This window comes from Pseudoalteromonas sp. SG44-1 (assembly GCF_014164315.1).
GTDB classification, from domain to species: Bacteria; Pseudomonadota; Gammaproteobacteria; order Enterobacterales; family Alteromonadaceae; genus Pseudoalteromonas; species Pseudoalteromonas rhizosphaerae.
In genome coordinates this window covers 57,672-112,717 of the sequence record NZ_JACJEW010000012.1, presented here as the reverse complement: position 1 = coordinate 112,717, position 55,046 = coordinate 57,672, and the positions used below count along the sequence as shown (strand labels likewise).

52 protein-coding genes are annotated in these 55,046 nt (G+C 40.1%); 31 read left to right on the top strand and 21 right to left on the bottom strand.

The features are described 5' to 3' along the window. Positions 1 to 197 precede the first annotated feature (197 nt). The 7 genes from H5187_RS08100 to H5187_RS08070 all read left to right on the top strand — a co-directional run bounded on the left by H5187_RS08100 (position 198) and on the right by H5187_RS08070 (position 8,973). On the top strand, positions 198 to 1,427 hold the full coding sequence (locus H5187_RS08100; protein WP_182797710.1) for a hypothetical protein: 1,230 nt from the start codon (positions 198 to 200) through the stop codon (positions 1,425 to 1,427). Positions 1,428 to 1,585: 158 nt separating this feature from the next. After that, positions 1,586 to 2,077: a hypothetical protein gene (locus H5187_RS08095; RefSeq protein ID WP_182797709.1), complete on the top strand. Its 492-nt coding sequence runs from the start codon at positions 1,586 to 1,588 to the stop codon at positions 2,075 to 2,077. Between the two features lie 477 nt (positions 2,078 to 2,554). Further along, positions 2,555 to 3,847 (top strand): AAA family ATPase, encoded by a 1,293-nt coding sequence (locus tag H5187_RS08090; RefSeq protein ID WP_182797708.1) that lies wholly within the window; start codon positions 2,555 to 2,557, stop codon positions 3,845 to 3,847. 3 nt (positions 3,848 to 3,850) lie between these two features. Continuing rightward, positions 3,851 to 4,588 (top strand): HNH endonuclease, encoded by a 738-nt coding sequence (locus tag H5187_RS08085; RefSeq protein ID WP_182797707.1) that lies wholly within the window; start codon positions 3,851 to 3,853, stop codon positions 4,586 to 4,588. 174 nt (positions 4,589 to 4,762) lie between these two features. Further along, positions 4,763 to 5,659: a site-specific integrase gene (locus H5187_RS08080; protein WP_182797706.1), complete on the top strand. Its 897-nt coding sequence runs from the start codon at positions 4,763 to 4,765 to the stop codon at positions 5,657 to 5,659. Next, positions 5,656 to 7,680 (top strand): AAA family ATPase, encoded by a 2,025-nt coding sequence (locus H5187_RS08075; RefSeq protein ID WP_182797705.1) that lies wholly within the window; start codon positions 5,656 to 5,658, stop codon positions 7,678 to 7,680. Before H5187_RS08080 ends, H5187_RS08075 begins: the two co-directional genes overlap by 4 nt. 120 nt (positions 7,681 to 7,800) lie before the next feature. After that, entirely contained in the window at positions 7,801 to 8,973 is a 1,173-nt protein-coding gene (locus tag H5187_RS08070) for a DNA cytosine methyltransferase (RefSeq protein ID WP_220493253.1), read from the top strand. Between the two features lie 57 nt (positions 8,974 to 9,030). Here the strand turns inward: H5187_RS08070 and H5187_RS08065 are convergent, their stop codons facing one another. Then, positions 9,031 to 9,969, bottom strand: a complete 939-nt coding sequence (locus H5187_RS08065; protein ID WP_182797704.1) for a NotI family restriction endonuclease — start codon at positions 9,967 to 9,969, stop codon at positions 9,031 to 9,033. Positions 9,970 to 10,773: 804 nt separating this feature from the next. On the opposite strand from H5187_RS08065, the gene H5187_RS08060 reads away from it, so the two are divergent. Continuing rightward, positions 10,774 to 11,136 carry a hypothetical protein gene (locus H5187_RS08060; RefSeq protein ID WP_182719623.1) on the top strand — a complete coding sequence of 121 codons (363 nt, stop codon included), beginning with the start codon at positions 10,774 to 10,776 and terminating at the stop codon, positions 11,134 to 11,136. Between the two features lie 100 nt (positions 11,137 to 11,236). Here H5187_RS08060 and H5187_RS24370 read toward each other — a convergent pair whose 3' ends face one another. The 7 genes from H5187_RS24370 to H5187_RS08030 all read right to left on the bottom strand — a co-directional run bounded on the left by H5187_RS24370 (position 11,237) and on the right by H5187_RS08030 (position 17,371). Beyond that, complete coding sequence (locus H5187_RS24370) at positions 11,237 to 11,569, bottom strand: hypothetical protein (RefSeq protein WP_220493252.1); 333 nt, start codon at positions 11,567 to 11,569, stop codon at positions 11,237 to 11,239. A 71-nt stretch (positions 11,570 to 11,640) separates the two neighbouring features. Then, positions 11,641 to 12,111 (bottom strand): hypothetical protein, encoded by a 471-nt coding sequence (locus tag H5187_RS24365; protein WP_220493251.1) that lies wholly within the window; start codon positions 12,109 to 12,111, stop codon positions 11,641 to 11,643. A 173-nt stretch (positions 12,112 to 12,284) separates the two neighbouring features. Further along, entirely contained in the window at positions 12,285 to 12,953 is a 669-nt protein-coding gene (locus tag H5187_RS08050) for a YoaK family protein (RefSeq protein ID WP_182718045.1), read from the bottom strand. Positions 12,954 to 13,067: 114 nt separating this feature from the next. After that, entirely contained in the window at positions 13,068 to 16,166 is a 3,099-nt protein-coding gene (locus H5187_RS08045) for an EAL domain-containing protein (RefSeq protein ID WP_182794611.1), read from the bottom strand. 147 nt (positions 16,167 to 16,313) lie between these two features. After that, the gene (locus H5187_RS08040) at positions 16,314 to 16,571 is read right to left on the bottom strand and encodes a hypothetical protein (RefSeq protein ID WP_182718046.1); all 258 of its coding nucleotides are present in this window, start codon (positions 16,569 to 16,571) and stop codon (positions 16,314 to 16,316) included. Further along, a complete protein-coding gene (locus H5187_RS08035; RefSeq protein WP_145236851.1) occupies positions 16,571 to 17,020 on the bottom strand; it encodes a hypothetical protein in 450 nt (149 codons plus the stop codon). The genes H5187_RS08040 and H5187_RS08035 overlap by 1 nt, the downstream gene beginning before the upstream one ends. 6 nt (positions 17,021 to 17,026) lie before the next feature. Next, positions 17,027 to 17,371, bottom strand: a complete 345-nt coding sequence (locus H5187_RS08030; RefSeq protein ID WP_182718047.1) for a DUF883 domain-containing protein — start codon at positions 17,369 to 17,371, stop codon at positions 17,027 to 17,029. 505 nt (positions 17,372 to 17,876) lie between these two features. On the opposite strand from H5187_RS08030, the gene mraZ reads away from it, so the two are divergent. The 16 genes from mraZ (at position 17,877) to lpxC (ending at position 35,660) form a co-directional block, all read left to right on the top strand. Further along, positions 17,877 to 18,335, top strand: coding sequence for a division/cell wall cluster transcriptional repressor MraZ (gene mraZ, locus H5187_RS08025; RefSeq protein WP_145236856.1), 459 nt, complete (start codon positions 17,877 to 17,879; stop codon positions 18,333 to 18,335). 29 nt (positions 18,336 to 18,364) lie between these two features. Next, on the top strand, positions 18,365 to 19,303 hold the full coding sequence (gene rsmH, locus H5187_RS08020; protein WP_182797703.1) for a 16S rRNA (cytosine(1402)-N(4))-methyltransferase RsmH: 939 nt from the start codon (positions 18,365 to 18,367) through the stop codon (positions 19,301 to 19,303). Then, positions 19,300 to 19,626, top strand: a complete 327-nt coding sequence (gene ftsL / locus H5187_RS08015; RefSeq protein WP_145236863.1) for a cell division protein FtsL — start codon at positions 19,300 to 19,302, stop codon at positions 19,624 to 19,626. Before rsmH ends, ftsL begins: the two co-directional genes overlap by 4 nt. Continuing rightward, positions 19,623 to 21,440: a penicillin-binding transpeptidase domain-containing protein gene (locus tag H5187_RS08010; RefSeq protein ID WP_149980613.1), complete on the top strand. Its 1,818-nt coding sequence runs from the start codon at positions 19,623 to 19,625 to the stop codon at positions 21,438 to 21,440. Before ftsL ends, H5187_RS08010 begins: the two co-directional genes overlap by 4 nt. Beyond that, positions 21,433 to 22,938 (top strand): UDP-N-acetylmuramoyl-L-alanyl-D-glutamate--2,6-diaminopimelate ligase, encoded by a 1,506-nt coding sequence (gene murE / locus H5187_RS08005; protein WP_182718105.1) that lies wholly within the window; start codon positions 21,433 to 21,435, stop codon positions 22,936 to 22,938. The genes H5187_RS08010 and murE overlap by 8 nt, the downstream gene beginning before the upstream one ends. After that, on the top strand, positions 22,935 to 24,323 hold the full coding sequence (murF, locus tag H5187_RS08000) for a UDP-N-acetylmuramoyl-tripeptide--D-alanyl-D-alanine ligase (protein WP_182718048.1): 1,389 nt from the start codon (positions 22,935 to 22,937) through the stop codon (positions 24,321 to 24,323). Before murE ends, murF begins: the two co-directional genes overlap by 4 nt. Then, positions 24,317 to 25,399, top strand: coding sequence for a phospho-N-acetylmuramoyl-pentapeptide-transferase (gene mraY, locus H5187_RS07995; RefSeq protein ID WP_145236872.1), 1,083 nt, complete (start codon positions 24,317 to 24,319; stop codon positions 25,397 to 25,399). The genes murF and mraY overlap by 7 nt, the downstream gene beginning before the upstream one ends. Beyond that, on the top strand, positions 25,400 to 26,725 hold the full coding sequence (murD, locus tag H5187_RS07990; RefSeq protein WP_182794612.1) for a UDP-N-acetylmuramoyl-L-alanine--D-glutamate ligase: 1,326 nt from the start codon (positions 25,400 to 25,402) through the stop codon (positions 26,723 to 26,725). Beyond that, on the top strand, positions 26,722 to 27,897 hold the full coding sequence (ftsW, locus tag H5187_RS07985) for a cell division protein FtsW (protein WP_145236878.1): 1,176 nt from the start codon (positions 26,722 to 26,724) through the stop codon (positions 27,895 to 27,897). The genes murD and ftsW overlap by 4 nt, the downstream gene beginning before the upstream one ends. Continuing rightward, positions 27,894 to 29,003, top strand: coding sequence for an undecaprenyldiphospho-muramoylpentapeptide beta-N-acetylglucosaminyltransferase (gene murG, locus H5187_RS07980; RefSeq protein ID WP_145236881.1), 1,110 nt, complete (start codon positions 27,894 to 27,896; stop codon positions 29,001 to 29,003). Before ftsW ends, murG begins: the two co-directional genes overlap by 4 nt. Positions 29,004 to 29,012: 9 nt before the next feature. After that, positions 29,013 to 30,452 carry a UDP-N-acetylmuramate--L-alanine ligase gene (gene murC, locus H5187_RS07975; RefSeq protein ID WP_259397186.1) on the top strand — a complete coding sequence of 480 codons (1,440 nt, stop codon included), beginning with the start codon at positions 29,013 to 29,015 and terminating at the stop codon, positions 30,450 to 30,452. Continuing rightward, positions 30,449 to 31,369 (top strand): D-alanine--D-alanine ligase, encoded by a 921-nt coding sequence (locus H5187_RS07970; RefSeq protein ID WP_145236888.1) that lies wholly within the window; start codon positions 30,449 to 30,451, stop codon positions 31,367 to 31,369. The genes murC and H5187_RS07970 overlap by 4 nt, the downstream gene beginning before the upstream one ends. 1 nt (position 31,370) lies before the next feature. Beyond that, positions 31,371 to 32,150, top strand: coding sequence for a cell division protein FtsQ/DivIB (locus H5187_RS07965; protein ID WP_145236891.1), 780 nt, complete (start codon positions 31,371 to 31,373; stop codon positions 32,148 to 32,150). After that, complete coding sequence (ftsA, locus tag H5187_RS07960) at positions 32,147 to 33,379, top strand: cell division protein FtsA (RefSeq protein WP_145236894.1); 1,233 nt, start codon at positions 32,147 to 32,149, stop codon at positions 33,377 to 33,379. Before H5187_RS07965 ends, ftsA begins: the two co-directional genes overlap by 4 nt. Positions 33,380 to 33,400: 21 nt before the next feature. Further along, the gene (gene ftsZ / locus H5187_RS07955; protein WP_149980617.1) at positions 33,401 to 34,645 is read left to right on the top strand and encodes a cell division protein FtsZ; all 1,245 of its coding nucleotides are present in this window, start codon (positions 33,401 to 33,403) and stop codon (positions 34,643 to 34,645) included. A 103-nt stretch (positions 34,646 to 34,748) separates the two neighbouring features. Continuing rightward, positions 34,749 to 35,660 (top strand): UDP-3-O-acyl-N-acetylglucosamine deacetylase, encoded by a 912-nt coding sequence (lpxC, locus tag H5187_RS07950; protein WP_182718054.1) that lies wholly within the window; start codon positions 34,749 to 34,751, stop codon positions 35,658 to 35,660. A 246-nt stretch (positions 35,661 to 35,906) separates the two neighbouring features. Here lpxC and yjjG read toward each other — a convergent pair whose 3' ends face one another. The 3 genes from yjjG to H5187_RS07935 form a co-directional block, all read right to left on the bottom strand. Beyond that, positions 35,907 to 36,581 (bottom strand): pyrimidine 5'-nucleotidase, encoded by a 675-nt coding sequence (gene yjjG / locus H5187_RS07945; RefSeq protein WP_145236903.1) that lies wholly within the window; start codon positions 36,579 to 36,581, stop codon positions 35,907 to 35,909. Continuing rightward, a complete protein-coding gene (yjjX, locus tag H5187_RS07940; RefSeq protein ID WP_145236907.1) occupies positions 36,581 to 37,126 on the bottom strand; it encodes an inosine/xanthosine triphosphatase in 546 nt (181 codons plus the stop codon). The genes yjjG and yjjX overlap by 1 nt, the downstream gene beginning before the upstream one ends. A 67-nt stretch (positions 37,127 to 37,193) precedes the next feature. Further along, positions 37,194 to 38,093: a phosphoribulokinase gene (locus H5187_RS07935; RefSeq protein WP_145236910.1), complete on the bottom strand. Its 900-nt coding sequence runs from the start codon at positions 38,091 to 38,093 to the stop codon at positions 37,194 to 37,196. Positions 38,094 to 38,230: 137 nt separating this feature from the next. On the opposite strand from H5187_RS07935, the gene H5187_RS07930 reads away from it, so the two are divergent. Next, complete coding sequence (locus H5187_RS07930; RefSeq protein ID WP_182797702.1) at positions 38,231 to 39,097, top strand: hypothetical protein; 867 nt, start codon at positions 38,231 to 38,233, stop codon at positions 39,095 to 39,097. A 77-nt stretch (positions 39,098 to 39,174) separates the two neighbouring features. Continuing rightward, a complete protein-coding gene (locus H5187_RS07925; protein WP_145236916.1) occupies positions 39,175 to 39,540 on the top strand; it encodes a hypothetical protein in 366 nt (121 codons plus the stop codon). A gap of 47 nt (positions 39,541 to 39,587) precedes the next feature. Here the strand turns inward: H5187_RS07925 and H5187_RS07920 are convergent, their stop codons facing one another. The 6 genes from H5187_RS07920 to H5187_RS07895 form a co-directional block, all read right to left on the bottom strand. Beyond that, positions 39,588 to 42,158, bottom strand: a complete 2,571-nt coding sequence (locus H5187_RS07920; RefSeq protein ID WP_182718057.1) for a M1 family metallopeptidase — start codon at positions 42,156 to 42,158, stop codon at positions 39,588 to 39,590. 94 nt (positions 42,159 to 42,252) lie between these two features. Further along, positions 42,253 to 42,933, bottom strand: a complete 681-nt coding sequence (locus tag H5187_RS07915; RefSeq protein WP_149980621.1) for a hypothetical protein — start codon at positions 42,931 to 42,933, stop codon at positions 42,253 to 42,255. Between the two features lie 77 nt (positions 42,934 to 43,010). Beyond that, positions 43,011 to 43,361, bottom strand: coding sequence for a DUF2750 domain-containing protein (locus H5187_RS07910; protein WP_145236925.1), 351 nt, complete (start codon positions 43,359 to 43,361; stop codon positions 43,011 to 43,013). A 17-nt stretch (positions 43,362 to 43,378) separates the two neighbouring features. Further along, complete coding sequence (locus tag H5187_RS07905) at positions 43,379 to 43,957, bottom strand: glutathione S-transferase family protein (RefSeq protein ID WP_182718058.1); 579 nt, start codon at positions 43,955 to 43,957, stop codon at positions 43,379 to 43,381. Between the two features lie 68 nt (positions 43,958 to 44,025). Next, entirely contained in the window at positions 44,026 to 44,307 is a 282-nt protein-coding gene (locus tag H5187_RS07900) for a peptidylprolyl isomerase (protein WP_145236931.1), read from the bottom strand. A gap of 85 nt (positions 44,308 to 44,392) precedes the next feature. Next, on the bottom strand, positions 44,393 to 44,965 hold the full coding sequence (locus H5187_RS07895; protein ID WP_145236935.1) for a glutathione peroxidase: 573 nt from the start codon (positions 44,963 to 44,965) through the stop codon (positions 44,393 to 44,395). A 124-nt stretch (positions 44,966 to 45,089) separates the two neighbouring features. On the opposite strand from H5187_RS07895, the gene H5187_RS07890 reads away from it, so the two are divergent. From H5187_RS07890 to H5187_RS07880, 3 genes are all read left to right on the top strand, one after another. Beyond that, a complete protein-coding gene (locus tag H5187_RS07890; protein WP_182794613.1) occupies positions 45,090 to 45,578 on the top strand; it encodes a GNAT family N-acetyltransferase in 489 nt (162 codons plus the stop codon). Positions 45,579 to 45,653: 75 nt separating this feature from the next. Next, positions 45,654 to 47,648 (top strand): ATP-binding protein, encoded by a 1,995-nt coding sequence (locus H5187_RS07885; protein WP_145236941.1) that lies wholly within the window; start codon positions 45,654 to 45,656, stop codon positions 47,646 to 47,648. Between the two features lie 65 nt (positions 47,649 to 47,713). Continuing rightward, positions 47,714 to 48,844 carry a PleD family two-component system response regulator gene (locus tag H5187_RS07880; protein WP_145236944.1) on the top strand — a complete coding sequence of 377 codons (1,131 nt, stop codon included), beginning with the start codon at positions 47,714 to 47,716 and terminating at the stop codon, positions 48,842 to 48,844. 25 nt (positions 48,845 to 48,869) lie between these two features. Here the strand turns inward: H5187_RS07880 and queG are convergent, their stop codons facing one another. The 4 genes from queG to H5187_RS07860 form a co-directional block, all read right to left on the bottom strand. Continuing rightward, positions 48,870 to 50,003 carry a tRNA epoxyqueuosine(34) reductase QueG gene (queG, locus tag H5187_RS07875; protein WP_182718059.1) on the bottom strand — a complete coding sequence of 378 codons (1,134 nt, stop codon included), beginning with the start codon at positions 50,001 to 50,003 and terminating at the stop codon, positions 48,870 to 48,872. Between the two features lie 70 nt (positions 50,004 to 50,073). After that, a complete protein-coding gene (locus H5187_RS07870) occupies positions 50,074 to 51,291 on the bottom strand; it encodes a methyl-accepting chemotaxis protein (RefSeq protein WP_182718060.1) in 1,218 nt (405 codons plus the stop codon). Between the two features lie 95 nt (positions 51,292 to 51,386). Next, entirely contained in the window at positions 51,387 to 52,085 is a 699-nt protein-coding gene (locus tag H5187_RS07865; RefSeq protein ID WP_145236954.1) for a glycerophosphodiester phosphodiesterase family protein, read from the bottom strand. Then, complete coding sequence (locus H5187_RS07860) at positions 52,082 to 52,948, bottom strand: DMT family transporter (RefSeq protein WP_149980630.1); 867 nt, start codon at positions 52,946 to 52,948, stop codon at positions 52,082 to 52,084. The genes H5187_RS07865 and H5187_RS07860 overlap by 4 nt, the downstream gene beginning before the upstream one ends. Before the next feature lie 310 nt (positions 52,949 to 53,258). On the opposite strand from H5187_RS07860, the gene H5187_RS07855 reads away from it, so the two are divergent. Both H5187_RS07855 and H5187_RS07850 read left to right on the top strand, forming a co-directional pair. Continuing rightward, entirely contained in the window at positions 53,259 to 54,359 is a 1,101-nt protein-coding gene (locus H5187_RS07855; protein WP_182797701.1) for a sensor histidine kinase, read from the top strand. Beyond that, entirely contained in the window at positions 54,359 to 54,973 is a 615-nt protein-coding gene (locus H5187_RS07850; RefSeq protein ID WP_182718062.1) for a DNA-binding response regulator, read from the top strand. Before H5187_RS07855 ends, H5187_RS07850 begins: the two co-directional genes overlap by 1 nt. The last annotated feature ends 73 nt before the right edge of the window (positions 54,974 to 55,046 follow it).

Genomic DNA, 55,046 nt, shown 5'->3' with positions numbered 1-55,046 from the left:
CTAGGTTTGAGTTTACGAGATGTTACAGAAAAAATTTATTTAATTAAATTTGAAAATAAATGAAATAAAAAAGTGTAAAACCTAATACATCTCTAATTGTATGATTTCAAGAGAGTAAGATTTATTGCTTAGCTGTAGTAATACAGCAGACGAGCTTAATTAGCTATATGCAACTTATTATGTATTAGGGGGAGAGGATGCTGGGTAATACACCAAATTTAAGTAAGTTATTGATCTGTAGTAATCACAAAAAGACGACGAAACTGATGGGCCTTTATAAGAAGTTTGGTGTTAATGGTAATGTTAAATTTCATTTTATTTCAATAGAGGATGTCATTGATGTTATGTCCCAAAAAGAAATTGCAATGGAGCAAAATAATCTTTTAGAAAAATACTTAGAACACCCAAGAAATAATATCACTCTTGATTGTGACAAACTCGTGTTTAATGCAAATATTAGTGAAAAAGATTACATGAGGTTTTGCCAAAATTTTTATCGGGTTAAAACTAGTGAGAAAAGAAAGTTATTGGATATAAGGCTGCGTTTCCCTCAAGAAAGTGAGAAGCACATAGGCCATTATATTTGTCAGAAAGTGTTTACAATAAACGCTTCAACTAATGAATTTAATAAAGTCTTTATTTACTTATGCATAGATAAAGACAAAAACAGAATGCTTCATGTCGTCTTTACCCCTAGGTTATTTGATGATATCGAACTGAGTGTTATTTTTCATCACCTCCTAACTGTACTTGGTCGAACAAGATATGTACAAATTTTTTCAAAAGCGAGGCTGTCAAGGGTGGATATAGGTTTTAACTTACCATGTATTAGCAAAGCTAGTTTAATCGTTATGCCTAAGCATAACCGCTGTAGAGTGAGCAACAATTATCCTAATAGAGATGAACAAGGCTACTTATATGTAGATACTGAATCTAGGGTTTCTGAAAGCTATTACTGTGGCTCACAAAAAGGTTCTCACTTGGTGGTTTATGATAGCTTCTTGAATAATTTAAATAAGAAGAACCACGTAGTTGGGTTAACTTCCAGAGTTGAGTATAGGTATAAGTTACATGCGAATAAAGAGCATGTAACGATTGCAACGCTCAACGAGGTTAAACCGATATTGCATTTATATAGTTTTGTTAGACCTTGGGTGTTTAAGTGTTTGCCGATTCAATTGACTGAAATAATGATTACTAATCAGGGAATAGCATCAATTAGAAGAGCTTGGGAAGAAGCGAAGTTATGTTTAAAGAAGCGAGGAAAAGAAATAACTACTAATAAGCGTAAAAGGAAAGGGTTAGTATCACTTAATGAGTCTTGGTTGTTTTATGAACAGTCCAAGTTGTTGTTACATTACCGATTAATACTTTTAAACCCTAAATCATCTTCATTAATGATTAAACAATTCAAGGCTCGAAAATAAAAATCTATACTTAATCTATTTATAGTTTGTGTATAGTTTGACTTCTTGGGTTTTTGTAACTATATTTATTCTATGTATAGATTAGGTATAGTTTAGATGTGATCTTTTCGTTTCTTAATCTATATAATCTTCTGAGTATGGTAAGTAGAGAGGTTCGTATGAAAAATATAGCATTAACTTTTACAGCTAGGGGCTTTGAGCGTATTTTGAGAGAGGGTGGTTCAGGGGAGTGGACCGCAGACCCCCTAAGAGTATCAGATAATGTAAAGTATGTTATTTGCTGTCAAAACACTAACCCTCAGCGAAAAGGCAATGACTGGGGAGAAGTAAGTCATAAGCATGGTCAGGGTTTTATAGTTGGTAAGTTGTCGGAAGTTGTTCTTACTACGAAAGATACTTCGAAGAAAAAGAGATACCGATTTATGTTTTCTGAATATGCAGAGCTAGAAATTGACCATATGTGGCGCGGGGATAGATTTCCAGTGCGCTATTTAAGTGAAAATGACTTACCCTTTAATATCAGAGCATTAGACTTTAAACCTATGCCAAAATTTGAGACTTCTGATCAAATTTTTACTTTAAAAGAGGCTAAAGATGCTTTAGCTAAAGCTCATGGCATTAAGGAATCTGAAGTAAGAATCGTTCTATGATTGAAAGTTATATATATTTGGTTTAATAAAAGTAAAGTGAGTTTAGTACTCTAAGCAAAGGTCATGTTAATCTCTATTAACATGACCTTTTATCGCATTGTCTTATATGTCTAAAAGCCTTGTCTGATAGATTTAAAGCTGTTTCTAACGCTAGCGTTAGAAACAGCTTAGAGAATTGAGCAATCACTATTGATGCTTTGAGGAAAGCGCATTGGTTACTATCCATTATTTCGTTTCTTTCTGAATTCCCTTAATTTAGTGTTGTAGTGGCACTAACCTTAACACCCAATAAGAAAGCAATATCTTTTAAACTTCGAATAAAAGTAATTTTTCGGTTTCTCGATGCGAGCAAAGAGCTTATTTGCTGAGCTTTCTTTGTTGGGATGTTTTAAACCAGTGTGAGTTTTCGATTCTACTGACACCCAAATTAATATAAGTTAATATAGCTTTAGAGCTTTTTTGTTAGATGATCATTCCATGAAAATAAATACATTATCAGTTGAAAATTTTCGTTGTTATAAAAAAAATAAATTCACTTTCCATCCTCAGGTTAACTTGATAGTAGGTAAAAATGCGACGGGTAAAACGGCTGTATTGGATGCCGTTTCTGTAGCTATGGCTACTTGGATACTAGGGTTCAAGAAAAAAAATGATCAAAAAAGTCTCTGCCCTACTGACGCAACTTTATCTTATATAGAAAAAGAGGGGGAATCCCAATTTGTGGAAGCTTGGCCTGTTTTGGTTTCTGCTGCAGGGATCGTCGAGGGAAAACTTGTTGAGTGGGAGCGATCTAAAGACTCACCAACGGGTAATACTCGTTATGGTAATGCTAGTTCATTGATTACTATGGCAAAGCAATGTGATGAACATCTAGCTGATGATATTAATCTTCCTTTGATTAATTACTACGGGACGATGCGCTTATGGCAAGATCCAAAAGCCACTAGTGCTAAGTTGTCATTAACTAAATCAATAGCTAAGCCTTCTCGATTAGATGGTTATAAGCATTGTGTTGATCCTCGGATTGCACTAAAAGAGTTAGTGGCATGGTTTGCTCGTCAAGAGTGGCAAGCTTTTCAGGAGGGCAAAGAATCTATCATGCTCAGGGTTGTCCGCAAGGCGGTAATTAATTGTATAGAAAGTGCAGAACAGTTACGTTATGATCCTAAGAGAGGGGAGCTACTTCTGACCCTCAAGGGGGCAGAGCCGCAGCCTTTTAATTTGTTAAGTGATGGCCAGCGATGTGTTTTAGCTCTAGTAGCTGATATAGCTCAAAAGGCGGCACGATTAAATCCTCATTTAGGTGAAGAAGTCCTCGATCATACAGAAGGAATAGTTCTAATTGATGAACTTGATTTACACCTTCATCCTAAGTGGCAGCGTCATATAATTGAAGATCTAAGGACTACTTTTCCCAAAGTACAATTTATTTGCACTACACATTCTCCGTTCTTAATTCAGTCTTTAAGGTCAAGTGAAGAGCTGATTATGCTAGATGGCTTAGCTCCTGCTCAACTAGGGAACATGACTCTCTCAGATATAGCTGTTGGTGTTATGGATGTAAACTCTCCAGAAGTAAGCCTCCGTTATGCTAAAATGAAAGGAGTCGCAATAGAATATTTAAAACTACTTGATGAAGCTGCTAAAACACCAGAAGAAAAGCTTCAAGATTATAAATATAGATTAGCCAATCATTTAGCACCTTATGCAGACAACCCTGCGTTTCAAGCATTCTTAGAGATGCAACGTGTTGCAAAGCTAGGGAGCTAAGATATGAGGCCTGTTAAAAAAGGAAGCTCTCCAATCGTAGGTGACTTTAATAAATATGAAGATGCTAAACCAGAATTAGTATCTCGCCTTGGCATTTATTGTAGTTATTGTGAGAGAAAAATATCGACATTATTGGCTGTTGAACATATCGAGCCTAAAGATGGAGCTCATGGACAGCCTCACTTATCAAGGAGCTGGTCTAATTTCTTATTGGCATGTACCAACTGTAATTCTTGTAAAAGTAGTAAAAAGGTGAATTTCAAGCGTTTAATGTTTCCTGATAGAGATAACACTTACTATGCTTTTGATTATGAGCTTGATGGCAGTGTTAAGTATTCTACAAGACTGACAGCACGCCAAAAAGTCATGGCTAGAAATACTCTTAAATTAACTGGGCTGGATAAACCACTTCAAGAGTTTAAAGATGAAAATGACGAGCAAGTAGCTTTAGACCGCAGAGCTCAAAGAATGGAGGCTTTTGGTACAGCACAAGCAGCTCTAAACTACCTAGATGCTGATTCAGATAATCCCAATATGAGAGCCGTGATAGCTAATCTGGCTATACAAACTGGTTTTTTTAGTATTTGGATGAAAGTTTTTGATGCTTATCCAGATATGAAAGTTCAATTTATCCAAGATTTTAAAGGTACTGAGGGTAGTGGTTGCTTTGATATGACAACAGGTAGTTCAATAACACCAGCCCCTAATGTAGATGCACTTGAACAAGGTGGCAAAATATAAACCTTCTTCTTATTAAAGCCACTTACTATTTCTCACATTAATCTATTTTCTCAAAAGCAGTTCGCAATTAAATTTATGGTATGAAAAGCTTAAATCAGTGAAGGTGCAAAAAGTGAGGTTAACTTTGAAAGTTAGTTAGTGCTAACTAGATATCTCAATAAAATGGAGCTATCTATGAAAAGCACAAATCCTACAAAAGTATATCTCAACAGCTTAGCAACTTCTGGTCGAAAGTCAGCGATTTCCCAACTGAATGAAACTAAGAAAGCCTTAGAGTGGAATGAGCCAGTTGATTCATCGCCTTTTCATTTATTAACTTATGCGCAGCTCGAAAGCTTAAAGCAGCATTTTAGCGAGCAAGGCAAATCGGCTAGAACGATAAATCATGCATTACAGATATTAAAAAGTGTCGCAGATACGGCATTTAAATTAGATGTGATTGATCATAAAGCCATGATGCGTATTAAGTCAGTGCCTAGTATTAAAGGCAAAGTGATTGATAAGGGTAAGGCCTTAAGTCCCGTTCAGGCAGTTCTATTACTGAATAGCCTTTCAAGTAGCGGCTCAAAGGTCGGGGTAAGAAACCATGCTGTTATATCTCTTATGCTCGCTACAGGCTTGCGTCGTTCAGAGTTGTGTAGCCTTCAACTAAACAATTATTGCCCAGAATCTCACAATATAGTGATCGAAAAAGGTAAGGGCTCGAAGGCTAGACAGCAATTTCTGCCTGATTGGGCTGAGTCAGTTTTAAATAGGTGGCTTAGCATACGAGGTCATAGAAAGGGTCCTCTATTTACTAAGCAAGGCAAGGGTATTAAGCCTATTACATCAGATACTCTATACCTTATCGTTACTAAAAAAACGAAAAGAATTCTAGGTCAAACTTTTACTCCTCATGATTTACGTAGGACATACATAACACGATTATTAAATTTAAATGTAGATCTCCTTACAGTAAGTAAAATGGCAGGTCATGCGAATGTAACTACTACGCAGCTGTATGATAAAAGAGGTATTGAAACTCAGAGGCAGGCAGCATTAGCTTTAAGTTATGGAGTTTCATCATCATGAGTTTAGAGCAAGAATTATATGAATTAGGTTCGAATCTTTCATTTAGGCTTTTGAATAGCTCATTATTTGATAAAGAAGTATTGATAGGCTTAAAGCCAATTACGGTTCGTAGCATTACAGGTAAGGCATTTAGTTATCCTCAAAGTAACTCACAAGAATACGTAGAAGCAGTATACAGACATTTTGAAGATGTAAACTCTAAGGTAAGAACCATGACCTTGTTAGAAAGGAATTGTCATATATTAAGGGAGACATTTCAGTTACCTAAAGAGTCTGTAAACCTTCTAGCTTTAATAGTGGTAAATAGCCTTAACCCTGCATTTAACGAATTACTGGAAACACATCAAGGTTTAAGTGACAACGTATTGCATCAGTTGCTCTCTGAGGCTTTAAATGTTGATTATCTTACTTTGAAAAACACTTTTGAAAGCTTGGCTGAGAGCGGACTATGGAGCAGCTCAATATATGGTAGTGAAGATATGCTCCAAATACATAATGGCTTTGCAAAGGCATTAGCTTGCAAGCATGCTATTGATTTCTCAGATTTAATTTCAAATGTTGTCACGATATCAAGTAAGCCTGATTTAAAACTATCTGATTTCGAACATTTAGATACCGATTTACCTTTTGCTTTCAGCAGCGGTATTAATGATTTGCCTGAGAGTGGGGTAAATATTCTATTACATGGTGCAGCTGGTGTGGGTAAAACTCAATATGCAAAACTGCTAGTGAATCAAATAAATGCTAATTTATACGAAGTGAAAGCAAAAGGTGGGGACTTGAGTAGTCCTGACGATGAGCTGGACTCTCGTCGAAGCAGTACTCAACTTAGGTTACAGTATTTAAAGATGGCTTATCGCTTATTTGATTCTCAGCGTGATGCTTGGCTACTAATTGATGAATGTGAAGATATTTTTGCATCATTTAGCCTAAGTACAAGAATATCAAAGGATAGGTTACATCAGCTCCTTGAAGTTAATACTGTCCCCACAATATGGATAACTAATCACCCTGAAAGTATACCTGTTAGTTGCTTACGGCGGTTTAGTCTTGTTGTTGAATTGCCTAATCTTCCTGCCAATGGGAAATTTGATATGGTATCAAGTTGCTTTAAAGGCTTGAGGCTATCTAAAGGGTTTAAAGAAAAGCTTGCTAACTCAGAGGCTGCAACCCCTGCATTGCTAGAGAATGCGGCATCGCTGTGCAAAATTTGTAATGTTAAAGGTGCAGTGGCTGAAGAGTACACCAATACTTACCTAACAGAAGTTTTGAAGTTAACTAATGAGCCTTTAGAAACCCCTGTTTATAAACCCGAATTAGAGTTTGATCCAGCCTATTGTAATTTGAAAGGCGACCTTCACTCACTAGCTGATATCACCAAAACGATTGAAAGGCATCCTGAAGCTCGTATTTTATTATTTGGGCCACCAGGCACTGGTAAGTCAGCTTTTGTTGACTATGTGTGTAAAGAGAACGATTTAGGCTTAGTAACAGTCAAGGCATCTGATGTGCTAGGCAAGTATGTCGGCGAAAGTGAAGGAAATATTGCTAGGCTTTTCGAAAAGGCTAGTAATGAAGGTAAGGCATTACTGATTGATGAAGCTGATAGCCTTTTAACGTCACGTGAAGGCGCAACTAAGTCATGGGAAGTGAGCCAAGTAAATGAGCTGCTAATGCAGATCGAGCGATTCCAAAGCCCCTTATTTATAGCTACTAACTATTTTGAGGCACTAGATAAAGCATTGCTGAGGCGTATTGACTTTAAGATCGAATTGCAAGCATTGAAGCATCAACAGGCTATTAGTTTATTCGAGGAAGTCGTTGGAGTCGAACTTGATACAGATAACAAAAGTCTGTTAAGTCATATGACAAACTTAACAGTGGGTGATTTTGCTATTTTATCTCGACAACTTAAATTTCAAGAGAAAAGATTAACAATGGAAAAACTACTATGGCTTTTAAGATCTGAAAGTGCATATAAACAATCTAAATTTGAAATAGGGTTTCATGCTTCAATATGAATGTATAAATTTCACTCTGTGGCCGCATTTTTTTGCGGCCACAATTTCTTGTCGTTTAATTTTTTTATTCTATTTCAGTGTTTTATGTTTTATTTTTGGTAGGGGTTATCATTTTTTCTTATGAATGTTAAACTTATAGTCAAAGTAGTAAGTGTTGATTTTATCGTGAATGTAGCAGAAGCAACTAAGGTTCTTATCTCTAAAGGCTTGGTTAAAGACATAAATGGCACAAGACGTTTCATCAGAAAAGGTGAGCTCTTAGCCACAAAAGAGTGCAACCATAATGGTTATGAAATTTCACAAAGCTCATTAGATGCATTTTTATGGGTCAAGGAGTCATCTGATGCAGACATGGTTAAGCATGTTTTGAGTAGTACTATAATTACTTCTAAAAAAAGAAGCCCATACCAAGTAGCTTCATTCTTTGCTGGTATCGGTGGCTTTGACTTAGGCTGTGAACGAGCAGGAATGAAAGTGGTATTTCAGTGTGAAGTTAATACCTTTTGTCAGCGAGTTTTAAAAAAACACTGGCCAAACATACCATTACATGCAGATATAAAAACATTAAAAGCCTCTTCTATACCAGATGCTAATATTTGGTGTGGCGGCTTTCCTTGCCAAGATGTATCACTTGCTAATCAAGGCAAACGCAAAGGTTTAAAGGGAGAACGAAGTGGATTGTTCTACACATACGCAGAGCTTGTTAGAAGACGACGGCCTGACTGGCTTATCATCGAGAATGTTCCCGGATTACTCAATAGTCACGAAGGAGCTGATTTCGGAATCCTTCTCAAGACGTTGGATGAATTCGGGTATGGTATTTCATGGAGAGTATTTGATGCTAAATACTTTGGAACACCACAGAGACGACGAAGAGTGTATATTGTCGCAAGTTATGGAGACATGCGCTCCGCTCGAGTCCTTTTTGACGATAGAGCAAATTCAGTCACTGATAAATCGGGCAGAGGAAAGAGGACAAAGTTTGGATCCCAATTTAGAGAAGGCTTATCGAGATCAGATGTCTACTCTATACAGCATGCAAGTATCGGAAGAAAGCATACAGCAGGGCCACAAGCAAAAGGCTATCGAAATGACGGAGAAACATACACACTTGACTCAAGGGGAAGCGCCGATGCTATATGTGCGCCGTATGCTCCCTATAGAGTACGAGAGGCTTCAGGGCTTCCCCGAAAATTGGACTCTAATAGACTGAGGGCTGTAGGTAACGCGGTTGCAGTACCAATTGTAGAGTGGATTGCTAAAAGAATTATCGAAGTCGATTCAAAGCTTTAACTATAAAAGATGTGCGGACATTACATTGCCGCACAAGCAATTAATAGTGCTTGAAAGTTAGATGTTTACTTTTTCACCATCCAAGGATAAGAATTCCCCCAGAAAAATTGCTGGCTCTGGGCCCCCTTGATCCGTTAAAGTTCTAACGAAAGTAGAATAGTTGGTAAATAAAATTCTTTTATCGTCAACTTCTAAAGGAATGGGTCCAAAGGTTGGTGCCTCTGTTTTATTTTCTCTAATGCCGAGTAAACATAATGTCCAGTTATGCTCTCTCAAGTCTCGTAAATTAGCTCTTGAAATTCGGCGATATAGATAATCATAAATCAGTTCTCCGATAGCAAAAACAATTTTTCCACCGGTTTGGTTTACAATATTTCCTTTAACTAAAAACTGCTCTTGTTGCCTTCTCCAAGCGTTCGTTTCAATAGAATTTGGTTTAGCTATTTCTTGTCTTAAAAACTCATTAGTTGGGGCTTCTAGCTCGGCCCATGAAGCAACATAATCAGATATTTTTTTAGTTTCACTGGTTTCACCTCCTCCCTGCATCTCAAGGAGTATTTCATCAATTTTAGCTGCTGGAGCAAGGTTCCGCATGATGTAATCAGCTTTATAGTTGCCCCCGGTCTCTTCAATGGGTACGGGGGCTTCCCTGTTAACAACTATATGTTCCTTTTCAAATTCACCACGATAAACTGTTTTTGCAATTTCCCACAAAATTGAGGATTGATGTTCAGTTAAACCTGCTGGAACTCGCTTTTTAGGGTTTGTGGTATCTTGCTTTGTTTTTGGAGTTGCACATAAGCGATGTTCACAGACAATCCAAATTGTTCCTGTTTTTTTTCTAACACTGCAAATAGGTTGTAAACCTTTTGTCACTTTGGAGCAGTTCCCATCCATAAATGGGCAAGGTATTTGTGACCTTAACTGAACTGGATTGATGTTTTTATCGTCTATATCAGTACGTTGTCCTAAGTACTCCGCTACAGATACCGCCATGAATAATCCTTGAGTAATTCTAAATATAGAGGATAACAATACCTAAATATTAAAGATTGTCCAACGTTGTCTAAAATGTATGACTGAAAAGCCTGAATAATAAGATTTAACAATATGAAAAGTCATAATATAAAATATTTTTTAGGTTGTAACTTGTGCCACCGAGTGTGACACTCTTAGCTATACATTATCTAAGTTGTTGTTTTTTGTTTAGGTGTAATAGTTCGCTTGTCAGCTTATACGGCTGACTCACTCATTCAATAAAAAAGCCCGCAGTTAACGCTGCGGGCTTTTTTGTGTCTGTGTTTCGGGGCTACGGGCGTCGAGTTTCGAGCAGCGCGTTGATATATAGAAATCAGGAATCAGATGTCAGAAATTAGATATCAGAAATGTGATCTGCCCTGATAAAGTCTTAGTTTCTTTGATCGTGTAAACATAGCATCGGCTGAGAGTATTACTAATTGGTTCGGTCGTTTGGTTGTAGAGCTTGATATTCCTAATGTGAATAAGTTGGATGAATTGCGTAGCTATCACCGCTTTAGACATCTGTTTATTAGTAACATCCGTAATAACCACGCGTTTGCTCTTTCCCTAATTCAGCAAATAGTAGGCCATGAATTATCAAAAGGTGGGATAACTGATAAATACACATTGTAGCGCTAGTTTGGAAGGTTAAAAGAGGTGGTTAATGCTTTTAGGTTTTAATTATGTCTAGTTTTAAGTTAAAAATAATTTAGGGTTATATTCTATACTGATAGTTGTAACTATTATATTTAGATTTTAAGTAAAACAGAGGGTGAGTAAATGTATAAAATAGAACTTCAAAATTTTCACATCAAAGAAAATAAAGGATGGGACGCAATTGAATCATTGGCAGAGTTAACTAAACTCGGTTACCCGTCTAATCGTTTGGGGAAGTATGTTCGTGGTTCTAACGAAATTCAAGTTACGATAGGTTCAACAAAAGTAGGCCAATCATTGGGTTTAAACGAAAAAATTGAAAAACTGATATTGAGTGAATTCCCCTTTACAGATCTATCATCAACTAAAACTACAAATGGATCTATAGATAAACCTGAGTATCCGACATTTTTGTTAGAGCATAAACCTCATAAGTTGAATGCTTTTATGATAAAGCTAGAAAAGCTATTAATTGATGCAATTTAAGTAATGAGTTTATTTTTTAGTACGAAAGATGCTTAGCTCAAACTTTGACTGAAAGTCACAATGAATATGCAGCTATCAGAACAAGCCTGAGCTAGTACAACTAACTAATTAGTAGTGGCCAACCGCTTTGAGGGTATTTCACTGTTACTCTTCTAAAAGACATATATTTCGTGAAACCCGTGCTTATAATGGCTTTCCCTTGAGGTGAAAAGCCTACGTGCCCTACAATTATTACATCTGAGCCATCTAACTCGGATACCTCTTTCAACTTAAAGTTAACCAATACCTGTTCTTTAAGCTTGGAATTTAAAGCAATACTGGGCTCTAAAAGGTTATCGCCGTAATTAAGCCATAGAGTACCTTTTTTATCTATATTTAAGTTGTTTATCTTCCCCCAAAAAATATAGTCCTTACCAATGTGCTCTCTAGACACATCTTCTATTCTAACTAAATTACTTCTTAAATCTCCCTCAACAACTACACGTCCCGAGTTAGCGACAATAGTTATTGTTGATTTTCATCACCATAATCACTATTTCTACATAAGTTAGTTAATAATTGACGTAAAGATTTACTTAAAGGGAAACCATCAGAGTTACCAATAATTTTTCTTTTAGATTTTCCTTTCCAATCAGATTCTTCATCACCATGTTTATTATTGTCATTTGAAACATAAATAGATTGAGAGGTTACTTTATCTAAATCAACACGTATGCCTGAGTTTTGATTTTTTTCATCTTCATCATTGTCAGGATCATCAGAGACAAACTCAACAGTAGAAGCGTTACAACCTTCTTTGTGCTTTGCACCAAAACAAGCCATACGACTTATCTTTTGAGTTTCATAGCCTTTTGTAAACCAAGCTTTTTCGCCACAATCTATACAGTAAATTAAACCTCTATATTTATCTGGATTTTCTTCGTAGTCGATTGTAGAACAAATTGAATCGTCTTCATTAAATTTACAGTGCAGCATTCATCATCCTTGATACCCATCTCTACTTGTTGAAATAGAGAACAATATTTATTGTTGTAGATCAATTTACATTTTAAGGTACTACGAGTAAATAATCAGTTTAGTTGTTTAAGCTACTTCCTATCTAGTAGTGTTAATACATATTAACTTTGGTTGATTTTTTTGCGTATGACTTACGTCTTTTTACTATTAATCGCTTTAAACACTGAGTAGCTAACGGCTAATACTAGGCAGATGGTGGCGGGGATAAAGAGTGCATTAAATTTATAAAACTGGAATGCATAAGCACCTAATGTGCCACCGCAAATGAATCCTGAGATGATCAGTAAAAACAACAGTGCTTTGCGTTTATCAAAGGGTTCGCCTCTTAATTTAGCGCCAAGCATTAGCCCTAGATCAGTAAAAATACCGGTAACATGGGTGGTGCGAATAACTGCGCCGCTGTAAGTGGTGGCTAACGCGTTTTGTAAGCCGCAGGCTGCGGATGCTAAATAGTGCCCGTTTACAGAGTCATTCGATAAAAAATACACTGAGCTTGCTAACAGCATGGCTTCAAATAACAGCAAGCTGCTGTAGTTATGGCCGAGTTTTAATGCACCACTTTGCAAAAAAGCGCCGGAGATCGCCGCACCAGCCAAAAAACTCAGTAGGATAAGAGCTAGGTGTAATACATCAGTAACGGGGGAGGTAACAAGGCTTGTGCCAAGGAGTGTTGCAGTGCCTGATAGATGGGAAATTGATTGATGTTTGAACCCTAGTAACCCTATCGAATTAACAAGCCCAGCAACAAGCGCAAGTAAAAACGATCCATATTCTACCCAACGAGGTAATTTTGAAATCACGGCTAACAGTTAATTTAATAAAATCTGTTTGGTAACGTATCAGTTCGTTATTTATTAAACAATAGCTAGCTAAATTTTCAGTGCATAGCATAGTGTGTGCTGGATCAGCAATATTTAGGTAGCTGTTGTGGATTGGTTGCTTACCAGTGCTAAAAATTCCTGCTCGGGTAATGGCTTTGCAAACAAATAGCCTTGGCCATAATCACACCCTATACCAAGTAATAATTGCTGCTGCTGTGGTGTTTCAATGCCTTCGGCAATCACTTTTAAACCAAATTGATGTGCCATAGTGATAATTGCTTTGCATAACGCGAGATCTTGATTGTCGGCTTGAATGTTATCAACAAAACATTTATCAATTTTTAAATAATCTGCGTCCATTTGTTGCAAGTAGGCAAGCGATGAATAACCGGTGCCAAAGTCATCTAAAGCGAGTTCCATACCCGATTTTACCAGCGCTTTCAGGCGTTGTTGGGTGAGTTGCTCTGGTGCGATCATTAACCCTTCGGTGATCTCGCTAACAATTGCACTCGGTGGTAAATTGGCGGCTTCTAGCAAGGCTGGCCACTGATCAATACCGCTATCAAGGCAACTAAATTGCACTGGCGAGACATTAATACTAAGTTGAAAGTTGGCATCAACCTGGGCTCGTAAAACTGTTAGCGTTTGTAATGCGCGAGTAAATACAAATTGTCCTAATGGGTTGATATATCTAGACTCTTCGGCTAAAGGTATAAATTCAGCGGGACTAATTACGCCGCGTGTCGGGTGGCGCCAGCGCAATAGTGCTTCTGCTTTATGAATGTGCCCAGAATCTAGGTTAACGATTGCTTGGTAATAAAGATCAAATTGTTTTTGTTCAATGCCATAGCGCATATTTTTGAGTAAATCCATACGCGCTTGTGCTTGCTCGCGTAAGTTGTGATTGAAAAACTCAAAACAGTTACGACCACTTTGTTTAGCTTTATACATGGCTTGGTCTGCGGCTTTTAATAACAGCTCTGAGCTATCGCCATCGATTGGTGCAATAGCGATGCCGATGCTGGTTGCTATGTGTAGTTCTTCGCCTTCGAGTATAAATGCTTTTGTCATGGCATTGAGGATATCGTTGGCTACTTTTTTAATGTGTTCTTCAGTGACTAGCTTGGCATGCACAATGACAAATTCGTCGCCACCAATACGTGCAATAAACTCAATATCAACAATTTCTTGTTGCAAACGAATTGCGATCAACTTAAGTAATTCGTCACCATAAAAATGGCCTAAGGTGTCATTTATGTCTTTGAAATGATCAAGATCAAGTAGCATGATCACCAGTGGCTCATTAGGATTTAAGGCGTTGTTGAGGCGCTGATTTAAGCGCTCTTTAAGCTCAATTCGATTAGGTAGATTGGTTAAATGATCAAAGTGAGTTTGATGCCATATCAGATCTTCGGCTGCTTTCTTAGCGGTAATATCGGTAAAAATCGCGACTCTGCGCTGCGCTTCAGAATGCTCATTGTATACAGTATCGATAGTAAGCCACTCTGTGAATAACTCGCCATCTTTACGACGGTTAATTATTTCACCTTGCCAACGGCCAGTCTCTTGTAATTGCAGCCACATTTCTTGATAAAACGCTTTGCTGTGCTTGCCTGAAGCTAAGATAGCGGTGGTATTGCCCAGGATTTCATTTTTACTGTATTGGGTTACTTCACAAAAAGCCGGGTTAACATCTAAGATAATGCCGTTTGGATCGGTAATGGCCATTCCTTCACTGCTATTTGAGTAGACCAATGAGGCCAGATGAGACGCTTTTTCAGCGTTTTTTCGCTGGCTGATATCTTGCAATACAATAGTGTACTCGTTGCTATTATGCTTGGCACTGATCCGCGCTTCAAATACTTGCTCGACTTCGCTGTTATTGATTGTTAATTCAAATTGGCTAGTTTTATTTTTGCAGGGCAAATGCTGAAGTAACTGTTTACTTTTTTCTTCACCAAGTAGCTCGCGAAGGTGTAACTTTGAACGTGTATACACAGGTAAATTTAACTGTGAAATTTGCCCACCTAAGTTCAGTACATCACCGTGAACATTGATCCGAATGTAGGTATCAGGCAAAGCGTTTAATAAACTACTCAATTCGTCATGTTGGCGTTTGACACTCGCTTCTGCCGTCAGACGTGTTTGCGCCATCGCTTTAAAATGTTGATAGAGAGTATTCAGCTCTGGGCTATTTAAAGAAAACTGTTTTGGTAATAACCCTTGCGCAAGCTCTTTAATCGTCAGAGTGAGTTGTGCTATGGGCGTTAATACGTTGCGCTTTAATTGGCTATGAGCAAATATAGACAGGCCAATAATCATCAATGTAAATGCAGCTAATGTGATAAAAAATAGTTGGTTGGCAGCTTGAATTGCGTTATTAAATGGCATGACAACATAGACATTTAGGCTATTTTTAGTTTCATCGGTATACATGGTTTTACTGTGTAAAATGTGATTAATACCTTGCAATTCAATTGTGCTATTGAGCATAGGTAGTTCAGAGCTAAATCCATAGGCGTTAATATTTTCGCCAAACAGCGATGGATCGTTAGGGTAATTTGCAATAATGCGACCGTTGTTGTCGGTTATAACAGCAATGGCATCTTCGGGTAAGTGAGAGTTGGCAAGTATCTGGCTCCACCAATCTAATGTGACAACCGTTACTACTGCCCCATATACTTGTTGCTGCTGATCAATAAGTGGATAAGCAAAATTGAAACTGAGGGAATTGATACTGCGATCTTTTTGAAAATAGCCAATGGCAAAGCTTTTAGTTGCCACAGCATTTTTAAAGTATTCACGATCGGCAATATTAATATTTTCTTTGCGTCCTTGCGATAAACACACCGCGTCGCCTTGCATGTTGACGATACCAATATTTGCAATTTCAGGTTGAAGTTTTTGTATTTTAGCTAAGTAATAAGGGCAGCCGGTTTGTAGTGGCGCGGCAAAATCTTTTAAGTCAGCAAGTTGAGTGGTAAATGTCTTAATTTTTTTGAGTAGCTCAGTCTGCTGCTCAACAAGCTGTTCGGCAACCGTTAATGCCTGCAGCCGACTTTCTTGGCGTGCGGTTTCTTTGGCATGCCAAAGGCTAAATAAGATCACCAAAATGCCGGGTAAACTCAGTAATATAAATAACCGATAAAGTCGATGTTGTAACGATGAGGAAAAAATAACAATACTCTTCATACTGGGCTTTTGGTACAAAATTGTAGCCAATTAAGTTGAAAATAACCATATATAATATAAGGTTAATTGCGGTTTATCTAATAAAGACCAAAGTAATAGCTCTGAAGAGTAAGATTGTGCTGAGCAAAGCTCAGTATCTATGAGGATTTATAGCAAACGTAACAACCAGCTAAATTGACTTAGCTTTATTTTATTGGCTGAATTTTGGCTATGACCATTTAGCGCTTGATAGCCTGCACCTGCCGTAAAGGCACTGGCAATACCGACATTCGATACTGCAAAGCGTTTAAGTCGGTAGTTGAAAGCTTGATGATGTTGCTGTTTTAACGCATTGATGCTATTCATTTTTTGACTTAAGTGACGAACTTTATGATTTGGTTTCTTAATAAAATAATCAATTAGCATTATTCACCCCTATTTATATTGAGTAATTGTTTAATGCTGTGCGCAGTTTTATCAAAGCCAATTTTGCTGCTGATATAACCAATATTTTTCCACAGCCACATTAAACAAAGCAATTGTAAGCCAATTAGACATACAGCACTGAGCCATATTGATTGACTAAAGGCAAAAACCGCAAAGCCAAGTGTGATCAGCAAACCGGCCCACAACAATACTAAACCACCGGCAAAACTTACCAGCAAAATAATAGTCAATGCCAAAGAGCGAGTTGATAGTCGCCACTCGGCACTCGCTAATTCTTTGCAAATACCAGCCTGTTGGCGATAGTCTTGATAAAGTTGCTCACCATATTGAGATAATTTAGCAAGATGATCTTGCCACTGATCAGCACTTTGCGGTGCAGGATCAGCGGCTTGATGCTGTTTATCTTTAGGATCGGTATGTGGTTGCATAATTGCTTACTTGCTACGGCGAAATAGTGCTGTCACTAGCATACCAGCAGCAAACGCAAGACCAGCTGTAGCAAGCGGGTTTTCAGAGGCTAATTGACGAGTTTTACCACTGTATTCAGACAGTTTTTCACGCGCAATTTTTTGCTTTTCAGTGAGTGTTTCAGCTGAACTTGAAGCACCATGACGAATACTTTGTTCTGCTGTTGCAGCCTTTGAAGACAGCGAATCAACAGCAAGATGAGCCGCTGAGGTTGCTTTGTCTGTTAATGGTGATTCAGTGTGAGCAGCAATATCATCAACTTTTTTACTGGTTTTTGCAGCTGAATTTGAACTTGATGTTGAAGTAGTCATAGTAATCGTTCCTTAAATATAAAACTAGATTGTGTAATACTTGTTGCAGCCTTCGTACCACTTCTACGATCTTATTTAAATTCTTAAAAATCAATGGTTTGTTTTTTATCTTGTGAATCGCTTTGTTTGAAATAACAGCGTTTAAAGTAACTATTGCAAAAAGATCGCGTAAATTTTACAAGATCTATTAAGCAGCAATTCGCTACTAATATTTTGTAACTGTTCATTGATTATTCATTAATCATTTAAGTCTATTTATTTTGTTTTATCTCAGAATAAAATATTTTTTTTGATGTTATCCACTTTTTCCCACGTAATTCAGTAGCTTCGCGCTAGGCCTTATTTTTTCTGGCTTTAACACACCATTATAGGTTTCTGCTGACTTGACAAAATAGCTTGTCAAGCCCTAAACTGGAGCACTGTGGTAAAAAGTGGTATTTAGTGGATCAAATTGGATCAAATTAATCAAAACAGATTAATTACAAACTTTTAAAGTAGGCTTTTTATGTTCCGTGGTGCGAGTTCACTGAGTTTGGATGACAAAGGACGATTTGCGGTACCGACTAAGTACCGAGACTCGCTGTTGTCTGAAGATCAGGGGACGGTGATCTGTACTGTCGCACTGAACGAGCCTTGCTTGTGGTTGTATCCACTGGCGCAATGGCAGGATATAGAAGATCGCTTAGCTAAAATTTCCAATATGAATCCACGCGCTCGACGCATGCAACGGATGTTGTTAGGTAATGCAACAGAATACCAATTAGATAAAAATGGCCGAATATTGCTGGCACCGTCGTTACGGTCTCATGCTGATTTAGGCAAAAAAATCATGTTGGTCGGTTTGATGAATAAATTTGAGATCTGGGATGAAGAACGTTGGCATGAACAAATGCGCCAAGATACCGAAATTGAACGACTCGGTGAGTTTGAATCAACCCCAGACTTAGATAATTTTTCGCTCTGATCACACAATAAAAAGGCAAACAATAGCTAATGACAGCGCAATTTGAACATATTTCCGTACTAATGGACGAAACCATCGAAGGTCTAGCAATTAAGCCAGACGGTATTTATATGGATGGTACATTTGGCCGTGGCGGACATTCTGGACAAATCTTGGCGCGCCTTGGTGAACATGGCCGATTACAGGCCATTGATCAAGATCCACAAGCGATCAAGTCTGCCGAAAAGTTTGCCGACGATAGCCGTTTTGCCATTGCCCATACTCGCTTTTCTAACCTATACGAAGTAGCAGAGCAAAACGATCTATTAGGAAAAGTAGATGGTATTTTATTAGATATCGGTGTGTCATCACCACAACTAGACGATGCTGAACGTGGTTTTAGTTTTATGAAAGATGGCCCGCTTGATATGCGTATGGATCCTACTAGCGGCCGCAGTGCTGCGCAGTGGTTAGCCGAAGCTGAGCTGGAAGACATTGTTCATGTGATCAAAACTTATGGTGAAGAAAAGTTTGGTCGTCGTATTGCACATAAAGTACTTGAAGTGCGCGCTCATACGCCGATTACAACAACTAAGCAACTTGCTGATTTAGTTGACGAAGCAGTGCCAGTAAAGGATAAGTTCAAACACCCTGCGACGCGTACTTTCCAAGCTATTCGTATTTATATCAACAGCGAATTGGAAGAGATTCAAACGGCATTACAAGCTGCGTTGGGTGTATTAAAGCCCGGTGGCCGATTAGTGGTGATTTCGTTTCATTCACTAGAAGACCGTATTGTTAAACAGTTTATTAAAAAACAGAGTAAGGGAGCGGCGTTACCCAGAGGTCTGCCTTTAACTGATGCACAAATAAATCAAAATCTGACGTTAAAAGCAGTGGGTAAAGCTATTAAGCCAAGCGAAGCTGAAGTTGACCGTAACCCACGTTCACGCAGTTCAGTACTTAGGGTGGCACAGAGATTGGGATGAAGCCAAAAGCGAATCATCGACAACCCAATTTATTTTTAGAAATAATCAAAGGCCTAGGAGCAAACAAGTTAACCTCGGCCTTACTGGTTGTGATATTCGCATCTAGTTTGAGTGTGGTGCAGGTCACTCACTTTGCTCGCCAAGAGCTGATTGAACAAGATCAGCTGTTACAACAGCGAGATGAACTCGATTTAGAATGGCGTTATCTATTAGTTGAAGAAGAGTTTTATTCGCAACATGCGCGCATTGAAGAAATTGCTATTGAGCAACTGCAAATGAAACGGTCCACAAGCCAAGACGAACAGGTGATAGTACTGCCATGAGAAGTAGAGGAAAAAAACCAGTAAATAGTTTGATCACATGGCGTTTTATGCTGGTGTGCTCTGTGGTGCTGCTGGTTTTTGTGACTTTAGTATCTCGTGCTGCTTATTTGCAAGTTATCGAGCCTGATAAAGCCCGTTCAGAAAGTAATAAACGTACCGTGCGCGTGGAAAAGTTGCATGTGCAACGCGGGATGATTTTTGACCGTAATGGCAAAGAACTTGCTGTTAGTGTGCCCGTTGTAAGTGTATATGCGGATCCTAAAGCATTACATAAATCACTGCGTGCTAAAGTGCTCAAGCAAGCGCGCAAAAATGGCGAAGATGAGAATGCCCTTGCAGAAAATACCGCGCTACTTGAACAACGTATTGCGCTGTACTACAAAAATGATTTACGTTGGCGTGAGCTTGCCGATGTACTGCGTATTGAACCGAAAAAAATTAATGGTCGCTTGCGGGATGATGCCAGTCGCCGCTTTGTTTATCTAAAACGCCAAGTAACCCCTGCCGTTGCCAATTATATTGGCGATTTACGTCTGCCTGGTATTCATTTATTAGATGAATCAAAACGCTATTACCCTGCCGGAGAAGTCACCGCACATGTGCTTGGTTTTACCAATATTGATGGTAAAGGTATCGAAGGCATAGAGAAGCTTTACGAAAACGCATTAACTGGCGTTGAAGGTCGTCGCACAATTCGTAAAGATGCACAGGGGCGTGAAGTTGAAGTGCTTGATGAACGTGAACGGATTGAACCCGAAAACATCCAGCTTAGTATTGATCAGCGTATTCAAGCGATAGCCTATAAAGCGGTTAAATCAGCCGTGCTGACCTACAAAGCAACGTCTGGCTCTGCGATGGTGGTCGATGTGAGAACTGGTGAAGTGTTAGCGATGGTTAACAGCCCGTCTTTTAATCCAAATAATTTAAATGATGCAGCGCCGCATAAACGCCGTAACCGAGCGATCACGGATTTGTTCGAACCAGGTTCAACCGTTAAGCCTCTAGCCATATTAGCTGGGTTAGACTACGGCTCAATCCAACCGGATGATAAAATTGATACTTACCCAGGCTGGATGCGCATCGGTGGTACGTTAGTTACAGACTCGCGTAACCATGGTGAAATGACCTTACGTGAGATTTTAAAGTACTCCAGTAACATGGGTGTGACAAAAATAACGCAAGATGTACCGAAGGATTACTTTGTTGGCTTGTTCCAAAAAGTTGGCTTTGGTTCTGATACAGGCACCGGCATGGTTGGTGAAAGTAGTGGCTTGTTTTATCCGAATCGACGTTGGTCTGACCATGAAATTGCAGCACTTTCTTTTGGTTATAACGTTGCTGTAAGCACCGCACAAATGGCGCGTTTTTATGCCATGTTAGGTGCCGGCGGGATCAATAGACCGTTGACCATCCTCAAGCAAGATTCAATCCCTGAAGGCGAGCGTATTTTTCAACAAAAAGATGTTGAAGCGGTTGTGCATATGATGGAAAGCGTTTTTGAAGAAGGTGGAACAGCGAGCCGCATAAAAGTTGATGGTTATCGTGCTGCGGGTAAAACGGGTACCTCTAAAAAAGCCGCTGCAGGTGGTTATGGTGATGAGTATGTTGGTTACTTTACTGGTATAGCACCTGCGAGTAATCCACGTTTAGCTGTTGTTGTAATGATCAATGAGCCCGGTGGAGATGTTTATTATGGCGGTGCAACTGCAGGACCAGTGTTTGCAGAAATAATCTCCAATGCGTTAAGAATTTTAAACGTGGCACCAGACAAAGGCTCGGTTGCCTACGTGAAGGGCATAGATGATGATGCGTGATTTAAAAATAATTTTACAACAAATAGAAGTAGCAGCAACAAGCTTACTAGTAAAGCACTTGCGTTTGGATAGTCGAGATGTCACCCCTGGGGATGTCTTTGTAGCAATTAAAGGTCATCAATTAGATGGCGGACAATTTATTGATAAAGCGATTGCAAATGGTGCAGTTGCAGTAATTGCTGATCGTTTATGTGAGTTTGAATGTGATTTTGAACCGCTTTATTTAATTTCCGATTTGAATAAGAAATTGCCCGCATTAGCGAGTCATTTTTATCAGCAACCAAGTAAACAATTAGATGTGGTGGGTGTTACTGGCACCAATGGTAAATCAACCACCACTGCGATGATTGCTCATTTAGCTAAGTTTTGCGACACCCAATCAGCGATTATCGGTACGCTTGGGTATGGGCAACCAGAAAGTTTAACTGAGTTAATTAATACCACACCGTCTTGTGTTGATTTACAAAGAATATTAGCGCAACTTGCCACTGACAATAACAAACTGGTGGCGATGGAAGTGTCATCACATGGTTTGGTACAGCAGCGTGTTGCGAAAACGCACTTTAAAGCTGCTGTGTTTACCAATTTATCGCGTGATCATTTAGATTACCACGGTGATATGGCCAGTTATGCCGATGCAAAGTTAATGCTAATGCGAGATTTTGACGCGCAGCTGGTGGTACTAAATCAAGATGATAACCAAGTAGAGCAATGGTTAGAACAATACGATTTTAATAACTTAGTGTGTTATGGCCATAAAAACTTGCAGCCAAAAGGTGCTAAGTTTGTATACTTCACTGATGTTTCTTACCATAAAACCGGTATATCGGCACAGTTGACGACAAGTTGGGGTGATATTGCTATTACCTGTCCGCTGTTTGGCGAATTTAATTTATATAATTTAGCGGCTGCAATCGCAACTTTACTTGGTTTAGGTTACCCATTAGATCAACTGGCAGCGGGTTGTGCAAGCTTGCAACCAGTTGCTGGACGCATGCAAGCATTTAGCGCGCCAAACCAACCAACCTGTATTGTTGATTATGCTCACACGCCAGATGCGTTAGCTTTAGCATTGCAAGCATTGCAACAACATGTGCCCGGTGGCGTAAGTTGTGTATTTGGTTGCGGTGGAGACCGTGATAAAGGCAAGCGACCAATGATGGCCCAAGCGGCTGAGCAAAATGCTGATAAAGTAATTATTACCAGTGATAACCCGCGTAGCGAAGATCCATGGCAGATCATTAAAGATGTTGCTGCTGGTTTAAGCCAGCCTGACCGTGCGCACTTAGAAGCTGACCGTGCTCATGCTATTGCCTTTGCAATAGATAACGCAAATGCCAATGACGTAGTGCTTATTGCAGGTAAAGGCCATGAAGATTATCAAATAATTGGTACGCAACGGATAGATTTTTGCGATCGTAAATTTGTCCAGCAGCACTTACAACAAAAGCAAAAGCTAGACCCACAAGAACAACAAATAAGAGGATCGCAGTTATGATCCCAATGGATTTTGATTGGCTAGCAAATGTGCTAGCAACTGATTATCAAGGTGATAATCAAACAGTAAAAAATATTAATACAGATACTCGCACCGTATGCGAAGGAGAAGTATTTTTAGCGCTACAAGGCCCTAATTTTGATGGCCATCAGTTTTTACAACAAGCGAAAGACAAAGGCGCAATAGCCGCTATTGTTAGTCAAAAAGTTGCCGTTGATATTCCACAGTTTTTAGTTACGGATACGCGTATTGCGCTAGGCGAAATTGGTGCTGCGGTAATGGCCAGTGTGGCACCAAAAACTATCGCAATTACAGGCAGTGTCGGTAAAACCACAGTAAAAGAAATGTGCGCAGCTATTTTAGCTCCTCACGGTGAAGTACTGTCGACTAAAGGTAATTTTAATAATGACATTGGCGTGCCATTAACCTTGTTACGCCTAGAACCGCAGCACAAATATGCGGTGATTGAGCTTGGCGCTAACCATATTGGTGAAATTGCCTATACCACGGCGATGACTAAGCCAGATGTTGCCGTTGTTTGTAATGTGGCAGCTGCGCATATTGAGGGTTTTGGCTCTCTTGCGGGTGTGGCAACGGCTAAAAGTGAAATTTACGATGGTTTGAAAGAGCATGGCATTGCGCTAGTTAACTGTGACAGCGAATTTAGTGATGGTTGGCTTACTAAGTTACAAGGGCGCAATGTAAAACGTTTTTCAAGCACTGAAAAACTAGATATTTGGGCAGAAGAAGTCAGCCTCGATGAGCAAGCTCAGGCGTCTTTTTATATTTGTACCAAGCAGCATCGAGTACCCGTTAAGCTTGCATTGCCAGGTCGTCACAATGTTACAAACGCCCTTATAGCAGCTGCATTAACCTGTGAATTTGGCGTTAGTCTTGAGGCTGTGGCAACGGCACTCGCAACCATGGCTGAAGTAAAAGGCCGAGTAAACATTATTCAAGTCAATGAAACACTAACCGTGATTGATGACACTTATAATGCCAATGTGCAATCGGTTAAGGCTGCAATTGATTTATTACGCGACCTCCAAGGTCAGCGTATTTTAGCGTTAGGTGATATGGGAGAACTTGGTGAAGAAGCCGCGCTTTATCACCAACAAGTTGGCGCCTATGCCAAACAACAAGGTATTGATGAGTTGTATAGCTTAGGTGTACTGAGTCAATACGCCAGTGATGAATTTGCTAAACCACAGCGGCATTTTTCAAGCCGCGAGGAACTGTTGCAACAATTACAAGCACAGTTAACTGACTCAGCACAAAAAACCACCATAGTCGTGAAGGGATCGCGCAGTTCTCGCATGGAATTATTAGTACAAGATTTAGTTAACAGCCAGCAAACTGGCCGCAATGGAGTATCTCAATGTTAGTTTGGCTGGCCGAGTATTTAACACAATATTACAGTGCATTTAATGTGTTCTCGTATTTAACCGTTCGCGCTGTATTTGGTATTTTAACGGCACTATTAATTTCTTTATATTTTGGCCCTAAGTTGATCCGAGCATTGCAAAGAATGCAAATTGGTCAAGTGGTTCGTAACGATGGCCCGGAGTCGCATTTATCGAAAAAAGGCACCCCAACCATGGGAGGCTTGTTAATTTTAGCGTCTATTTTTACCAGTACTTTGCTGTGGGCTGATTTAGCGAATAAATATGTATGGGCTACCTTGTTTGTGATCGGCTCATTGGGAATTGTGGGCTTTGTTGATGATTACCGTAAAGTGATCCGCAAAGATCCAAAAGGGTTGATTGCGAAATGGAAGTATTTTTGGCAGTCAGTGATTGCCTTAGTGGTTGCCTGCGCATTATTTTTTACTGCTAATCATGCCAACGAAACATCATTAGTAGTGCCGTTTTTTAAAGATGTATTACCGCAGCTAGGTTTGTTTTACATAGTTATGACTTACTTTGTCGTGGTGGGGACGTCAAATGCTGTGAATCTGACCGATGGCTTGGATGGTTTGGCCATTGTACCGACTATTTTAGTGGCAGCAGCACTGGCTATTATTGCTTACTTAACAGGTAACGTGAATTTCTCTGCTTACTTGCATATTCCACATTTACCATTGGCCAGTGAGTTGGTTGTAGTATGTACCGCCATTGTTGGTGCCGGATTAGGCTTTTTATGGTTTAACACTTACCCAGCACAAGTATTTATGGGTGATGTTGGTTCATTAGCGCTTGGTGGAGCATTGGGTATTATTGCTGTATTAGTTCGCCAAGAGTTAATTTTAATCATTATGGGCGGTGTATTTGTGATGGAAGCACTGTCGGTTATCTTGCAAGTTGGCTCTTATAAATTACGTGGCCAACGGATTTTTAGAATGGCACCAATCCACCATCATTACGAGTTAAAAGGCTGGCCTGAGCCACGAGTTATCGTGCGTTTTTGGATAATTTCTATCGTGCTAGTGTTAGCTGGCCTAGTAACATTAAAGATCAGGTAAATGACGTATTTAAACGAGATGAAAAACAAACATATTACAGTGCTCGGACTCGGTGTAACCGGTCTGGGCATTGTGCGTTTTTTATTATCTCAAGGTTTAACGCCTAATGTAGTTGATAGTCGCCAATCACCGCCCGGTTGTGATTGGTTGCAACAACATGCGCCAAATTTAACGACGCAGTTTGGTGATTTAGCAACTGCACAGCTTGAAAGCGCCGATATGATCATCATCAGCCCTGGTTTAAGTTTAACACTTCCAGCAGTTGCACAAGCAATGCAAGCGGGTGTTGAAGTGATTGGTGATATTGAGTTATTTGCCCGTTTAACAGACAAGCCGGTGGTGGCTGTAACAGGCTCTAACGGTAAATCGACTGTCGTTACGTTGGCTTATGAAGTATTGAAAATGGCTGGTTATAAGGTCGGACTTGGCGGAAATATTGGTACTGCCGCACTGGATTTATTAGCTGATGATTTTGATGTTTACGTATTAGAGCTATCGAGTTTTCAGCTCGATACGATGCACAGCTTAAAGCCGGTTAGCGCTACGGTACTTAATGTGTCGGAAGATCATTTAGATCGTTACCCGAGCTACCAAGCCTATATTGATTCAAAACAAACGATTTATGCTAATGCCGCGCTGGCTGTAGTAAATAAGACTGACCCAGCAACGTATACACAAACAATGCCGCAATTAAGCTTTGGCTTAGAAAATGCGAATTATTGTTTAATGACGTATCAAGGTGACAGTTACTTTAGTTATCAAGGCAAAGCTCTATTGCCTGTTAGTAGCTTGGCCGTAGTTGGTCGTCATAATCAGCTAAATGCGTTAGCGGTTATGGCATTATTGAGCCCATTTGATATCAGTGCTAGTCAGTTTGCACAAGCTTTTAGCCAATTTACTGGCTTGGCGCATCGTTGTCAGTTTGTTGCCGAGCAAGCGGGGGTTAAATATTTTAATGACTCTAAAGCTACGAATGTCGGGGCCACCATTGCGGCGATAGAAAGTTTAGCCGATCAGGCCAAGCAACTAGTGGTGATTGCCGGAGGCGATGCCAAAGGCGCTGATCTCGATAGCTTAAAGCCGTATTTACAACAGCAAGTTAAAGCGCTTATTTGTTTTGGTAAAGATGGCAAAGCACTGGTTGCGTTGACTGACAAAGGCCACTTAACAGAAAATATGCAGCAAGCGGTGATGCTTGCCAAGCAACTTGCCACTGCGGGCGATATTGTGTTGCTTGCACCTGCATGTGCCAGTATCGATATGTATAACAATTATATGCAACGTGGCGATCACTTTAGCCAATGTGTTTTAGCGGAGGCAGTATGATCGCATTTGCTGATATCCGCGACTCTTTAACTCCTAAGCCATCGGCGCAGTTATACGATGTGCCACTGTTATATTGTGTGATCATGCTAATTGGCTTGGGGTTTGTGATGGTGACGAGTGCGTCGATGCCGACCGCTGATCGCTTATTTAACAATCCCTATCATATTATTATTCGCCACAGCATGTTTTTGGCGATGGGCTTTGTGCTGTTTTGGATCACCTGCTGTGTACCAATGACCTGGTGGAAACGCTCGAATCCTTACTTATTACTGTTTGGCATGGCGCTACTGATAGTGGTGTTAATCGTTGGACGTGAAGTGAATGGCGCAAAACGTTGGATCCCAGTAGGTCCAGTGGGCTTTCAGGTTGCTGAAGCGGCTAAATTATTCTTTTTCAGTTATATCGCCGGTTACTTAGTGCGTAAACGCGAGGAAGTTCAAGAAAACATCAAAGGCTTTGCTAAGCCAATCGCAGTGTTTGCAGTTTACGCATTGTTGATTTTATTACAGCCCGATTTAGGCACTGTGGTGGTGATGTTTGTAACTACCGTAGGCTTATTGTTCTTAGCTGGGGCTAAGTTATGGCAGTTTTTTGCCTTGATATTAACAGGCGTAGGCTTAGTCGTATTGCTCATTATTGTTGAGCCATATCGGATGGCGCGGGTGGTCGGTTTTCTAGAGCCATGGGATGACCCATTTGGTAAAGGCTACCAGTTAGTACAATCGCTGATGGCATATAGCCAAGGTGGTTGGTTTGGCCAAGGTTTAGGTAATAGTGTGCAAAAATTGCAATATTTACCTGAAGCCCATAATGACTTTATTTTTGCGGTGATTGGCGAAGAGTTAGGTTTTATCGGTATCGTCAGTATTTTAATGGTGTTTGGTACTTTGGTGTTTAGAGCACTGTTAATTGGTCAGCAAGCACTTAAATGTGGCAAAGAATATGAAGGTTACTTTGCATTCGCAATAGGTATTTGGTTTGCATTTCAAACCATGGTTAATGTGGGGGCGAGTGCCGGTATTTTGCCAACCAAAGGTTTAACCTTGCCGTTTGTATCTTATGGTGGCTCAAGTTTACTTATCATGACTATTGCGGCAGGTATTTTATTACGCGTGGATTTTGAAACCAAAATGGCCACTAAACAAGCAACATCCGGTGGAGGCAAGCGATGAATAAAAAATTAGTCGTTGTTGCTGGTGGTACTGGCGGGCATATTTTTCCCGGCATAGCTGTGGCTGATCACTTAAGGCAACAAGGTTGGCAAGTGAGTTGGATTGGCACTGCTGATCGAATGGAAGCGCAGGTTGTACCAAAGCATAATATTGAGATTGATTTTATTAATGTTAAAGGTGTACGTGGCAATGGCCTTGCACGTTTAGTAAAAGCCCCTTTTATGGTGATTAATGCCATATTACAAGCACGCAAAGTATTGAAAAAACAACAACCTGATGTTGTGTTAGCAATGGGCGGCTATGTTACTGGGCCGACTGGCATTGCCGCAAAAAGCTTAGGTATACCACTGGTGATCCATGAGCAAAATGCGGTTGCCGGTATGAGTAATAAGTACCTAGCCAAGTTTGCCAATAAAGTGTTGGCTGCATTTCCGCAAGCATTTGCCTCTGGATACAGTGACGTGGTTGGTAATCCGGTACGAGCCAGCGTAGCAAATGTGGCAATGCGGGAAGTATCAAGTCCGGTTAACGTGTTGGTCGTTGGTGGCTCGTTAGGTGCGCAGGTGCTAAACCAAACTTTGCCAGCAGCATTTAAACAGCTCAGTGAAGAGTTTCAGATCAATACATGGCATCAAACAGGTAAAGGTCATTTAGGCTCAGTAACACAGGCATATCAGCAGCAAGGTTTTAGTGCTGAACAAGCTAAGGTAGCTGAGTTTATTGATGATATGGATACCGCTTATGGCTGGGCAGATATTGTAATTTGCCGCGCGGGGGCGTTAACCGTCAGTGAGATTGCTGCTGCAGGAAAAATGGCCGTGTTTGTGCCGTTTCCGCATGCGGTTGACGATCATCAAACTGCGAATGCAAAATTTTTAGTTGATGGCAATGCGGCATTATTAATGCCACAGGGGCAGTTCAATCAACACAGTATTGTTGAACTATTACGCCCGTATTTAGCCAAACCAGCATTAATCAGTGAACTTGCAAGCAATGCTAAGCAATTGGCGACACTAGAAGCTACTGCCAATGTCGCATGGCATTGTATGGATGCCGCAGGTGTCCCCTTGTCAGCGCTGCAAGTAACAGAAAAAAGAGATAATTAAGTGAAACAAATGTCAACACACAAGAGCACTCGCCCGGCAATGCGCCGAATTAGCACTATCCACTTTATTGGTATTGGTGGCGCAGGAATGGGCGGTATTGCCGAAGTACTCGCATTTGAAGGATATCGTATTACTGGCTCTGATATTGCCCATAGTGCAATGACCGAACGTTTGATCCAAGCTGGCGCTGAAGTGTTTATTGGCCATCATCAAAGTAATGTTAAAGATGCCAATGTAGTGGTGGTTTCAAGTGCAATTGATGAAACTAACCCTGAGATTATTGCAGCTAAGGCGGCACGTATTCCGGTTGTGCGCCGTGCAGAAATGTTGGCCGAGCTAATGCGCTTTCGCCACGGTATTGCTATCGCTGGCACTCATGGTAAAACCACCACCACTAGTTTGATCGCGAGTATTTATGCTCAAGCTGGGCTGGATCCAACCTTTATTATTGGTGGCTTACTTAATAGTGCGGGTAGTAACGCAAAAGTCGGTAAAAGTGATTTTTTAATTGCTGAAGCTGATGAGAGTGATGCGTCATTCTTGCATTTGCAACCTATGGTATCGGTGATCACTAATATTGAAGAAGATCACATGGATACCTACGGCGGTAGCTTAGAAAAAATGAAAGATACTTATGTGGACTTCATTCATAACCTGCCTTTTTATGGCCTTGCTGTGGTGTGTATCGATTCAGAAGTGGCAGCTGAGCTTATTCCGCGATTTGGCCGTCCTGTGATCACTTATGGTGAATCAAGCGACGCCGATTACCGCATGACTGATTTTAGCCAAACGGCAAATACCAGTCAGTTTAAAGTGCGCACTAAGCAAGGTGATGAATTAACTGTGCATTTAAATATGCCAGGTAAACATAATGCATTGAACGCCACTGCAGCGATTGCTGTTGCAAAAGATCAACAAATAGCTGATCACGCGATTTTAGAAGCATTGCAACAGTTTGAAGGTATCGGACGTCGTTTTCAGCATTATGGCGATTTTGAAAACGAACGTGGCAAAGTAATGCTGGTGGATGATTATGGTCATCACCCTTCAGAAGTTGCAGCGACTATAGCGGCAATTCGCCAAGGCTGGCCTGATAAACGCTTAGTAATGATTTATCAACCACATCGCTTTACTCGTACTCGTGATTTATATGAAGACTTTGTAAAAGTGTTAGCCGATGTTGATCAGTTATTATTGCTTGATGTATACGGCGCTGGTGAAGAGCCAATTATTGGCGCAGACAGTAAAAGTTTATGTCGTAGCTTACGTCAACGCGGTAAAGAACCACTGCATGTTGCAAGTAGCTCTGAACTAGCTGGAGTATTAGCTGATACGTTACAAGATAATGATTTAGTTATAACCCAAGGTGCTGGTAATATTGGTCAATTAGTAAAAACACTCGCGGCGACATCGCTGTCGATTGAGCAACTTAAGCAGGTAAAGGTATGACGCAATTAAACACACAGTTTGGCAAAGTGGCAGTGTTGTTTGGTGGACACTCAGCTGAGCGCGAAGTATCACTAAAATCAGGCCAAGCGGTATTGAACGCATTACAAAATGCGGGCGTTGATGCCATTGGCTTTGATCCAAAAGAGCAACCGTTATGGCAATTAAAAGAACTCGGCATTGAACGAGTATTTATCGCCCTGCATGGTCGCGGTGGTGAAGACGGTACTATTCAAGGTGCACTTGAGTTTATGGGGTTGCCATACACTGGCAGTAACGTATTAGGCTCAGCATTGGCGATGGATAAAATACGTTGTAAGCATTTATTTAAATCTGCGGGCTTGAGCACTGCGCCTTATGCGGTGGTGGATAGCAAACGTGGTTTTGATGCGACAGCGATAATGAATGAACTGAAAAAAGTGATGGTAAAACCGTCGCACGAAGGTTCTAGCATTGGTATGGCGCAAGCAAATAATGCGCAAGAGCTTGAAGCTGCTTTAGCCGAAGCGTTTAAGTTTGACAGCCAAGTACTGGTTGAGCAGTGGATAACAGGGCGCGAATTTACAATCACTGTACTAGGCGATGAGGTACAGCCAGTAATTGAAATGACCACCCCAAATGGTTTTTATGATTACCAAGCAAAGTATCAGTCAAATACCACGCAATATCATTGCCCAGCAGACTTATCAGCTAGCGATACCACGCATTTACAAGCAATGGCTTTAGCGGCATTTGAGCTAGTGGGTGCCAGTGGTTGGGGCCGTGTTGATGCAATGCAAGATGCAGACGGTAACTTTTATTTGTTAGAAGTAAACACAGTACCAGGAATGACTGAAAAATCGTTAGTGCCAATGGCTGCTAAAGCAAATGGTGCAAGCTTTGAGCAATTAGTTGTTCGCATTTTGGAGCAAACGCTTTAATATGCATCCCTTTTTGGAAAAAGCGCAACAATTAAAACAGCAACTAAATTGGTCGCTAATTTTAGGTGTGAGCTTTTTTTTAATCGTGGTTTTCAGTTTGGTGCAAATCACCAGCGGCGTTAGACAGTGGTTGGTAGAAAATAAAGATGCGCAAATAAAGCATTTAGCGGTGTTGGGGAAACCTCAATACACAGATGAAAAAGCGATTATTAGCGCGATTAAAAAAGCCGACTTATCGAGTTTTTTTGATTTAGACGTGAAAAACATACAACGTCTAGTGCAAGACTTACCTTGGGTGGCTACTGCATCGGTACGTAAGCAGTGGCCAGATACATTACAAGTGTATGTGGTAGAGCATCAGGCTGTCGCAGTGTGGAACAGTGATTTATTACTTAACCAAAGCGGTGAAGTGTTTCAAGCTAGCAGTGCGAAGCTCAGTGACGAGCTGCCACAACTTTATGGCCCTGAGGGCAGTGAATTTGAAGCATGGGGAGCTTTCAAGCAGTTTGATGAAATGCTTAAGGTTAATAATTTAAAGTTAACCAGCCTGGCATTGTCAGAGCGATTTTCATGGCAGTTATGGCTCGATAACGGTATTCGCCTTAAATTAGGGCGTAAAGAAAAAGCTAAACGGGTACAACGGTTTATAGATGTTTACCCGCGGATGGAAAAACGTGCAGATGCACAAGTAGATGTAGTGGATTTACGGTATGATACCGGCCTTGCGGTGAGCTGGAAGCTCCTGGAAGAAGCGCAATTACAAAATAAGAGTAAGGCATGACTAAGTCAGCAGAAAGAAACCTAGTGATTGGATTAGACGTTGGCACCTCAAAAGTGGTGGCCACGGTTGGTGAAATCACCGCAGATAACAAACTCAGCATTGTTGGGGTTGGCAGCCAAGTGTCCCATGGTATGGATAAAGGCGGCGTAAACGACCTTAACTTGGTGTCGGAGTCTATTCGTCGTGCAATCGATGAAGCTGAACTTATGGCTGATTGCCGTATTAGCTCCGTGTATTTGGGGATCTCAGGTAAACATATTCAGTGCCAAAACGAAAGTGGTGTTGTGGCAATTAATAATACTGAAGTGACTGATGAAGACATTGAAAATGTTATTCATATTGCGCGCTCTGTGCCTATTTCAGCCGAACGTAAAATGCTGCATGCACTGCCGCAAGAATATAGTATCGATATGCAAGAAGGGATTAAAAACCCGCGTGGTATGAGTGGTGTACGAATGGAAGCACGTGCTCACATCATAACTTGCTCAAACGATATGGCGAAAAATATTGAAAAATGTGTTGAGCGTTGTGGTCTTGAAGTTGACCAACTGATTTTCACCGCATTAGCGTCGTGTTATTCGGTATTAACCGATGACGAAAAAGAGCTCGGTGTTGCGGTACTTGATATCGGTGGCGGTACGATGGATATCACTATTTATATCAATGGTGCGTTGCGCCACTCTGCAGTTATTCCTGTAGCGGGCAACCAAGTTACTGGCGATATTGCAAAAATATTTCGTACACCGATATCCCATGCTGAATCACTCAAGGTACAATATGCCTGTGCAAGTAGCCAAATGGCCAGCAGCGAAGAAACTATTGAAGTGCCTAGTGTCGGCGGGCGACCAGCGCGGTTAATGTCGCGTCATACCTTATCTGAGGTGGTTGAGCCACGTTTTAGAGAATTATTTGAATTAGCGATGGAAGAAATACATCGTTCAGGATTAGCAGACCAAATTGCAGCAGGACTCGTCATTACTGGCGGTAGTGCTAAAATGGCTGGCGCGATGGAAGTGGCTGAAGACATTTTCCAGATGCCAGTGAGAATAGGCAAACCTATAGGGATAGTTGGTTTGACAGATTATGTAGATGACCCTTCATATGCAACGGCGGTTGGCTTATTACAATATGGCCGCACAATGCAATCGATGAATGCACAAAAATCGAAACCTGAAGGCGATAATAATTGGTGGAACCGCATAACGAAGTGGTTTCAAGGCGAGTTTTAATACTCAAGTCGGAGAGTAAACATGTTTGATATAATGGAACAACACAGCGAAGAAGCTGTTATAAAAGTAATAGGCGTGGGCGGCGGCGGCGGTAACGCTGTTGAGCACATGGTTAAGCAACAAATTGAAGGCGTGCGTTTTATTGCCGCTAATACGGATGCTCAGGCATTACGTAACTCATCAGCAGATATTACTGTGCAACTAGGTACTCAGATCACGTCTGGGCTAGGTGCGGGTGCAAACCCTGATGTAGGTCGTAAATCAGCAGAAGAAGACGCCGATACTATTCGTGCCAGCCTTGAAGGTGCTGATATGGTATTTATCGCAGCGGGTATGGGCGGTGGTACTGGCACAGGTGCTGCGCCTGTGGTTGCCAAAATTGCTAAAGAGTTAGGTATTTTAACGGTTGCTGTAGTGACACGTCCGTTTGACTTTGAAGGTAAAAAGCGCGCAGCAGCGGCTGAACAAGGTATTAACGAATTGTCAGAAATTGTAGATTCACTTATTACAATTCCTAACAATAAATTGCTTAAAGTTTTAGGTAAAGGGACTACACTGTTAGACGCATTCGCTAAAGCAAATGATGTATTATTTGGTGCCGTGCAAGGTATTGCGGAACTAATTACTCGTTCTGGTTTGATTAACGTGGATTTCGCCGACGTACGTACAGTAATGTCAGCCATGGGTACTGCGATGATGGGCACAGCGTCTGCATCGGGTCCTGATCGTGCGCAAGAAGCTGCAGAGGCTGCAATCTCAAGCCCACTACTTGAAGACGTTGATTTAACTGGCGCGAAAGGCATCCTAGTTAACATCACTGCAGGTATGGATATCGCAATTGAAGAGTTTGAAATTGTTGGTAATCACGTTAAAGCATTAGCATCTGAAAATGCGACTGTGGTGGTTGGTGCGGTTATTGACCCTGAAATGACTGATGAACTACGTGTAACTGTAGTCGCTACAGGTTTAGGCGGCGATCGTCGTCCACAGTTTGGTATTGTCGATAACGGCTTTAAAAAAGCGTCAGGTTCTGATGTTAGCAGTTCAACAAACCAAACTAGCAGTATGTATGTACCAAGCTTTGCAAGCCAAGGTAGTGGCGATGAAATGACTGCTGCTCCAGCGATTGAAAAGCATGAATCGAGCAAGACAACGCAAAGCAATAGTGGTTTATCTAAAACTAATGATAGCGGTAAAAAGTCTGATAAATCAGAAGGTGGCGATTATTTCGACATCCCTGCATTTTTAAGAAAACAAGCAGATTAAGCAAAAAGGTAATTGTTTTTGTTTAAAAAGCGAACGAGTTTGGCAGCTGGTCGTATATGTGATATAATCGGCGGTCTAACTGTAACTATAAGTGAGCGAAGCTATGATTAAACAGCGTACCATTGCAGAGATAGTCAAAGCCATAGGAATTGGACTTCACAAAGGTGAGAAGGTCACTATTACTCTCCGACCTGCGAGCGCAAATACTGGGATAGTATTTCGTCGTGTCGACCTTGATCCGGTTGTTGATTTTGAAACAACACCTGAAGCCGTTGGCGATACGCAATTATGTACCTGTTTAACTAACAAAGATGGCGTTCGCTTATCTACGACTGAGCACCTTATTGCTGCGGTAGCGGCAATGGGTATCGATAATTTGATCGTTGAATTAGATAGCTCAGAAGTACCAATAATGGATGGTAGTGCATTACCATTCATTTATTTGTTACAAAAAGGCGGCATTGCAGAGCAGAATGCGGCTAAGCGCTTTATTCGGATTAAAGAAAAAGTACGTATTGAAGAAGGTGATAAATGGGCCGAGATTGAACCATATGATGGTTTTCATATCGACTTTGAAATTGCTTTCGATCATCCGGCAATCAATGAAAGCCGCCAACGTATCGGTTTAGATATTACGGCACAAAGCTTTACAGAAGAAATCAGCCGTGCACGTACTTTTGGCTTTATGAAAGACATTGAATATATGCATGCTAATAACCTAGCTTTAGGTGGCAGCATGGATAACGCCGTGGTATTGGATGAGTTTAAAGTACTTAATCCTAACGGTCTGCGTTATAGCGATGAGTTTGTTAAGCATAAGATTCTAGACTGTGTTGGTGACATGTTTATGACAGGCCACAACATTTTAGGAAAAATTACAGCTTATAAATCAGGCCATGACCTTAACAATAAGTTACTTCGTAAAATTATGGCGACTGAGTCAGCATGGGAATGGGCAACATTTGATACCCCAGTATACATGCCAGCACCAGGTTTAGAAGTAGCCACAGCTTAATCGCAAACGCTTAAAACAGTTATAAAAAATGACGCTATCTAGCGTCATTTTTTTTGTTTAAATATTGCGGTTTAGTTTTTTAATGTTATACCAATCGTGTTAAGTTACTGACCATTTATAGCGACAGATAAATGGAGTGATAACAAGGCGTAAATTTTTGTTCTACTTAAAAATTATAACGCAGTTAGCGCTTTATTTAGCTCGCTAGAATGGTTAAATATTTAAGTCGATTGGTATTAAACCTTTTTACAATCCTAACAACTGTTGTAACTGTACCAGCTCAGTCACTTGGTATGTTGGTTCAATGCCTTCTGGCAGAACTGTGTTGGGGTGCTGTAGCCAGCAGGTATCAATCCCGGCATTTTGGCCACCTAAGATATCACTGCTTGCGGTATCACCGACCATCAAGATCTGTTCTTTTGGTGGATTACCTAACAGTTCAAAAGTGTGATAAAAAATTTCTGCGGCTGGTTTTGCAATTCCCACTTGCTCAGAGATAACTAAACAATCAAACATCTCTTTTAATCCGGTATGCTCTAAGCGACGTGCTTGTAGCTGGGTAAAACCATTAGTGATAATGCCTAATTTAGCATGCGGTTTTAGTTTATTTAGCAGTTCAATAGCGCCAGGTAATGGTTCGCAGATCTCAGCCATGGCAGTTAAAAAATCATCATTAAGCTGTTGAGCTGGAACATTGAGCTTATTAGCCCACTCACTAAATCGAGTGACTTGTAGGTGAGTAGCGGAAATAGTATTGTTTTGATACTCAAGCCACAACGGTTTATTTGTTGCTTGATAATGACTGTAATCAGCGTCATTAAAATCTACGCCATAAACTGCAAACATTCTTTTTAAGCCTGCATAGGCATTAAAGCTAAATAAGGTTTCGTCGGCATCAAATAAAACATGGGTGTACTTCATTAAACTTCCTTAGAGTAAAGCGCGGGATGAAGAAAAGGCGCCATAGCGAGTGTCAGCGCTTGCGTATAGGTACTTTCTCGGGTGGCATGATGATTAGTTAATAAACCAATAGCACCGCCTTGCTGTTTGATATTGGTAGTATTAAATGCGTTATCCATTACATCGCCAAGTTCTTTGCCTTGCAATAACGCATTATACAGGCTTGGGGGTAAAGGAAGGTTACTACTACGACCGATAGCACGTTGTTGGTTATCAGCAACGACTACAAATGCAAAGGTAGCGGGGCCGTAGCTAAATTGCTCAGCACCACCTTCCATTGCAACATAAAAATCAGCTTGGTAATGCTGTTGGCAATACAAGACACGATTTTGTGCGCCTATTCGTGTTTCATCTTCACCTATTGGCTGATCAGGTACTTGTGAAGGTGCATCAACTCCTTGACAATCAATCGTCATATTAGGGTAATAGAGAGAGAAAATACTGCGGGCAGCATTTATTTTTACCGGATTTTTGGAACCGACGAGAATGCGTAATGGCTCTGTCATGCTGATATCTCCTTTTATGATGAAGTCAGCAGTTTACATAAGCTATATATTTCAGCAAGCGTATTTCTTAAATAGGCAAATCAACGGGGGCTAATTCGGCAAGCGCACGCTTTTTAAGGATAATATCTTTGATAAGTGGGGTTAATACTAACTCCATAGCGAGTCCCATTTTTCCACCAGGGACCACTAAGGTGTTGATCCTCGACATAAAGCTGCCTTCTATCATACGTAGGTAATACGGAAAATCGACGTCATCTATGCCACGAAAACGAATAACTACAAAGCTTTCATCAAGGGACGGAATATCTTTTGCGCTAAATGGGTTTGAGGTGTCAACGGTTGGCACGCGCTGAAAGTTTATGTGAGTACGTGAGAACTGTGGCGTAATGTGATTAATGTAATCATCCATACTGCGGACAATTGAGCCCATAACAGCTTCGCGAGAGTGACCACGTTCAGAGGTGTCGCGGATTAACTTTTGGATCCACTCAAGGTTAATGATAGGCACCATACCAATTAGTAAATCAACATGCTTAGCTACATCATGATCTTCATCGACAACACCGCCATGCAGTCCTTCGTAGAATAAAATATCGGTGCTACTTTCCAGTTCTTGCCACGGAGTAAAGGTACCTGGTAGTTGATTGTATGGCACGGCTTCGTCAAAGGTATGCAAATAACGACGTAATTTACCTGCTCCAGTATCGCCATAGGTGCTGAACAAACCTTCTAGGGCTGCAAAGTCATTAGCTTCACGACCAAAGTAACTAATGTGTTTACCTTCTTGCTGCGCTTCGCGAACTTTTTTATCCATCTCAGGACGAGTATAGCGATGAAAACTGTCGCCCTCTATAAATGCGGCCTCAATATTAAGACTACGAAATATATGCTTAATAGCACTTGTCGTGGTGGTAGTACCCGCACCAGATGAACCAGTGATCGCAATAATAGGATGTTTAGCTGACATAATTTTTCTCGTTTTAAGTAGCTCTGTAGTTATAAGGCGTAGTAAGGGGGTAGGTCAAGTGACATATCAATAACAGACTTGGGAATAACTATAAAATAGCGCTATTATAAGGGCGATAAAAATAATTAGAGAATGATATGAAATTGACTTTACCTTGGCTAAGTTTTGTTGCCACCCTTGCAGTTACCCCTAATAGCGTTTTAGCTGCGATGCCAAAAAGCGAAATTTTACTTGCTAAACTTAACACAGAATATGGGTTACAAGTAAGCCGTATCACTAATAATGATGTTTATAATAATCAGCCTTTACTTACCAAAGGTGGTATTTATTTTACCCAAGAAGTGCAAAGTGAAGGGCAAAGTCAAACAGATCTAGCTTTTTATGATTTTACCAATAAGCAAGTAACTAATTTAACAAATACTGCTGTGAGTGAATACTCGCCGACTTTAACACCTAATGGTAAGGCACTGTCAGCTATCGTAGTCGAGGCGGATGGTAAGCAAAAGTTATGGCAATATCCGTTTGACGATAATGTTAAACCAAGTCGTATTTTTGAGTGGATAGAGCCAGTTGGTTATCATGCCTGGGGCGCCAAAGATGATATGGTGATGTTTATTTTAGGCGAACCACATACTTTACAATATACTCAGGTTGCTGCAGCGAAGCCAAAAGTGGTTGCTGAGCATATTGGCCGTACGTTGACATTTAACCATGCATTAGCTGCCTATACATTTAGTTATAGCAAAGCGCAGCAGCACTGGTTAGCAAGTTATGATCCGCAAGAAAATACCGTCACTGACCTCTTTCGTTTACCGCAGACGGTACAAGATTACGCATTTAAAGACGCTAATACGGTCATTTATGCGGTCGATAATGTTTACCAGCGCCAGCTAAATAGCCCTGAACAGGTCTCTCTATGGCTTGATTTAACGCCTTTCTGTGACACCAATATTACCCGTATTAGCTACTTAAATGATCAACTCGCTTTTGTATGCGTTAAATAACTATAATATAAAACTTTGCAGGTTCTTGGCTGTGCTGTAGTTTACAGCTAAGAGCTTAATGAAAATCAAGGATATCCATGTCAGCTAGTCCAGAGCAAATCAACGAGCAACTTATTGCATTAGAGTGCCGTAGTAATTTTAGAATTAAGAATATCACTGAATATATGTTACCTAAGTCCAAAGAAGCAATTTATCTGCATATAGAAGGTGGCCAAGCTAAGCTTGTGCTTCGTCCTGCACTGGAAGTCTTTAGTGATGATTTTAATAAAATAGCAGGCGTTAACCGCATTAGCGGTTTTTTTCATAGTAGTGAAATGACACGGTTTCCAACGCGTATTTTTAAAAGCACGAATCCAATCCATTATGGAATTGGTTTTAAAATGACCAGCGTTGAAGGAGCAAAAGAGTTTATTTCTCAGCTAGTAAAAATTATCAATGGATAAATAACGCTGTTGATAAAAAACGGCAAGCCAATGGCTTGCCGTACAAATTAACGTTTTAAGAAACTATTAACTGAAGCTAGTTCACGTTCTTTGAGTGCAATACAATTATTTACGCTTTCTTCAAGCTTGCTTAAGGTACGGGCATAACCTGGCTCATCAGCAATTTTGCTCATAAAGAAAGTTTGCGTTTTTGCTAAGCTGCTGGCGCTACAACCTGAGGTGGTAAAGTTAGGCAGGTTAGGTACGAAGAAAGGTGGCAAGTTTGCAACTACCTTATCGTAATTCGCGTATATCCATTCAATAAACAAAGCTTCACGGGCTTTCGTGTAAGCCTGTCCTGACATAATCGTACGCATGTCAGATGCAGTGACATCGTCAGTTAAGCTGTAATTTAATACCTTAGTTTGTAGCTCTGGCGTGCCAAAGTAACTCATAGCCGCTAGCATTTTTGTACGCACTTGCGGATCTTTGGTAGTTTTAAAGGTATTTATATACGCATCGAGTAGGTTTTTATCACCATGGAATGCGGCTAAGTTTAAGTAGATTGACGCAAGGTACGGATCAACTTTTTCTGGGTTATTTAAGTAAACACGGGCTTGTGCCTTGGCGGTATTGATCACACTTTGATCTTCACCATCAAAACCTAAACGTGCAACTACTTGAGTACGTAATTGCGAGATTGCAGCATCTTCATTTACTTTTGCAGTTAAACCATACTGTTTAGCTGCAGGCATGATGCTTTTACGAATAAATTCAGGCCACAGGTCTTGGTTGCTTTCATCTTCAAAGGTACGCTTTTGTGCGGCTAAATAACCCAAAGCGGTATTAGCAACGCGTGGGTGTTTATCGCTTACAAAAACTTCTAGTGTTTGCATTAAATGTGCAGCAGAAATAACACCAGCATCTAGTAATGCATCAGCGGCAGACAATAACGCTAAACGTTCTCGTACTGTCAATGACTGCGCGGCGTTATCAATCAATGCAGCAAATTGTTTGTCATCCATCACCCAGCGGTAATAACCTAAAGCGCCTTGATCAGGATAAATCCACTCAGGTTCAAATTCAAGTTCAACAGTTTGATTGGCTTTAGTTAGTAATATATTGGCAGTTTTAACTTTATCGCCAGCACCGTATTTTATTGCAACTGGCACATTCCAAAGCTGTGCAGGAGCATCAACGCCCGCGTTAGTAAAGCGGCTTTGATTAATGGTAATCGTTTTACCTTGCTGAGTTACTTTGATCAGTGGGAATGAAGATTGTTCGATAAACGATTTTAAAACCGCTGCCACATCTTTATTTGATGCTTTACCAAGGGCTTGCCATAAGTCGGCTGCTTCGGCGTTTTTATACGAGAACTCTTTTAAATAAGCGCGAATACCCTGCTGGAAAGCCTCTTCGCCAATCCAGTTTTCAACCATAGCTAATACCGAGCTGCCTTTGCTATAAGCTAAGCCTAGGCCGTCCATAATATCGGCTTCGGTTTTGATTGGTTTACGAATTGGCTTAGTACTTAAACGAGCATCTAACGCCATAACGTTATTTTGCGGCAGGTCTAAATGTGATTCAAATTCAGGGTTAAGCTGGGCTGTGATTTTAGCAGCCATCCAGCTTGCAAACGCTTCATTTAGCCATAAGTCATTCCACCATTTCATGGTTACTAAGTTACCGTACCACTGGTGAGCAAGTTCATGAGCGATGATAGATACATTACGTTGTTTTTTATTGCGAGTCGCTGTAGCCAAATCAAGCAGCAAAATATCTTCACGGTAGGTAACTAAGCCTGCGTTTTCCATGGCACCGAATGGAAACTCAGGAACAGCGACTGAATCTAGTTTTTTATAAACATAAGGAATACCAAAGTAGCCTTCAAGCGCGGCCAATACTTTTGGCATTGCTTGCTCGGCATATTCACCTAAGTGAATTTTACCTTGTGGCGTGATCACACGGCCTGGAATTGGCATGCCTTTGACTTCACGCTCCTCAAATGGACCGACAGCCATAGCCACTAAGTATGAAGGAATTGGCGGTGTTTTATCAAAAAAGTGAGTGGTCATATCGCCATTAACGGTCGTTTTTAACTCAGGTGTATTGGCATACACTTTTTGAGAGCTAGGTGCTGTAATCGTTAATTGGAATGGAATTTTATAACTTGGTTCATCAAATACAGGGAATGCGCGGCGGGCATCGCTCATTTCAAATTGGGTAAATAAATACGGCACACCCTGATCTAAGGTTTTATACAGGCCAACACTTTGGCGATTATAGGGGGCAGTGAAGTCGACTTTAAGCGTGTATTTACCTGGTTGAATTTGCTCATCGCAGCTAAATTTTACTTTACCTGTTTTTAGCATTTCAGCACTTAAGTCACAGTTTTCTGCCCCAAGCAGTTTGGCCATTTGCGTTGCGTAAGCAACACCATTAAGCTCGATATAGTTAGTTGGCTTAAGTACTTCAAGGGCGATTTCGGTCATGCCGCTAAAGGCTTCTTGAGCTGGATCAAGCGTTAAAGATACGTGTTGAGAACTTGGTTTTGCGAGCTTTTCTAGGACAAACTCATTAGCATGAGCTGAACTTACTGCAATGGCCACACTGAGTGTGAGTAGGCTTTTAATAAACATAGATATCCCTGATATTTTCTTGTTAGAGTTTTGTGCACAGTTATCCTAACAGTTTTTAAGCAGTGAGTAATGAGCTAGTTGGTAACAAAGTTTGTCAAATGGTGTGGCGCTGATTAAAGCGGTGCCAATCAATGTGCTGGTTGATCACGCGTATTTGTTGGCAGATCTGATTAAGGGTGATTACATCGCTAAATTCAGTCAATTCATATTCATTAAAACCCAGCAGATAATTAAAAGCATCTTTATTGCCTGCTTGAATTGCATAAATGCGGATTTGCTGCTCAAAATTGAGTCTGAGACTGCTGACAGCGGTTTTCATACCAAGTTGATCGATATTGGGAATATCACACTTTTGTAAGTAGCCGGCACGCTCTCCTTCACCAGAGAACCAAATGCGAACTTTCTCGCTATAGCGACCTGACTTAGATGGTAAGTCAAACAATAGGCGATTGTGTCCTTGTTGTTTAACTGCTGCGATATACTCGTTTAAACCAGCATCAAAAAGTGCTTGATGGATAGGCACAATACGGGCTTTTATTTTACCGTGGGTATGGAAATGAAAACAAAGGATCTGTTGATGTTCAACAATATCGCACAGTTGTAAATGGCCAATTTCATCACTGTAAGCTCCGCTGTAATAAGCGATTAAAGGGAGCCAAAAATGCCAGTGTTTCGGCTGTTCGCGAGGTAAGCGTTGATCACCATATATATAGCCATGGTAAAGAGTATGTAATTCCATAGCGGAAAAAGGGCGGCGACCAAGATGGGACTTCAACGTAATACCCTGAAAGTAAAGATTTGCGCTAGTTTATAGCAAATAAACCAGCGCAGTAAAGCAATGTTAAATAATGCTTATTCGCTTAGTGCGCGTGCTAATCCAACCGGCTCGATTTCAACACATACTTGGTCGTCATTCCAGTTTAGGCCAACCAGTGCGTCATCTTCTTTTAGATCTTCAACCCAGTCATCTAAAAATTCATCCAAGGTGATTTGCAGTGGGCTGTAATCGGCCCATTCTTCTTTACACTGGGCTTTTGCTGTTGCTTCACTTTCCCACAATAGTAGTACATCGGTGTTTTCAAATTGGTTAGAGTCACAAACCACAAAACCGCCATCTTCAGCACCTAGCGCCCAGATTTGTTCACTTTGACGTACTTTTTCAACAAAACTAACTAGTTCTGATTCAATTTCGATATCACTCATGTGTTTACCCTTAAATGTTAATTACGTGGATCGGTTTGCTGCACTGCCTGTTGCTGAGCAAATGAATAATAGAACTTCATTAACTCGGTATGTGCCGTTAGATCCGTTAACTCGCGGAAGCAAATCCAATCAAGTAAGCAGTATAAACTGATGCACAGGTATTCACAGCTTTTAAATCCTGCATCTGCAAAATGGTTATTTAAATAGCTTAATGTTTCAGCAATGCGTTCATTTTGTAGATTAAAAAATAATTTATCATCTTGCGTATCGAATCCTGAACGCTGACAAAGTAATAGCTCAACCAGCGAATCATTGCATGCATTAATGATTGTTAGTAGGTGCTCTTGTTGCCAATTCAGACGAGTTTGACTGTGTTGTTCGAGCAAAAAGCGGATGATGTTATTTGAATCAGCCAAGGTTTGCTGCTTAGTGATTAGTACTGGAATTTTTCGGGCTGGATTATTTTGTATCATTAGCTGACGATCAGTGTCTGAAAAAATATCTAAGTTGATAAACTCAAGACTGCATTGATTTAACAGTGCCCAAATACGAATGCGGCGTACAAATGGCGAAGTTGTTGAGCCTAATAGTTGCATGTGCTTTCCTTAGGATAAAAAGAAAGCCGCAGAGGCGGCTTTCTTTTAGGTTAGTAATAAAACCAACGTTATTCTGTACGACTAGTCACTTCAAGTAAGTGGTAGCCAAACTGAGTTTGCACAGGACCTTGTACTTGATTAATCGGTGCTGAAAAAACCACTTTATCAAATTCAGGAACCATCATACCAGGACCAAACTCACCTAATGCACCGCCATCCTGACCTGAAGGGCAGTTTGAATGTGCCTTAGCTAACTCAGCAAAATCTTCGCCTTGTTCAATCTTGGTTTTTAAATCTAAGCACTGCGCTTCGCTGTCTACTAATATGTGTCTTGCACTTGCCACTGTCATAAAATCTCCCGTTTCAAGGTGGTGTTTTTTCAATCAAATCTTACGTTATTCTAGTTCAATAATAACTACTTGTACCAGTATAAAATTAAATATCTGAAATTGCTTGTTCTATTGCTTTAACTAACTTGTCTGAATCTGGCTTGGTTTTGCTATTAAAACGTTCAACCTGTTTGCGATCTGCAGATACAAGGTATTTATAAAAGTTCCAATTTGGCGAACTCGTTTGGGCATTTAAATGCTTAAATATAGCATTGGCATCACTACCTCTGACTTCGCTGGTGGCAAACATCGGGAAGGTCACACCGTAATTTACAAAACAGACTTTAGCGGTGGCTTTTTCGTCATCTTCTTCTTGGAAAAAATCATCAGAAGGAAATCCCAGTATCACTAAACCTTGATCTTGGTATTTTTGATATAGCGCTTCAAGACCTTCAAACTGTGGCGTAAAACCGCAGTTGCTTGCCGTGTTGACGATCAATAAGGGTTTATTCTTGAATTGACATAAATTAATACTCTCTTTGGAGCGAAGTTTGCGCATAGTAACATTAGTGAAATCATCACATGACGTATCCTCAACCTGCTGTTGGCTTGTTTGCTCTGGCTGTGCATAAACACTACAACTGAGTATTGCGCAGCATAATAATAATTTTTTAAACATACCGATTCCTTAACTTGTTGTGGCTGATCACCCTGGATGGTAGTCTACCGTTTATTTTGCAGTAGTGTGACTTTAACTCATACGTTACTATGCAATGAAGTGATCAACAACCGCTAAAAACAAAATGACAATACGATTAGCAAATAGTAATGATTTAGCCGCCATAGTTGCAATTTATAATGAAACAATAGCAAGTAGAATGGTTACAGCCGACACCGAACAAGTAAGCATAGCAGACAAGCAAAATTGGTTTAATAGCCATACCGAGCAGCGGCCTATTTACGTTTATGAGCAAGACTCGAAGGTGATAGCTTGGCTTAGTTATAAATCTTTTTATGGTCGTCCAGCCTATGATGGAACGGTAGAAATCAGTATCTATATTACCGCATTTGCACAAGGCCAAGGGCTTGGCAAACGCTTACTTACTTTTGCCCAAGAGCAAGCTAAGCCATTAAATATTAAAGTGCTACTAGCATTTATATTTAGTCATAATATACCGAGTATTAAATTGTTCGAGCGCTTTGGTTATCAACAATGGGGAAAGTTACCTAATGTGGCTATTATGGACGACAATCACTACAGCTTAACTATCTTAGGTAAGCATTTAGGGTAGATATACGACTAAAAATAATCCTTTAGATGGTGTTAATGCAGAAAACTTAGACTACGCTTTTATCATGTTAAGTTGATGAAAAGCGGAGTCAAAGCTGTGCGGAAAATATTGATCGTTGATAGCAATAGTATTTTAGCGATGCGGATAAAAGTATTGCTTGAATTGATTGGCTGTGAAGTTGAATTGATCCACTTTTCAATGCTACAGGAATGTACTGCGTTTAGTTCTTATGATTTAGTGACTATTGCACATGGTGTTCCAGTGGCTACCGCAAGTTTTTTAGTAACACAGGTCAGTCAAGAGCGCTTTTTACTGCTTGCACCTAAAGTTGAAAACAGCGAACAACTATCTTTATTTAGTGAGCTTAATCGACTGGCGCCAAATGCTCTGGTGATTTATCCCTTCTTCGCGAATAAAGAGATCAGCACCTTATTAGAGAGTGTGTTAGAGCTTGGCTCCGATAGTGTTTTAGTATTACCAACGGTATTGTTGGTTGACCATATTCCGCAGCGGCTTGAAAAAATAGCAAATAGTCTATTAGGTGCTCATATTAAAACGATTACAGCTAATAGTATTAGCTCTGCGATTAGCCAAACACAAGGACATGAAATTGATCTGCTATTGAGCGATTTTAGCTTGCCTGATGGATCTGGTTTAGAAGTATTTGCCGCCCTCAAAGTATTATATCCGCAATGTCGTTGTTTACTATTTACCTCAAAACCAAATCAAGTGTCGATGATTGAAGCTATTCGCCAAGGGGTGGAAGACGTATTAGTTAAACCAATTAATGAAAATATGTTACTGCAATCGGTGCATAAACTTTGGCAAACGGAGTTATTAAAACGTCATAACACTGAATTAGTTGAACGCCTACAAGATACCGTTGATGCACTTATTGAAAAAGATAGCTTGTTACGTGTCATTTATAAGCACACACCTGATGCGATTATGTTATTTGAGCGCAATGGTGAAGTGATTGAAGCAAACGATGCTTGCTCTAAACTATTTCGATTATCGGCAAAAGCACTGAAAAGCAGCTCAGTATTTACTTTATTGGATGCAACGTCTGTTGAGCAAATCAAAGAAAAAATAGCGACGTTAAATAAAAATCGTCAATTTAGTTGTGACGTGTATCTGCCAATGGAAGGCGAAGATGCCATTCCATTAGTTGGTTCATTCAATGAGATAGATCATCATGGTGATATTGCACTTGCGGTTATTTTTAAAAACGTTACTCACCTTAAGCTCAAAGAGGAGCTATTACTCGAAGCAAAAGATATGCTTGAAGAGCAAGTACGTGCCCGAACATCACAGCTTGAAGACGCTAAAAATATCGCTGAGGCAGCAAATCACAGTAAATCAGAGTTTCTTGCTAACATGTCCCATGAATTACGCACTCCAATGCATTCAATATTAAGTTTTGCCCGCTTTGGTTTAGATAAACTCGGCAGAGGTGATATTTCAGTTGAAAAGCTACAGAAATATTTATCTCGTATTGAGTGTAGTGGCGAGCGGCTGCTCTCATTACTTAATAATTTACTCGACTTATCTAAACTCGATGTTGGTAAATTCCCTTTTAATCCTCGCCCACACAATCTTAATAATATTATTAAAACCAGTATTGATGATGTGTCAGGTACTGCTATGGAAAAAGATATTGAAGTGAAGTACTTACCACAAAAACCGCCTCTTATAATTGACTGTGATGAAGAGCAAGTAAATCAATTATTACGCAATATCCTCGGCAATGCGTTGAAGTTTAGTGATCCGCATAGCTGTATTGAAGTCGTTTTAATTAAGCAGCAAGAGCAGGCAATTATTGAAGTGATTGATAGTGGTATAGGGATCCCCGATGATGAGCTTGAACATGTGTTCTCAAAATTTGTACAAAGTAGTAAAACCAATAATGGTGCTGGCGGAACGGGGCTTGGCTTAGCTTTGTGTCGTGAATTTGTATCATTACATAAAGGTGTTATTTCTGCTCATAACAACAGCTCAGGAGGCACGACGATTCGTATAGCTCTGCCATTAGAAATAAAAATTTCTGCTACTCAAGAAGAAATTACTTAGCTTGACTGGTAAGAGTTTTTTTTATGACTAAACTATTAATATGAATTATGAAATGGATGATAATTATGCCTTTAACGAGAATATTAGCTGTTGATGACGAGCCTTTTAATTTAGAAATTATAGAAGAGATATTGTTGGATCTTGATTTTGAATTAAAGATGGTTAGCAGTGGTCCTGAGTGCCTCAGCACAGTGGAAGAGTTTGCGCCGCAAGTAATCTTACTCGACGTGAGTATGCCACAAATGAATGGTTATGAAGTATGTAGAAAACTAAAGGCCAATCCCAGAACTGCAAATATTATCGTGATGTTCGTATCAGCCAGAGGCACTGTCGAAGAGCGGATGGAAGGGTATGCAGTCGGTGCAGAAGATTATATTGTTAAGCCATTTGGACAGGACGAACTTAAATCGAAACTGAAAATTCTTAACCAAGTACTGATTGAAAAAGAATCGTTAGAACAGCAAGTTGAAGAAGCCACATCCACTGCATTTAATGCCATGGCTAACAGTAGTGAAATGGGGCAAATAGTTAATTATATTGAGAGCATTGGTATGATTAACAATACTAAAGCGCTGGGTGAAGCCTTAGTTCATTGTTTAAGATCGTTTGATTTACAAAGTAATGTTGAGTTTAGAGCTAATATTGATGCTCCTGACCACTTTGCCCTAAATGGAACGTGTTCGCCGATTGTAATTGAATTGTTTGATATGCTCAAAAATAAGGGGCGGCTACATGAATTTTCCCATCGTATCTTAGTTAATTATGAATTAATTAGTTTATTGATTTTAAATATGCCAGATCACGATCCTGATAAGCATGGCCGGATCCGAGATCATGTGTGCTTTATTGTCAGTGTCACGGAGCAACAGCTACGCGCAATCATGACCCGTGAAGCTTTACAGTCGCAGCAAACAAAGCTAAATGATGCAATTACTATGGTTAATAGCAAGTTTCATGGCTTAATTGAGCTGTTAAATGAAAACCGTCAGAGTAATGAAGCGGTGTTCAAGCGTTTACAAGAAGAGTTAGAAGAGCGGATCCCATCAATGGGGCTAGACGAAGATCAAGAAGTGTTTATTTATCAGAAGGTAGATCAAGCAATTCAAAAATCAGTTGCCCGTGAAGAGTCTGTACAGGGGGTAAAAGCAGCTTTTCATGAAATTGAGCAAGACCTGTCTATCTTATTGAAAAAGTAATAGTAAATAATCAAGGGGTGTGAAGCTACGCATCTCTTGGTAAGCCCTTTTCTACGATACGTATCAAACGGGCGGTTTTTCTTAGCAACTTATCTTGTTTTGAGTGTTGTTGCTTAAGCGCCCACTCTATATGTTCTTTTACCAACTCGGTTGATTGATCATAGCTGGCACTGAGTGCGTCAACGATCGATTGGCTAAATTGCGCATTACCTAAACCTACAGCAATATTTCGTAGCCAGCGCTGATGACCAATTCGACGGATCGGACTGCCTTCGGTATTTTTTAAAAAGGTAGCTTCATCCCAACTAAATAAATCAAGTAAATCTTTATCTTTTAGTTGTGTTCGTGGATGAAAGTCGGCTTCATCGGTAATTTGCCCGTAGCGGTTCCATGGGCAAACTAATTGGCAATCATCACAGCCGTAAACGCGATTACCTAATAGTGAGCGATATTGCTCAGGGATTGGTCCTTGCAGCTCAATAGTAAGATAAGAAATACACTTGCGTGCATCCACCACGTAAGGCTCTACAATTGCGCCGGTAGGGCATAAAGTAATGCAGGCAACGCACTTTCCACATCCCTCAAACTCATTGGGCTTATCAATTGGTAAAGGGATATCAACAAATAACTCACCCAAAAAGAACCAAGAACCGGCTTCTTTATTGATTAGCAAGCTGTGTTTTCCACGCCAGCCTAAACCTGCTTTTTCAGCAAGTTGACGTTCTAATACTGGTGCTGAATCAACAAATGGCCGATAGCCTAATTGAGCGATTTGCAGCTCAATTTTTTGACCTAATTTCTTTAATCGATTACGCATCAGTTTATGATAATCACGCCCTAACGCATAACGACTAATATAAGCTTTATCGGTATTTTTGAGGGTTTTAGCAAAGCTTGCATCAGGGGGCAGGTAATTCATTTTTACTGATATAACCCGCACAGTACCAGGGACTAGCTCCGCAGGGCGAGCGCGTTTCATTCCATGAGCGGCCATATATTCCATATCGCCATGATAGCCTAAATCAAGCCAGCGCTGTAATTGTGCTTCGTGTTTACTTAAATCAATGTCAGTGATGCCAACTTCAGCAAAGCCTAGTTCTTTACCCCACTGTTTTATATCAAGGGCTAACTGCGTGTGATCGGATATTGAGCTACTCACATGGGTACATCATTAAGAAAAAATAACGGCGTAATTTAACACATTTACAGCGCAGTTAAAACGCTTGTACTTAGACAAAACGCTTTAACTGCTGCTGAGTTTGCTCACTTAGTTGTTGTGATAGTTGACAATCACCTAGCGCTACATCAATTTGTGCTTTTGCTTGGCTGCCTAATGCAACGATTTGTTCAACTGATTGATGGGTTTGATTTTGTGTCTGTTCGAGTAAGTGCACAGCGCTTACAATTTGCTGTAATTGTTGTTGATTGTGTTCAAATTCAACAAGCCGATCGGTAAATCCATGGGATGTATTACTAATGGTTGTTTCTGCATTATGTGAATAACTGACAAGTTGCTCAGACTCTTTATTTGTTTGATTTACTAAAGAATCCATTTGGTTGATGAAATCGCTGATCTGGCGAGTTGCATCACTTACTTTAACCGATAAAGTTCTTACTTCATCTGCTACAACCGCAAAACCACGACCTGCTTCACCCGCACGAGCGGCTTCTATTGCAGCATTGAGCGCCAACAAATTAGTTTGATCTGAAAACTCTTCAACCATTTTCAGGATGCTACGAATATTCTCGCTGTTTTGTTTTAAGCCAGAAATCGTTTCTGAAAAACTGCTCAACACATGACTAATCGATTTAACTTGAGTGACTAGTTTTGTGAGTTCTTGTGCTGAGTGTGTCACAAAGTTTAAATGCTCGGCGTTTACTTGATGAACATCATCGGTATTGGTAACGATACTTTGCAGACTATCAGTTATTTGATTACTGGCTGCGGTTATTGTTTGGCTAAAATCAATTTGTTGTTCGCTTAGCTGCGCCGTATGTTGCATTGACTCAGTCACTTGATTATTACTTTGTGCGCTGGCCTGCGAACTTTGGTAAGTGGTAGCGAGCAATTGGCTTAGATGATCAGTAAAGGTATTGTACTGTTGGCTGATCTCACGAAATTCATCATAGGTAAAGTGGGGGAGTTTAGCTGCTAAGTTTGCATCTTGGCGGTTAATTTTTATTAATGTATCGCGCATTGCCGTAACTGGGCGCACGATCAGAAAGCGCATGTAAAAGAGTGTAAAGGCAAAGCCGGCAATAATAATCACCGTGAGTAACCAAAATAGGCTAGTGTCTGCGTCTTGCGTAGTTAGACTTTTATATAACCAAATCAAAGTAATAGCTTGGAAAATAAATACAAAGCTAAGGTTGCCAACAATCTTTCGGGTTAAAGTAAAAAAGAAGCTTTGTTCTATAAAATTATAAATACGCATATACCCACTCATCAATTGCCCGCTCGGCTGTTGTATTGTTTTACTCAGTATCGTTCAAATTCACTTTAATTCAAGAATATAGGATGAACGGCAGCTATTTTTGATAACTACAGTGAGTTTAAAATCATTTTCGTGTTGCATGGATAATTAGTAAAAATTCCGTCGACACCAAAACTCAGCATTAACTCAATATCTTCTTGTTTATCAACCGTGTACGCATAAACTTGTAAGCCGCGTTGTTTGGCATCCGCGACAAACTCATGGTTAATAAAGTTTTTATCAACATGAATACTAAACGCCTGTAAGCGCTGGGCAAATTCGGCATAGTTGATAGGAATGGAGCCCGTTAACGCGCCAATTTTTAGCCAAGGTAGTTTCTGTTTAAGCCACATTAATTGATGATGATCAAATGAAGAGACTAACAGCATATCCTGAGATAGTTTGTTATTAACGATATTTAACTCAATCAGCTCAACAAATTTATCCAACGAGAAAGTGTGTTTTAACTCAAGGTTTAAGAGCACTTTATTGGCTGTCCAATCAATAGTTTGCTGTAGGGTTGGGACAAATTCGCCATTGCCGGCATCAAAACATTGAATTTGCTCTCGGGTAAGTTTATTTATTTTGCCGCGGCCGCTGGTGGTTCGATCTAGCCAAGTATCATGGATGATCATGTAATCATCCAAACAGCTTTGTACATCGACTTCAATACCATCGACTTCAATTTCGACTGCTGCGGTTATCGCACTCTGGGTATTTTCTGGATAAGTGCCACTGGCGCCCCGATGAGCAAAAACTTTTATCATAATGTGTGTTTCCGAGTAACTGACCATGTTTCGTAAAATGCTGCACTAATCACTAAAGCACCGCCAAGCAGGGTCTGTAGTGAAGGTTGTTCATGCAACAGCAAAAAAGCTAAAAATGTGCCATATAAAGGCTGTAAACAAGAAATAAGTCCCGCTGTTGATGCTGATAAATACTGTAAACTTGCCGCAAATAAAGAGTGCGGAGTTGCAGTAAAAATTACGCCAGCGACGAGCAATAACCCTAGATCTTGGTTCGATATATTAATCACTGGTACTTCAATAAAAGCACATAATAACAAGCTAGCCACTAATGTTTGATAAAACATAGTTTGTGGCCCACCGTAGTGGCTAAAGTATCGCTTATGAACAATATTTCTAAACGCGAAAAAAAATGCTGAAATAACACCGGTTACCACGCCTAAGGTGACATCATTACCCATATCTGCATTTGGTGTCAGTAAATAGATCCCTGTTATTACTACACTTGCGCTGAGCAAATCGTTTACTTTGGGCTTACTACCATTAAAGAATGGTTCAATAAATACGGTGATCACAGGGTAAGTAAAAAATGCAATCATGCCAACCGCAATCCCAGCCATTTGCATACCAGCAAAGTAGGTGACCCAATGTATACCTACAGCAGCCCCTAACAACAAAGCAATTAAGTAATCTTTAGCACCGCTGAGTTTAATTGCTTTTTTTTGCCATAACAGCAATATCATAATAGCCAGACCCGCGATGGCTGCGCGGTACACGGTGATATCTAATGCGTTGAGATTTATTAATTTGGCAAATAGTGCTGTGCCACCAAAAAGTAATACCGCAATATGTAAATAAATTAAACTTTGTTGTTGGGGTTGCATGTAAATTCGCTCTGCTATTTTTTACTATCTTATCACTGCTCATAATAAGGTGAAATTTTTAAAACATGACAAATGTCAGCAAAGTTGATGACATTTTACACTCTTATTTTTTTTAGCGGCTGGCATAGTTATCACATTCAACTGGAGGTAATTATGAATGCTTTAATTTTAATCAGTTTATATATCAGCGATTTTTTTGAAATATATAGTTTTAGTATTACTTACGCCGGTTACTTTATGCTGTTATGTGTTTTTGTGTTATTTAGTAAAAACATAATTATAAATAAAACGATACACTTGGGGTATTAGTATGAGTTCACTTGACACGGTTGCTGAGCAAATCGATAAAGGGTTTTGGAAGTATGGACATTTAATTTTTACTGGCTTTTATTTGTTGCCAATTATGATTAACTTTGCAAATTTAACCGCAAACAACATTTTTATGTCCTTAGCTTTATATATTGCTTTTATTATGCTCTATGTAAAAGCAATAAATTGCCAAGATACCGATACTACTAAGTTAGTTATTGCTATGTTGTTAGTTTGTTTTAGTGCTACTTTTTATACCTCAGGCACACCGACATTATTTGGTTTCGTTGCCTATATTGTCGGTTATGCATATAGTAAACTGCAACGAATTTTTTCAGCGTTAGTGGTCATTTTAACTGTTCTATTAAGTGCATATATTGGCGATATTGCAAAAGTAGAATACTTTCTCGCTATATCTTTAATTTTATGTGCGGCCTTATTTAGCTACGGTATAGCTGCAAAAAGAGAGCAGCAATATAAAATCCGCGAGCAAGAAAACGCCACGCAATTAGAGCAATTAGCAGCAATTGCTGAACGCGAGCGTATTGCTCGCGATTTACATGATATTTTAGGTCACTCTCTTTCATCAATTGCTTTAAAAGCAGAGCTTGCTAATAAATTAAATCAAGGTGAGCGTTACACACAAGCAAATACTGAAATTGCCCAAGTTGCAGAGCTTGCAAGGCAGCTATTGAGTGATGTGAGAAGTGCTGTCAGTGATTTAAAACAGCTCAATCTTGCGAGTCAAATTTCCCAATTGAAACAAAGGCTAACCGAACAAGGTTTTGAGGCGGATTTTAACGTCAAGTTAAATGTGTTACCTGCAAAAGTAGAAGGTATCGCAAGTCTTATTATTAAGGAAGCTGTTACTAACTTACTACGCCATAGCAGCACCAAGAAATGCATCGTTAGCATAGCGCAAAATCAGCAGCAGTTAATAATCAATGTGATTGATCATGCACCAGGCAGCTCAATAAAACCTGGAAATGGCTTAAATGGCATTAAAGAACGAGCAGAGCAGCTAGATGGTAAGGCTACATTTACCTGTGAGGATAACTTTAGTTTAAATGTGATGCTGCCTTTAACAGCGAAGGGTTTCTGATGATCAAGGTGTATTTAGTAGAAGATCAGGGGCTTGTGCGCGACGCAATCGCAGCATTATTAAGTCTAGATTTTAATATTGAGGTAATTGGTCAAGCAAGTAACGGGCAAGATGCATTAACAGCCATAAACATGCTAGACAGTAACTCTCTTCCTGATATTATTTTAACAGATATCGAAATGCCTAGCATGAACGGCATCGAACTCAGTGAGCAAATTGCATCAAAATACCCTGCTATAAAAATAGTTATTATGACCACCTTTTCGCGAGCGGGTTATATTAGGCGTTCTTTAAGTGCTGGCGTTAAGGGCTTTATTTTAAAAGAAGCCCCGAGCGATGAATTAATTAGCGCGCTTAAAAAAGTAATGCACGGGCAAAAGGTTATTGATCCTGAGCTTGCTATTAACGCATTAGATGATACTGATCCGCTGACAGATAAAGAACGAAAAGCATTACAACTCGCAAGTGAAGGGTTGAAAACAGCCGATATTGCCGCAAGGTTATACTTAAGCGAGGGCACGGTACGTAATTACTTATCAGACGCTATTGCTAAATTAAATGCCATAAACCGAGTAGATGCAGCGCGTATAGCCAAACAAAAAGGTTGGTTATAACGCCGTAATAAGCTGTTTAAAGCAAGTAAAAGCGCTTTCTTAAAAGTTTCATAGCTTTTGCCTGTCTCATTGA

Excerpts from the sequence above, each read along its gene's own strand:
- H5187_RS07855 (WP_182797701.1), top strand. The coding sequence starts at position 53,259 with ATGAGTTCACTTGACACGGTTGCTGAGCAAATCGATAAAGGGTTTTGG.
- H5187_RS08100 (WP_182797710.1), top strand. The coding sequence starts at position 198 with ATGCTGGGTAATACACCAAATTTAAGTAAGTTATTGATCTGTAGTAAT.
- murG (WP_145236881.1), top strand. The coding sequence starts at position 27,894 with ATGAATAAAAAATTAGTCGTTGTTGCTGGTGGTACTGGCGGGCATATT.
- lpxC (WP_182718054.1), top strand. The coding sequence starts at position 34,749 with ATGATTAAACAGCGTACCATTGCAGAGATAGTCAAAGCCATAGGAATT.
- H5187_RS07895 (WP_145236935.1), bottom strand. The coding sequence starts at position 44,965 with ATGTTTAAAAAATTATTATTATGCTGCGCAATACTCAGTTGTAGTGTT.
- H5187_RS08040 (WP_182718046.1), bottom strand. The coding sequence starts at position 16,571 with ATGCTAATTGATTATTTTATTAAGAAACCAAATCATAAAGTTCGTCAC.
- murC (WP_259397186.1), top strand. The coding sequence starts at position 29,013 with ATGTCAACACACAAGAGCACTCGCCCGGCAATGCGCCGAATTAGCACT.
- H5187_RS08095 (WP_182797709.1), top strand. The coding sequence starts at position 1,586 with ATGAAAAATATAGCATTAACTTTTACAGCTAGGGGCTTTGAGCGTATT.
- murE (WP_182718105.1), top strand. The coding sequence starts at position 21,433 with ATGCGTGATTTAAAAATAATTTTACAACAAATAGAAGTAGCAGCAACA.
- H5187_RS07865 (WP_145236954.1), bottom strand. The coding sequence starts at position 52,085 with ATGATAAAAGTTTTTGCTCATCGGGGCGCCAGTGGCACTTATCCAGAA.
- mraZ (WP_145236856.1), top strand. The coding sequence starts at position 17,877 with ATGTTCCGTGGTGCGAGTTCACTGAGTTTGGATGACAAAGGACGATTT.
- H5187_RS07900 (WP_145236931.1), bottom strand. The coding sequence starts at position 44,307 with ATGACAGTGGCAAGTGCAAGACACATATTAGTAGACAGCGAAGCGCAG.
- yjjG (WP_145236903.1), bottom strand. The coding sequence starts at position 36,581 with ATGAAGTACACCCATGTTTTATTTGATGCCGACGAAACCTTATTTAGC.
- H5187_RS08090 (WP_182797708.1), top strand. The coding sequence starts at position 2,555 with ATGAAAATAAATACATTATCAGTTGAAAATTTTCGTTGTTATAAAAAA.
- H5187_RS07850 (WP_182718062.1), top strand. The coding sequence starts at position 54,359 with ATGATCAAGGTGTATTTAGTAGAAGATCAGGGGCTTGTGCGCGACGCA.
- H5187_RS07935 (WP_145236910.1), bottom strand. The coding sequence starts at position 38,093 with ATGTCAGCTAAACATCCTATTATTGCGATCACTGGTTCATCTGGTGCG.
- H5187_RS07970 (WP_145236888.1), top strand. The coding sequence starts at position 30,449 with ATGACGCAATTAAACACACAGTTTGGCAAAGTGGCAGTGTTGTTTGGT.
- yjjX (WP_145236907.1), bottom strand. The coding sequence starts at position 37,126 with ATGACAGAGCCATTACGCATTCTCGTCGGTTCCAAAAATCCGGTAAAA.
- ftsA (WP_145236894.1), top strand. The coding sequence starts at position 32,147 with ATGACTAAGTCAGCAGAAAGAAACCTAGTGATTGGATTAGACGTTGGC.
- H5187_RS07885 (WP_145236941.1), top strand. The coding sequence starts at position 45,654 with ATGAAAAGCGGAGTCAAAGCTGTGCGGAAAATATTGATCGTTGATAGC.
- H5187_RS07870 (WP_182718060.1), bottom strand. The coding sequence starts at position 51,291 with ATGAGTGGGTATATGCGTATTTATAATTTTATAGAACAAAGCTTCTTT.
- H5187_RS24365 (WP_220493251.1), bottom strand. The coding sequence starts at position 12,111 with ATGCTGCACTGTAAATTTAATGAAGACGATTCAATTTGTTCTACAATC.
- ftsW (WP_145236878.1), top strand. The coding sequence starts at position 26,722 with ATGATCGCATTTGCTGATATCCGCGACTCTTTAACTCCTAAGCCATCG.
- H5187_RS07965 (WP_145236891.1), top strand. The coding sequence starts at position 31,371 with ATGCATCCCTTTTTGGAAAAAGCGCAACAATTAAAACAGCAACTAAAT.
- H5187_RS08030 (WP_182718047.1), bottom strand. The coding sequence starts at position 17,371 with ATGACTACTTCAACATCAAGTTCAAATTCAGCTGCAAAAACCAGTAAA.
- H5187_RS08080 (WP_182797706.1), top strand. The coding sequence starts at position 4,763 with ATGAAAAGCACAAATCCTACAAAAGTATATCTCAACAGCTTAGCAACT.
- H5187_RS07860 (WP_149980630.1), bottom strand. The coding sequence starts at position 52,948 with ATGCAACCCCAACAACAAAGTTTAATTTATTTACATATTGCGGTATTA.
- H5187_RS07925 (WP_145236916.1), top strand. The coding sequence starts at position 39,175 with ATGTCAGCTAGTCCAGAGCAAATCAACGAGCAACTTATTGCATTAGAG.
- H5187_RS08060 (WP_182719623.1), top strand. The coding sequence starts at position 10,774 with ATGTATAAAATAGAACTTCAAAATTTTCACATCAAAGAAAATAAAGGA.
- mraY (WP_145236872.1), top strand. The coding sequence starts at position 24,317 with ATGTTAGTTTGGCTGGCCGAGTATTTAACACAATATTACAGTGCATTT.
- H5187_RS07905 (WP_182718058.1), bottom strand. The coding sequence starts at position 43,957 with ATGCAACTATTAGGCTCAACAACTTCGCCATTTGTACGCCGCATTCGT.
- H5187_RS07880 (WP_145236944.1), top strand. The coding sequence starts at position 47,714 with ATGCCTTTAACGAGAATATTAGCTGTTGATGACGAGCCTTTTAATTTA.
- H5187_RS08075 (WP_182797705.1), top strand. The coding sequence starts at position 5,656 with ATGAGTTTAGAGCAAGAATTATATGAATTAGGTTCGAATCTTTCATTT.
- H5187_RS07920 (WP_182718057.1), bottom strand. The coding sequence starts at position 42,158 with ATGTTTATTAAAAGCCTACTCACACTCAGTGTGGCCATTGCAGTAAGT.
- murF (WP_182718048.1), top strand. The coding sequence starts at position 22,935 with ATGATCCCAATGGATTTTGATTGGCTAGCAAATGTGCTAGCAACTGAT.
- H5187_RS07930 (WP_182797702.1), top strand. The coding sequence starts at position 38,231 with ATGAAATTGACTTTACCTTGGCTAAGTTTTGTTGCCACCCTTGCAGTT.
- H5187_RS07910 (WP_145236925.1), bottom strand. The coding sequence starts at position 43,361 with ATGAGTGATATCGAAATTGAATCAGAACTAGTTAGTTTTGTTGAAAAA.
- H5187_RS08065 (WP_182797704.1), bottom strand. The coding sequence starts at position 9,969 with ATGGCGGTATCTGTAGCGGAGTACTTAGGACAACGTACTGATATAGAC.
- H5187_RS08085 (WP_182797707.1), top strand. The coding sequence starts at position 3,851 with ATGAGGCCTGTTAAAAAAGGAAGCTCTCCAATCGTAGGTGACTTTAAT.
- ftsL (WP_145236863.1), top strand. The coding sequence starts at position 19,300 with ATGAAGCCAAAAGCGAATCATCGACAACCCAATTTATTTTTAGAAATA.
- H5187_RS08010 (WP_149980613.1), top strand. The coding sequence starts at position 19,623 with ATGAGAAGTAGAGGAAAAAAACCAGTAAATAGTTTGATCACATGGCGT.
- H5187_RS07890 (WP_182794613.1), top strand. The coding sequence starts at position 45,090 with ATGACAATACGATTAGCAAATAGTAATGATTTAGCCGCCATAGTTGCA.
- H5187_RS08035 (WP_145236851.1), bottom strand. The coding sequence starts at position 17,020 with ATGCAACCACATACCGATCCTAAAGATAAACAGCATCAAGCCGCTGAT.
- H5187_RS08070 (WP_220493253.1), top strand. The coding sequence starts at position 7,801 with ATGAATGTTAAACTTATAGTCAAAGTAGTAAGTGTTGATTTTATCGTG.
- murD (WP_182794612.1), top strand. The coding sequence starts at position 25,400 with ATGACGTATTTAAACGAGATGAAAAACAAACATATTACAGTGCTCGGA.
- ftsZ (WP_149980617.1), top strand. The coding sequence starts at position 33,401 with ATGTTTGATATAATGGAACAACACAGCGAAGAAGCTGTTATAAAAGTA.
- H5187_RS08045 (WP_182794611.1), bottom strand. The coding sequence starts at position 16,166 with ATGAAGAGTATTGTTATTTTTTCCTCATCGTTACAACATCGACTTTAT.
- rsmH (WP_182797703.1), top strand. The coding sequence starts at position 18,365 with ATGACAGCGCAATTTGAACATATTTCCGTACTAATGGACGAAACCATC.